A 57,671-nucleotide genomic window follows, 5' to 3' on the forward strand; every position below is an offset into this window, starting at 1 on the left:
GCATGGCCAGTTTTCTATACCCCTCAACAAATTTCTGTAAATGATCGCTTCGTCTCAGCATCGTCTGCACACTGTTTTTTATGTCTTCTAAGTCTTCTGTCGAAAGCGAATCTTGCTCTACTAAATCCTCCAAATTCTGGCAAATCGAACGAATTGGCGTTATAGAATTTAGCAATTCATGTGAAATCACTTTCATCAAATTAATCCACGCATCTTTTTCTTTTTTCTCTACCACATTCTGAATCGAATCTAGCAAAACAATAAAATAATCCTGTTCGAAAATTTCAGTTCGTGAAGCTTGCAAAACAAAGGTCTGTTTGCTTTGTTCATTTATACTAATCTCGATTGAAGTTTTAATTTCGTGAAAATCATCTTCTTCGATTATTTCACACAAAGACGGCAGCTGATTTTTAAGATATCTCCATTTCGAAACTTTCGGGACATTAAAATGACTCGAAAAATAATCGTTCATCAAAAAAATACTCCAATCTTTTTCTTGTTTCTGCAAAATAATAACACCCGATTCTATGTTGTTTAAAATCGAACGGTAAATAATATCTCTTGTAACTTGCTCATTTTGTTTGTTTTTTAAGGTTTCATACAAAGTGAACAGCTCATTATAAGTACTGTTGAATTTATGCTTAGAAAAATCAGAACTAAAATCATCCTGCAATATCGAAGAAATGGTTTTGTTATAAATCAAGACCATATTTCTAACATAAAAATACATTTCTCTGCCCAACAGAAAAACCATGCAAAGGCCAAAAATTCCTGTAAAAAGCAAACCAATTCTAAAGAAATAGAGCGACAATTCAATTCCGATCACGATAAAAATTAATCGCAGAAAAAGGAGTTTGTAAGTTTGTAAAGTCCTTAACATAATTAATCGATATTGATATTAAATTTCTCCAAACGTCTGTACAATGCACCTCTTGACAAGCCCAGTTCTTCGGCCGTTTTGCTGATATTGTTGTTGTTTTTGAGAAGTGCTTTTTCAACCGTTGCTTTTTCAACCGACGAAAGCTGAATATCATCTGAGTTTTCCTCGTAAGGCGTTATCGTTTCTAAATCGAGATCAGAAACCGTTATGGTGTTATTTTCGCAAAGAATAACTGCACGTTCAATCTTATTTTCCATTTCTCGAATGTTTCCATTCCATGCGTGTTTTTCAATCTGTTCCAAGACTTTTTTATCAAAAGTAATTTCGTCACGGTTATATTTTTCAATCATTTTATCCAAAAGATATTCGGCAAGCGGAATCTTATCTTCGTGCCTTTCCCTTAGCGGAGGCAAAACAATTTCCATCGTATTTATGCGATAATACAAGTCTTCACGGAAGTTTTTATCGGCAACTTCTAGTTTTAAGTTCAAATTGGTTGCTGTAATAATTCTAACATTCAAAGGTCTTGCTTTCGTTTCTCCCAACCTTGTTACGGTTTTTGTCTGAATGACTTGAAGCAATTTTGATTGCAAATGAAGTGGTACATTTCCTATTTCATCCAAAAAAATGGTTCCGTTTTGCGCCATTTCAAAACGTCCCGCTGTATCCGTTTTAGCATCGGTAAAAGCGCCTTTGGCATAACCAAATAATTCGCTTTCGAAAATATTCGAATTTAAAGACCCCAAATCAACTGCAACAAAAGGCTGATTTTTTCTTTCAGATTGGGTATGAATATGATGTGCTAGAACAAATTTTCCTGTTCCGTTTTCACCTAGAATCAAAACATTAGCATCGGTTTTTGCGACTTTATCTGCCAGCGAATAAGCCTTTTTTATAATTTCAGAACTGCCAACAAAAAAGTCCTCTTTTATCTCAACCTCTTTAGTTTTCTTCTGTTCTTTTCGGGCTTTATCTACAGCTTGCTTTACCGATTCTAAAAGCTTTTTATTTTCCCAAGGTTTCAAGATATAATCAAAAGCACCCGATTTTAAACCTTCAACAGCCGTTTCTACTTTTCCGAAAGCCGTCATTAGAATTACCACTGTTTTAGGCGAAAGCGTTTTTATTTCTTTTAATAAATACAAACCTTCCCTTCCATCTTCAAATCCTAATCTATAATTCATATCTAAAAGGACAACATCAATGGCATTTTTTGCCAATAATTCGACAATATTTTTTGGATTATTGAGGGTATAAATGTTTTCAAAATACTTTTTCAGATAGACTTTTGATGCAAAAAGAATGTCTTCCTGATCGTCGATGATTAAAATAGATGCGTTGGTCTTTTTCATTATTGTTCAGTTTTGGACGAAAGGTGTCCACTTATGGACAGTTTAAATTTTTATTGAAAAATAATCCCTTAAAAACAAGGTGTTTACAATGTTTAATTTACTGGCACGAAAATCACATTAGAACTTGTAAATCACTAATTATTAACCCCTTTCGGAAGTAAAAATAACAAAATAAATAGCGATTACACATTGTAAATATTTTAAAACCTAAAAAATAAAACAACTAAAACCACTATCTTTCATGACGTCCAATCATTTAACAATTCAATCTAATTGGTTATCAAAATTTTATTTAAGTTTCCTCTCAATCGTAGGCGGAGTAAATGCCTTACTTTTTGTGATATTACCTATTCTCCCATATAATCTCACAAAATTTATAAATGCAGCAGGAATGTTGAGTTTATTAGCTGCCATTTTATTTTCGTTTCTATTTTCATTCTATTGGAATTATAAAGAAAAAAACAATAACATAAATTCCGAAAAATACAAGACTCTACTTATTGAATTATTACGATTTTGGATTGCCTTTCATGTTTGCATTTTTGGTTTTGAAAAGATTATCGACGTTAACTTTTCATTTTCTTATCACATAAATGATTCTTTGGCAAGTACCCTTACAGGTCAAGAACTTACTTGGAAATACTATGGTTATTCTTATGGACTTTCGATAATAGTTGCCATATTGCAAATTGCGGGAGGTATCGCATTATTATTCAGACGATCTATTTTACTCGGATTAGTAATGCTTATGCCAGTAATGTTCAATATTTTACTGATTAATCTATTTTATAATATTGGTCCCATTACTTGCTTAACCTCAATAATAATTATGCTAGGTTTAGCTTATTTATTATGGCAGTATAAAGAAAACATAATTGCTTTATTTAATCATTCTTCAAAAGATTATTCTATAGTAAAAAATAAAGCATTGCGTAATTCTGCAAGAGCCTTTTGTATAATAATACCCTGTTTATTTGTACTTTATTACAGCCATAAAGTTCAGCTTTCTAAAAGATATTTTGGAAAATGGAAAGTTGAAAGCATATCGCGCAATGGCAAAATAATCCCTGACAATGCATGGGAAAAAGATAGTTCTGCATGGAAAACCATTTATATTGAAGAAAGAGAGAAGATTTTTTTCTGTCCAAATCCAAATATGTATGTCGACAGCGCATCAATATTCATGAAATATCGATTTGATAATATAAAAAATACCTTTAAAGTGATTTCGTATGAAAGAAACTTGCAGAATCCCGATACAATTCCTGTTCAAATTAATAATTTCGACAGCAATTCTATGCAGTGGAATATGGTATTGTATAAAGACACAATCAAAATGCAATTAAAAAAAATCAAATAATCAATCAATCAAAAATTAAAACAGTCAAATTATGATTACAATTACCAAACTTTCAAAAGTATTTAGAACTGAGGAATTAGAAACCAAAGCATTAAGTGAAATTTCGTTAACTATCAATCAAGGCGATTTTGTATCGATTATGGGGCCGTCTGGAAGTGGAAAATCGACTTTATTAAACATTATTGGATTGCTAGACAGTGCTTCTAGCGGAAGTTATAAACTTCTTGATCAGGAAATGGTAGGTTTGAAGGAAAAATCTAGAGCGCAAGCCCGAAAAGAAAACATCGGATTCATTTTCCAGAATTTCAATTTAATTGATGAATTATCTGTTTTCGATAATATCGAATTGCCTTTAATTTATAACAATGTTCCATCTGCCGAAAGAAAATCACGCGTAAACGAGATGGCGAAAATTTTGGGAATCGCGCACAGATTGAAACATTTTCCACAGCAACTTTCGGGCGGACAGCAACAGCGTGTAGCCGTAGCGAGAGCTTTAATCAATAATCCGAAAATTATTCTAGCCGATGAGCCAACAGGAAATCTAGACAGCAGAAACGGAAATGAGGTTATGGAATTACTAACCGATCTTCATGCCAGCGGTTCGACAATCTTGATGGTAACACACTCCGATTACGATGCTTCTTTTTCGCAAAGAACTATTTTAATGAAAGATGGCGAAATCCTTTCTGAAAAAGTAAATCATAGAAATGTGGACGTTTTGGTAACTGCTAACAACTAGTTTATGCTAAAGAATTGGATTAATATATTTATATATCAATTAAAGCATAACAAGCTTTTCAGCATCTTAAATATTCTTGGTTTAAGTATCGGAATTGCAGGACTAATCTTTGCAACGCTGTACTGGAACGACGAATATTCGTATGATAAATGGAATCCGTCGAAGGATAAAACATTTATTGTTATGAATAATGTGAGAAAAGGAAATATTTTTGCTACAAACTCTGCTATTACAGCGCCACTTCTAAAATCGTCTACTCCATATGTAGAAAATTATTGCTATTTTACTGATTATTACTCAAAGGAGACGATTCAATATAATGGCAAAACAGAAATTGTAGATAAGATTTTTTCTGCACAAAAGAGTTTCTTTTCTTTTTTTCCATATCAATTCAAATACGGCAATCCGAATACTGTGCTTCAAGAACCTCAAAGCATTGTATTTTCTGAAGAAACTGCTTTTAAATTTTTTAAGAATGAAAATCCAATCGGAAAACAGGTAAAATATGATGACAGAACCTATATAGTTCGTGGTGTTTATAAAATACCTGGAAAATCGGTTGTCATGCCTGACGTGGTTACTAACAGCATTGAAGAAAGTCTTGAAAGAAATAAAGATCATTGGGGCTTCAATTATGGTTTAATGCTAAAACTGAAAAAAAAGAATGACGCTCCACTGGTAAAAAAAGCGCTAGATGAAATATTCTTAGAAAAAAATTATAAAAGACAGGCACGAAATGAAGGCATGACGCTTGAACTATTTATAAAAACATACGGAGAACCTTTGAAAACCATAGTAGTTCCATTTGAAAATTCTAGGCTCCACAATGAAAGCTATCCATTTCCAGAAGGAACAGGAAGCCTTCAGTTTTTACGAATCTTAATGGGATTATCTATTGTCATTTTATTGCTGTCAATTGTCAATTATATCAATTTAGCTACCGCTAATGCTATAAAACGTGCAAAAGAAGTGGGTGTGAGAAAAATTATTGGTGCTACAAAAAGACAGATTGTGCTTCAATTTGTATTTGAAACTGCTTTGACCATGCTTTTTGCTTTATTATTGGCACTCGTAATTGTCGAAGTTTCTCTGCCATTTTACAATCAGTTTTTAAACAAAGAATTGGTTCTTGCGGGATCTCAGTTTTATCTTCAGCTTGTTGTAATCTTTATCCTTGTGGTTATTGTAAGCGGCGTTTTTCCTGCGGTTTATATTTCAAATTTTGAGGTTTTGAATGTTCTAAAAGGAAATTTTTCGCACAGCAAAAATGGTTTATGGCTTAGAAATGCCATGCTTGTTTTACAATTTTCGATTGCTGTTTTCTTTATCATCGGTTCTATTGTTGTGTATCAGCAAGTTCAATTTATGGTAGAAAAAGATTTAGGCTTTAATGGATCACAGTTAATGAATATCTCTTTTAGGGAACAAAAAGACAAAGGTCAATTTGAGCGATACGTAAGCATAAAACAAGAACTGAAGAAAATTCAAGGTGTTGAAGCGGTTTCTGCGGCTGCTTTTTCTATTGGAAGTGATTGGAGCTCCAGAGGCGGTTTGCATTATAAAAATAATCCGGAAGTTATCATTCAGCAATTGGGTTCAGATTTTGGAATGCTGGAAATGTTAGGCGTTAAACTGCTAAAAGGAAGATTCCTGACCGATAAACTAGTTTCTGATACGATTTCTAATGTTTTACTGAACGAAGTGGCAGCTAAAACAATGAACGAAAAAAATCCTGTGGACAAAATCATCGATTGGCAGGGCGAAAAATATAAAGTGGTCGGAGTTGTAAAGAACTTCCATTGTTCTGGTCTTGATAAAGAAATTAGTCCGATGATCTTCTTTCATATCAATGCCCAAAAATGGACACAGAGAAACATCGAATCTATTACAGTAAAGGTTTCTCCTAGAAATATGGATCAGACTATTGCTTCGCTAAAGAATTTCTGGGTCAAAAATGTAGATGCCGAATATCCTTTTGAATATAGTTTTGTAGACAAAAATTTTGCGCGCACTTATAAAAAATACCAAGATCAAAGAAACTTATTTGCTTTATTGAATGTTGTTGTAATTCTAATTGCCGTTTTCGGGCTGTTTGCCCTAGCTTCTTTTTCTATGGAAAGAAGATTAAAAGAAATTGCAATAAGAAAAACACTTGGCGCTGAAACCAATATTTTACTGAAAGAATTGTCTAAACAATACGTGATCTTCTGTATAATTGGTTTCTTAATCGGAATTGTTCCTGCTTATTTATTACTGCAGAAATGGCTTAAAAATTTCCCATTCCGAATAGATATCACTCTTCTACCCTTTTTTCTTGCTTTTGTGTCTTTGCTTTTCCTTACACTGACAATAGTTTTAGTAAAAGCCTATCAAGTAACAAAAGTGGATGTTTTAAAATACTTAAAATACGAGTAAGATGCTTAAAAATTGGATTAACACATTTATTTATCAGATCAAAAACAACAAACTGTTTTCGATTTTGAATATATTAGGATTATCAATAGGAATGGCCACTTTAATTTTTGCCATTCTCTATTGGAACGACGAGCATTCTTACGATCAGTGGAATCCCGAAAAAGATCAAGTTTATTCGGTCTTAAATGACATTGGCAATAATAATGTCTGGACATCAAACGCTGCAACGACAGGGCCAATGCTAAAAGCTGTTTCTACAGATTTAGACAGTTACTGTTATTTCTATGGCGATTATGCGAGAGATGTTATTTCGTATAATGGCAAAAAGGAAATGATCAGCAAAATTTTTACGGCTCAAAGTAATTTTTTCTCCTTTTTTCCTTTTCAATTTATGTATGGAAACGCGAAAACAGCTCTTCAAGACAGAAACAGTATTGCTTTATCTGAGGAAACTGCCGTGCGATTATTTGGAAATGAAAACCCGTTAGAAAAACTGGTAAAGTATGAAGGACAGATTTTTACCGTTAGAGGCGTCTATAAACTATCACAAAAATCTTCGGTAATGCCAAATGCCATTACTACCTTAATTGAAGACGATTTAAAAAGAACAAAAAACGAATGGAGCTATCATTACGGACTTGTCCTTAAAATAAAAAATCCCAAAGCAACTCCAGGAGTAATAAAAACGATCAATCAGCTTTTCTTTGATAATTGCACCAAAGTGTATGCAAAACAAGAAGGTTTACCAATTGCTGAGTTTATAAAAAAGTATGGAGAACCTGTAAAATCAAGTTTGCTTCCGCTGTCTGAAGCACGAATGTACAAAGGCAATTTTCCTTTTCCTGAAGAAGGCGGAAAACTGCAGTACATTATTATTTTAATGGGATTATCTATTTTGATTTTATCGCTTTCAATTGTAAATTACATTAATCTCGCTACGGCAAACGCCATAAAAAGAGCAAAAGAAATTGGTGTTAGAAAAATTACTGGCGCAAAAAAAGGACAAATTGTATCGCAATTTATCTTTGAAACCGCTTTAACTACCATTTTTTCAGTTCTATTAGCTTTGGTAATTGTCGAAATTTCGCTTCCTGTTTACAATTCTTTTCTTGATAAAGATCTGGTTTTAATTGGTTCTCAGTTTTACATTCAATTAATTTTAATCACTTTACTTGTAATTGTAGCTTCTGGAGTTCTACCTGCGGTTTATGTTTCAAATTTTGAAGCTTTAAAAGTTTTAAAAGGCAATTTTTCTCGCAGTAAAAGAGGAATCTGGCTCCGTAACGGAATGTTGGTTTTGCAATTTGCGGTAGCTGCTTTTTTCATTATCGGATCTTTTATTGTGTACAAACAAGTTAATTTTATGGCTGAGAAAGATCTTGGTTTTCAAGGAGCTCAGGTTTTAGACATTACTTTTAAACCAAAAAAAGATGTAACACAATATGAACGCTATAAAAGAATTAAACAAGAGATTGGTAAAATAAACGGTGTAGAAGCGGTTTCTACAGCTTTATTTGCCATGGGAACTCAAGAAAATTCCTGGTCAAGTGCGAGTTACAAAAACATCCCTCCTTTTTTGATACAAGAAATGGCAATGGATTTTGAAATGCTCGATATGCTGGGTGTGAAAATATTAAAAGGTCGAAAATTAAATCCTGTTTTTTCATCCGACAGTATTTCATCTGTTTTGTTAAATGAAACTGCCGCAAAACTACTTCTCGAAAAAGACCCTTTGAATAAAACACTCGTATGGAGAGATCAAAAAGTAAAAGTAGTCGGAATTGTAAATGATTTTAATTACTTCGGAATGGAAAGCCAAATTGGTCCAATGATGTTTTTTTATGTCACAAAAATCAACGGAGTCAAAGACGATATACGCCATATTTTTGTCAAAGTTTCACCAGACAACATGAAGGAAACCATCGCAGGAATCAACAAATTATGGATACAAAAAATAGACTCTGAATATCCTTTTGAATACAATTTTGTAGATAAAAATTATGCTCGAACCTACAAAAAATACGAGAATCAGAGAGATTTATTTGGTTTGCTAAATATCATCGTAATCTTAATTGCCGTTTTCGGATTATTCTCTCTAGCCTCTTTTTCAATGGAAAGAAGACAGCGTGAAATTGCAATTAGAAAAACGCTCGGCGCAGATACCACTATTTTGCTGAAAGAACTGTCCAAACAGTATGTGCTTTACTGTGTAATAGGTTTCTTAATCGGAATGGTTCCAGCATATTTACTGCTAGAAAAATGGCTTGAAAATTTTGCCTTTAGAATTACTATTCCGCCTCTGCCGTTTTTCTTTGCTTTTGTATCACTGTTGTTTCTAACCCTTACAATTGTTTTAGCAAAAGCCTATCAAGTAACCAAAGTAGATGTGCTGAAATATTTAAAATACGAGTAACTCATTTGCTTTTTTATTTCACACTTCCCATAGTTACCTGGTTAATAGGGTTTTGACAGATTCTAGCAGACTATTTTTTGATTAAAAACAATCTGCTAGAATCGGCAACCCGAGTGATAGCAAACAGGCGAAGCAAATCTATATGAAACTAACCACCCAACCATAAAAACACCAACAAAATGCTAAAGAACTGGATCAATACATTTATCTATCAAATCAAACACAGTAAGCTTTTTACTGCCCTCAATATTCTCGGATTATCAATAGGAATTTCAGGCTTAATTTTCGCGCTTTTGTATTGGAACGACGAACAAAACTACAATTCTTGGAATCCAGAAAAAGATAAGGTGTATCAGGTTTTAGTGCAATTAAGTGGCATGACATCTTGGTCAGAATGTGCTTTATTTTTGAAACCAGCTTTGGATGCAGATCCAAATATTGAAACCGCAATGTATGGGGAAGATTGGTATCAAAAAGATAAAATTGTTTACAAAGGAAAGAAAGAATTTGTAGATAAAATTATTAATGTACAACGCAACTTTTTTTCCTTTTTTCCTTTTGAAATCATAAAAGGAAATGCTGTTTCGTCCATTAAAGACGATTCTAGCATTGCGATTTCAGATAATATTGCAAAAAGAATCTTTGGAAACGAAAATCCAATTGGAAAACAAATTGAATGCTTTAATCAAGTATTTTCTGTTCGCGCAGTTTATCGAATTCCGGGAAACTCATCGATCGCGCCAAATGTTATAATCAATACAATTGAGAAAGAGATGGATTACTCTGTAATAAATCCGTTTGTTTTTAAATTATTGCTAAAAGTTAAAGATCCGTCAAAAGTTGAAATTACAAGAAAAAAACTGGAACGAATCTATAATTACGATTTCATCAAACGCTTAGCAAAACAAGAAGGCTTTACGTTTGAAGACATGGGAAAGAAAGTAGGATATTTTAATGTCGTAATAGAACCGCTTTCGAAAGCCAGATTACAGTCAATAACAGACGGTTATCCTGAAGGCAGAGGCAATTATCAATTTTTAATGATTATGATGGGTTTATCCATTTTGATTCTCATTTTATCAATTATTAATTATATTAATCTCGCTACCGCAAATGCTGTAAAAAGAGCTAAAGAAGTTGGCGTGAGAAAAATTACAGGCGCTTCCAAAACAAATATTATCTATCAATTCCTTTTTGAAACAGTTTTAATAACTTCATTTTCAATTCTATTGGCTTTAGTTATTGTAGAAATAGCCTTGCCGTTTTACAACAATTTCTTAAACAAAAATCTCATTCTATTGGGCAATCAATTTTACTGGCAATTAATTCTAATTTTTATAATTACAGTATTTACAGCTGGCTTACTTCCATCTATTTACGTAGCCAATTTTGAAACTTTGAAAGTTTTAAAAGGAAATTTTGGAAGAAGCAAAAACGGAATCTGGTTGCGCAATGGAATGCTGATTTTTCAATTTGCAATTGCTGCTTTCTTTATAATTGGTTCCTATATTGTTTATGAACAAATCAGGTATTTACAAAATAAAGATCTTGGTTTTAAAGGAGATCAGGTCATTTCTGTAGCATTAAATTTTCCGCCAGGAGAATATGAAAACCAAAATGTAGAAAAAAATATTTACAGCAAATACAGTCTCATAAAACAACAGCTCAGTAAAATAAAAGGTGTTCAGGAAATTTCGACTGGTCTTATTGCTTTTGACGGTTCTGATAATTTTATCAATCCCGTTCTCTATAATGATGAACTTTTTAAAGAACGAACAATTGCATTAGATTATGGCATGTTGGAGATGCTCAATATTAAAATGGTAAAAGGGAGAAATTTTGATCGAAAACTAGCTTCTGACACTATCAATTCGGTTATCATAAATGAAAGTGCTTTAAAACAGATGAATATTAAAGACCCAATTGGTAAAGAATTGATCATACGAGGACAAAAATTACGAATCATTGGTATTGTAAAAGATTTTAATTTATTAAGTCCAGAAATGCAAGTGCCTCCCATCTCCTTTTTTCATTTAAAGACTTTAGGAATGGCGCGTGACATCAACAAAGTTTTCATTAAATTAAAAATGGATGACTCCGAAAATACCATTGCAAGCATAGAAAAATTATGGTCAAAAATCGACACAGAATATCCATTTAAATATGATTTTGTCGATAAGGAATATGCTAGAACCTACGAGTCTTATGTAAAGCAGAAAAATCTGTTTTCTCTACTCAATGTAATTGTGATTCTTATTGCCCTTTTTGGATTATTTGCTTTAGCATCTTATTCCATTCAAAGAAGAATGAAAGAAATTGCGATTCGAAAAACTTTGGGCGCAGAAACCAATATCTTATTAAAAGAACTGTCTAAACAATATGTAGTTTACTGTGCAATAGGTTTTCTTATTGCCGTATTTCCTGCCTATGTTTTATTGCAGAAATGGCTGAATAATTTTGCTTTTAGAATCGAAATTCCGATGCTGCCGTTTCTACTTTCCTTTTTGCTTTTATTATTTCTAACCTTATGCATAGTTTTAGCAAAAGCCTATCAGGCAACAAAAGTAGATGTCCTGAAATATTTAAAATATGAATAATTAGTTTTGAGTTTTTTTATTTCACGCAGATTTGATAAGATTTAAGCAGATTAGGCAGATGTTTTTTAGATTTTAAAAATCTGCTAAAATCTGTAAAATCTGCGTGAAACTAATCCACAAAGCACGCTTTGCATTAATGTGTTTAAATATTTAAAATACGAATAATTAGTTTTAAGTTTTTTTATTTCACGCAGATTTGATAAGATTTAAGCAGATTAGGCAGATGTTTTTTAGATTTTAAAAAATCTGCTAGAATCTGTAAAATCTGCGTGAAACTAATCCCGCAAAGCACGCTTTCTATTAATGTGCTTACGTATTTAAAATACGAATAATTAGTTTTGAGTTTTTGCAAAAAGCTGTGCAAGTCTGAGCCCTTGCCCAGCTTTTTTTATTTTGATCAAGCGTAAAATCGTTTTAAAATTTCCTTTGCATTGTCTGAAGCTACAATCAATCCGCCGCTCATCATGATAATGTCTTTGAGAACCAGACGGCCTCCGACAGAAAGATACGGAAAACCAAATTCTGGTGTTGGAAAATCTCCGCCCAAATTCGGAACGTAAACTTCGGGTGTTGTAATTAAAAACGATAAGGTTACAAATGCCATTACGAACGTTAGAAGTCCACCCAGAAAGCCGATTTTAGGATACCAAATTCCCAAAAGCACCAACAAGCCAATGGTCACAATAACAGTTCCTAATCCGTAAGAGAAAATATAGGTTCCGTTGGTTTCGTGCCATTTAATGTTTTTCTCCACAGTTTTACCTTCAGCGTTTTTGTAAAGTGTATAGGCTTTGACGGTTTTACCATCCTCATTCACAACTTGTTTATTGGCATCTTTATAAAAGAAACTCATAAACGGACTATTGGCAACTAGCGGAACAATTCCGTCAGCTTCATATTTAAAAGCTTTTAATCCGCCAATCCAAGCCATTACAACAAATATGGCAATTCTTAAAAAGTGAATAAAGTTGTTTTGTCCACCAGCAATAAATCGTATAAATTTTTCCATTTTGATTCTGTTTTAAATACATACCAAAATTACTATACTGCTATCTGGATAAAAATGGACTAAAAGGAGTTTTCATGGACTATTTTGCCACGATAGAAATGCCAACTTCTTTTCGGAATTCTTTAGGCGAAATGCCCACACTTTTCTTGAAATATCGGCTGAAATAAAATTCGTCTTCAAAATTAAGATCGTCTGCAATTTCTTTTATCGTCTTCGTTGTTAAATGCAGTTGTTTCTTGGCTTCCAAAACAATTCGGTCCTGAATAAGCTGAGAAGGCGATTTTCCGAAATGCTTTTTGATTCTTTTACTGAAAGTATTCACACTTAAATTGTACTTAGAAGCATAAAAAGCGACTTCTTTGGCTTCAAGAAAATGAGTGTCTAACAAATGCTGAAATTTCAAAATATCAGCATTTCCAATAGATTCCTGAATCTGTGGTGACATTTTGAGCTGTTTTTCTTTGCTGCTCAAGGCGAGAATAACCTGTAAATACGATTTTAGAATCGAATTATCATAATCGAGTTTAGAGTCTTCTACCCTTTTCATTCTTTCCATAATGCTCGTGATTTCTTCATAAATAAAATCAGAAACCGTCACAAAAGGTTCGCTATAAATATCATTGAATAAAATTCCGTTGCAGGCCACTTCTTTTTTATGGTATTCAATACAGTAAAAATCGCCATGAAAACTGAGAACATTTATGAAAGATGCAGTCGAACTTTTCCATTGCAATAACTGATATGGCGTTAAAAATAAAAGGCATTTTCCTTGGCATTCGTAATCGGTTAAATCAACAGAAAAAGCCGCTTTTCCATCAAACATTAAAATGTTGTAATACGGCTCGTTGATTCCCTTTTCAAGAAAAGAAGATTGTTTCAGTTCGATTTTCATTTTACTAAATTACAGATTTGTTTTTGTTTCACGCAGATTCTGCAGATTTGAGGAGATTAAAACTTCAAAACTTTGCGCATTAGCGGCTTTTCGAGATTATACTTTAAGTCTCTTTTTCCATCCATCGAAAAATTGCTCATTAAGGCGTAAAGTTTTATTTATATTCATTCTTAAACCGATTTTGACATTCGTCAATGTTTTTCTCCCTTATTAGCTTTATTTTTGGAAATGATTAATTTTTGAGAAATGATGAGTGAACTTGAGACCTTAATTCAAAGCAGATTACAACTGGAAAACGATGACCTTAACACCATTCTTTCCCGCTTTAAATTAATACAAGTAAAAAAGAATGAACCGCTGCTTAAAAGTGGAAACGTGGCAGATAAAATCTATTTTATAAAAAAAGGTTGCCTGCGATTGTATTACAGCACCGAAGATCATAATATCACGACTCGTTTTATGGCTTTTGAAGGTACTTTTCTAACTTCAATTGTTAGTTTTATTTCTAGAGAACCAAGTACAGAATATATTGAAGCTGTAGAAGCTTCGGAGCTTTTGGCAATTTCTTATGACGATTTTTTTCATCTTCGCAACACCATTCCGCAATGGGACAAAATGTATATCTATATTCTAGAATATGGTCTAACGGTTATTACTTCAAAACTTAGCAGTTTGTTGACACAAAATGCTGCCGAACGGTATCGAAACCTTCTTAAAAACAACCCAGAACTTATTCAGAGATTGTCCAATGCCAATCTTGCCGCATATCTTAATATTTCGCCAGAAACATTAAGCAGGATAAAATCACAGATCTAAACAATCTGTTAACTATCAAAAGACAAAAAAACAACATTAAAAAACATTTTCTATCATGAGAAGTGATGAAGTAAAAAAAGGCGTTCAACGAACTCCTCACAGATCCTTATTGCGAGCTACGGGCTTGAAAAACGAAGATTTCAGCAAACCTTTTATCGGAGTGGCCAATTCGTTTATCGAAATTATTCCGGGACATTTTTTCTTAAATAAAGTATCTGAAATTATCAAAGAAGAAATTCGAGCCAATGGCTGCGTTCCTTTTGAATTCAATACAATTGGAATTGATGACGGAATTGCAATGGGACACGACGGAATGCTGTACTCGCTTCCGAGTCGTGAAATTATCGCCAACTCTATAGAAAGCGTAATGAATGCGCATAAATTGGATGCCATGATCGCAATTCCAAACTGTGACAAAATTGTTCCAGGAATGATCATGGGCGCTTTACGCGTTGATGTTCCGACTATTTTTGTAAGCGGTGGACCAATGTCTAAAGGTTACACTAAAAACGGAACAGCAATTGACTTAGCAACAGCATTTGAAGCGGTTGGAAAACACGAAGCTGGAAAAATCTCTGACGAAGAGTTGTACGATATTGAATGTAACGCCTGCCCGAGCGGAGGAAGCTGTTCTGGAATGTTTACCGCAAATTCTATGAATACCTTGATGGAAGCAATGGGAATTGCACTGCCTGGAAACGGAACTATTTTGGCTCAGACACCAGAACGCGAACAATTGTATCGCGAAGCAGCAAGGAGAATCTGTGACATTGCTAAAGATCAGCATTTAATAGAGAAATTCAAATTGAAAAATATCTTAAACGAAAATGCCGTTCGTAATGCCTTTGCGGTAGATATGGCAATGGGCGGAAGTACCAATACCGTTTTACACATGCTTGCAATTGCCAACGAAGCCAATGTCGATTTTAAACTGCAAGACATTAATACCATTTCTGGAAATGTTGCCCATATTGCCAAGATTTCGCCAAGTTTAAGCACCGTTCATATGGAAGATATCAATAGAGCTGGCGGTGTAAATGCAGTTATGAAAGAAATAAACAAAAGAGGCTCGGGTGTTTTAATTGATAATCTTACGATTGGAGGCGAAACATTATTGGAAAAAATTGCGAATGCCGAAATTAAAGATACCACTATCATTCATACCATTGATAATCCGTACAGCAAAGTGGGCGGATTGGCTATTTTGTATGGAAATCTCGCAGAACAAGGTGCTGTTATTAAAACAGCAGGACTAACAGGAGACCGCGTGTTTACAGGTAAAGCGGTTTGTTTTGACGGTCAGGCCGAAGCAATTGCCGGAATTATGATGGGAAAAGTAAAAGCAGGAAACGTAGTAGTTATTCGTTATGAAGGCCCAAAAGGCGGACCGGGAATGCAGGAAATGCTTTCGCCAACCAGTTTGATTATGGGTATGGGACTTGGAAGTTCTGTAGCCTTGATTACAGACGGAAGATTCAGCGGTGCAACCAGAGGCGCTTCTATAGGACACGTTTCTCCAGAAGCGGCAGAAGGCGGAATGATTGGTCTGGTTAAAGATGGAGACGAAATTCATATTGATGTAGATCAGTATATTTTGTCTGTTAATTTAAGTGATGAAGAAATCGCAGCAAGAAAAGCCAATTTCAAACCATTGAAAAAACCTTTAAATTCTAAATGGCTTTCACAATACCGAGCTTTAGTGACCAATGCCAGTACGGGAGCTGTATTAAAAACCGATTTAGATTAAATTTTAATTTTCTAAAGAAATAGAACCAAAAATGTCCCAGAAAATTAGCCTTTCTGGGACATTTAAGGTTGAATAATCTAATTATTAAAAGCTGGTTTCATACTATATTCCTCTTTAATTCAGGAAACAGGAATGCACTGGAAGTTGGTACAATTCTTCAAAATCTACTCCTACGAGATTTAGGCTTTTAAAAAATGTTTTGACTTTATTCTTTGCCTGTTTATTCAATCCAGTATAAAATATTTCATCAGCATTCTGCTTTTGGTTTATTGCAGAAAACACTTCTGGATTAACGATATTAAGCACTCTTATAGCATGAGCTTCCGGCAAAAGAGAAACAATAATTTCAGGTGATGATTTTGAATTTGGCTTCAAGCATTCTAAACTAAAAATAGGATTGCTCTCGTATATGATTACTTTTTCGTTCATATCTGGCAAATCTGTCAGGAACAATCCAACATCTTCACGCGGAATAAACACTATCAAAATGCTGGCTTTTGCGGCTTCGTCTTTGCTTACCAATTTTACATTCTTTCCCAAAGTCTCAGCCATATCTTTAAACTGACGATTTTCGCGGGTAGAACTTAATAAAACCTGATGCCCAGCCCCGATCGCACGGTTCACAAAATCCATTATAAAACTACATAAACCAATTACCCCTACCTTCATACGTTTTGTACTTTGCTTTTAACCTTATAACGTAAATATAGCATTGCAAAGTACTACAAGGCTTTTTTTACTGTGCCAATAAATCTACAACGTTGTAGATTTAAAACTACAAACCTCAAATTGTGATTTATCTTTGCTAAGTTTATTCTATAATTTAATCAGATGCCAAAAATAGCAGTTCATCTTTTACGTTACTAATCAAAAGGAAGATTTTTTTTTTAAGCGTAATGAGATCACCTACTATTAAAATCTTCTTTGTCATTTTCATTATTTCTTAGTAAACCCCTTTCTGGTCATTTCTCCCCAGCCTTTGGTTCCCATCATTTTTTCTTTATAACCAATTAATGCTGCATAAACTGTCAACGGATGAAAATAAAACGGTTCAATAAAAGCGGCGATCAGTAATTTGAAAAAATCGGCCTGTTTGGGGTATTTATGATAGGTTTTTTCTTCGCTGTACAAAGCGATAACCGAAAAGAACACTGCAAATGTATACACAAAAAGCAGCAGTAAAAAGAAAAAATGCCAGTTTAGCAAACCGAATACTATAAATACAGCGGTTATGACCAAACCAATAAATTCTATTGCAGGAGCCAGAAATTCAAACAAAGTCCAATACGGCACACTTAGCATTCCCAGTAATTTGTATTTTGGATTTAAGAACATTCCGCGGTGAATACTTAATGTTTCTATTGTTCCTCTCATCCAGCGGGAGCGCTGTTTTTTGAATATTTTAAAATCCTCAGGCGCTTCGGTCCAACAAAGCGGATCTGGAATATAACTTACCGAGTAAGGCAGTTTATTATCAAGCATATAACGGCGCATTCTGACAATAAGTTCCATGTCTTCTCCAACCGTTTTGGTACTGTAACCTCCAGAAAGAATGGCGATTTCTTTATCAAAAGCTCCAAAAGCACCACTGATAAGCAATAAACCATCTAGTTTTCCCCAAGCCATTCGTCCTAAAAGAAAGGCTCTTAAATATTCTAAAACCTGAATTCTCGACAGCATTACATCTGGAACGTTTACTTCGACCAAGCGTCCGTTTTTAATCACGCATTGATTGGCAATTCGTACTACTCCTCCAGTCGCGATAATTCGTTTTCCGTACGATTCTAAAAATGGTTTTGCGAGTTTTAAAAGTGAATCTTTATCTAAGATACAATCAACATCAATACAAACTACGTAAGGATTTTGGGCAATATTAAGTCCGACATTTAAGGCATCGGCTTTACCACCATTTTCTTTGTCAACGACAATCAGTTTTTTGAAAGCAGCATTTTTGGAAGTGTAAATTCCTCTGATTTTTTTAGTCTCAATTTGCGGATGAAAATCCAAATCAGTCAAAACCAAATCGTAGGTTTTGGTTAAGATTTCCATCGAATTGTCTTTACTTCCGTCGTTTACCACAATAACCTGATAATTGTTGTAATTCAGCGAAAGCAGCGATTTTACATTTTCTTCAATAGTTAAACCTTCGTTATACGCAGGCGCTATAAGCGAAAGTTTTGGCGCAAACTCGCTGGTTAACAAAACATCATAATCTACAAAACTGTTTCGTTTAAGGTATTTTCTAAGCTCTTTTGTAGAAAGATAAGCCAACATTAAATAAGAAGACATTATTAGTATGGCGTAACCCAATATAAGGAGTATATACACATCCAAAAACCACGTTATTTCAGTATTAAAAAAAGTCATTTTCTTATAAGATTATGCTGTTAAGGTCTGCAAAATACTCTGGGCTTCGTACTTAATGATGGTATTGGTTGTCTGAGCTGCCAATTGCGCTACATGAGGAACTTTTTGAGACAATTTGAGCTCTTTTATCAGTTTTAACCCAAGTGTAACCACTGTCATATTTTGTGATTCCAATAAATGCTCGATTCCTTCTGTATCGCCAATATCATGTTTTTTGAAAGCTCCAATAATATTCAGCTGCATCCAATCGTCTATAGGATCTGAATGTTCTACAAGATATTTTATGCTTTCAGTGCCTTCAAGTTTAATAGCTGCATTGATTGCTACGATTTTTAATGTTTTCTTTCTGGCTTTAGAATAAACAATAATCTGATCAAAAGCTTCATTGATATTAAACTCTGCCAGTTCGGTGATTCCTTTACATTTTACCTCCCATTTCAGGCTCTTCAATTTTTTGAATGAATCTTTTATCAATCCAGAATCTTTATAAAACTGCTCTAATTTTTGAGCATAAATACCTTCATAGTTTTTATGCAGATTGATAAGAGATTCTGTCAAAACTTCTCTGAAAAAAGAAGTGTCAAAAAGAACTAGGAAATTTTTGTCTTTCTTTACTTCTTCAAAAGGAACATCTTCAAAAATAACAGCCGACATTATTTTGTCTATTATTGTACTATATTCTTTACTAAGGCGTTCTCGTTTTATTTTACCGTTTCTGCTGGCAACAATAACAAGATATAGAATAAGTGAAGCCACTATGAACAGATAAATCGAGAAAGTAAGAAAAGGCACTTCCCACTGACCTTGCTTATATAGTTCCCAGATTTCAGTCATATTAAAAACGTTTTGTTACAATTAACTGCACATTAAACTTGTTTCTATATTCTCCAGGTGCATATTCCTCATCTTCATAAAGGAAAATCGGGCGTACAAAAAACGAATCGCCAAAACGATGCTGATACTGAATTCCAATTCTATACGCTTTTAGAGGTTGTGTAAAATTATTGTACAGATACAAATAAGGAACGTTTCCGTATTGCAACTCCAGTCTAATAAGACGTTCTTTTTCTTCGTTTACGCGCTGTACGCTTAAAACATGAGAAAACAATTCGTTCGAAGTATCATAATAAGGTCTGTAAGCAAAACTATAAATTCCGGCGTTATAGGCCACTTGTCCGGTAAGCAGCGTAATATCGTCGGTATCAAAATGCATAAATCTTGCACCAAGCGAAAAATCAAAATGTTTCTGTGGCTTAAAATAATATTCTAAACCAGCTTTGGCTACAGGAAATATAGTTTCTCCTGTTGATACACCAGCGTTTGCATACAAATAGCTTTTGTTTGAAAAGGTCTGATAGAAATCGGTTTCAAATAACATCTGGGTTTCATTGCTCACATTTCCAATATTAGCCCTTCCTACAATTGCCGATTTGCTGAATTTATGCGAATACTCTGCATATCCATAATGAAATGGAGATTGTCCAGGATCTGAGGTTGAAATATTAAGATAAGAAAACGAAACGGCATTTTTTGCTTTGCGTCCAATAAGCGTACGGATTCCTCTGAAAGCCTGCGTGCTATTATCAATGTAAGATGCTTTTTCTATTAAATCTAAAGCTTCCTGATCGCGGTTTAATTTCTCTAGACAAGTGACTTTAATCTTTAAAACATCAACCGATTTTGGATCAATGGCCAGATATTTATCGCAATACGAAATGCATTTTTCATAATCTTCTGTCCAAAAATAGACATTTAGAAGTGCCTGTAACGCTTCTGGGTTTGGATTATTTCTGTCCGCCATTGGAGACAAAATTTTGATAGCGGTTTTATATTCTTTTTTCCAGCTGTAAATGCGTCCTGTGTAGATCTGTATATCTTCATTTTCAGGATATTTGGCGCGCAGAGGTTCTATAATCGATAAAGCTTTATCGTAATTTTCTTTTTCGACTTCGCGCTTCACATTGGCCAAAGCCTCGTCTATATTGATTTCTTGTCCAATTGCAACAGAAGAAATAAAAAGCAGGAAAATAGAATAATAAATAAACTTCATCAGATTCGGGTTTTTAGTAGTTTATTAATTCTCACTAAAAGTACAGCCGGACTTACTGGCTTGGCAATAAATTCGTTTGCCCCAATATCAAAAGAGTCAAGCTCGGTCTGCTCAACTCCCGAAGAAGTCAATATAATAACAGGAGTATCAGATTTAAGGTTCTCTCTGACGTGTTGCGTAATTTCCATTCCGCTAACACCCGGCATGTTTATATCAGTCAATATTAAGTCGTAGTTTTCTTTTTCGATCGCGTCCAACGCCTCTTTACCATCAGAAAACTGGTCAACATTAAATCCTTTCGACTCTAAGAAAAAAGATAACGATTTGCGTAGGATATCATTATCTTCGGCTACAATAATTCTCATTTTTTATTTTTTTATCTGGGGGATATTCAAAATTATAACTTCTTATTTATAAAGCTACTGCATATTTCTTTTATATCATAGCTCTTTTAAAATTTTAACGACTTCTTCAATTCCGCAGTGAAAAATATTCACTTTATCTAATGTTTCCGCAGTAAATTCGCCAGATGACGCTTCTACTTCGATAATCGACAGACAATTGCTCAAATCCTGGAGCATAAATATATCCATGCTTGATTTCATATTATGCGCTAGTTTTTTTACATTTTCATAATCTGTATTCTTAAATGCTTCATCTAACTGTGACACCTGACTTGGAATTTTTTCTATAAAAAGATTTATCATATCTTTTCTAAATTCAGAATCACCTCCAGACATTTCATCCAAAAAAGACATATCAATAATTCTCTTATGAGTCACATTGTGGTCTGGCGTCATTACTGTTTTTATCGCTTTTAAAAGAACAGACTGTTTAAACGGTTTTGGCACATAAGCATTCATTCCTACTTTGTAGCATCGCTCCTGCTCACCTACCAGAGAATGTGCCGTCATGGCAATAATTGGAATACTGGAATTCATCTCGTTTCGAATGTATTCTGTGGTTTGATAACCATCTTTAACAGGCATCTGTAAATCCATTAAAACCAAATCATATTCGTTTTGAGACAAAAGTTCGATGCCTTCTTCGCCATTTTGCGCAATATCCAAATCAAAACCAAAATTATTAATTACGCTTTTTGCAAGCTTTTGGTTTAAAACATTGTCTTCGCAAAGCAGTATTTTAAGATTTCCTAAATCATTTTTAGAAACCGTTTTTACTGCGGTCTCTTCAAAATTTGACTTTTTGTACGAAAGGGTAAAGAAAAACTCAGAACCGCGATTTAAAGTACTTTTTACGTGAACCTCTCCTTTCTGCAATTCAACCAGCTGTTTCACAATATTCAATCCAAGTCCGGTACCGCCAAATGTTCGTGTAGTACTTTCTTCGCCTTGTGTAAAGCGCTCAAAAATAGTTGCAAGTTTATCTTTCGGGATTCCGATTCCAGTATCTTTTACAGAAAATTTAAGCGAATAACTGTCTTCTGTTTCGTCTATTTTCTTTACCGAAACGGTTACTTCTCCTTCATTTGTAAATTTCAACGCATTCCCAATAAGATTTACCAATATTTGATTAAGTCTTCCTTGATCTCCAATAACCAAATCTGGCATTTCGGCATCCAAAAAAAGATTAAACTCCACCTCTTTCTGCACTTTTACTTTCAGTAAATTGTAGACGTGTTTGAGCGTTTTCTTTAAATTAAAAGATTCAGCTTCGATTGGTAAATTTCCCGATTCAATTTTTGAAAGATCCAAAATATCATTTACAATCAGAAGTAAATTTTCGCCTGCAATCTGCACACTTTCGATATAATCGCGCTGTGTATCATCGAGTTCTGTCTGTGCAAGCAAATCTGTAAAACCAATAATAGCATTTAAAGGCGTTCTGATTTCATGGCTCATATTGGCCAAAAAACTGTCTCTTGCCAGAACAGCACGTTCGGCAATTTTTCGTTGCGTATATAATTGATGGTTTTTTGTGCCTAATTCGAGCTGTGCGATAACGTGTTTTGCTACGATAGAAAGTGCATTACGCTGATTTTCATTCAATTCTTTTACGACATGATCAACTGCACACAAAGTCCCGATATTATAGCCATCGGGCGTTGTAAGCGGTACACCTGCATAAAAACGAACATTAAATCCGCCCGTTACATTGGGATCGTCTTTGAATGTTTCATTGACATGCGTATCGCTGATTTCTAGAATTTTTGTGTCTAAAATAGTGTAATTGCAAAAAGTGATTTCGCGAGGAACTTCAGAAACTCCTATTCCAATTTCAGATTTGAACCATTGCCTATTTTCATCAATAAAAGAAATATGGGCAATTGGCACACCGCAGATATAAGCAACAAGCTTTGTAGCATCATCAAAGGCATCATCTGGAAGCGAGTCGAGTATATTATAACGTTTTAGGGCAGCTAAACGTTGAAGTTCGTTATCTGGAATTGGATAATCTTTATTCATTTTATTCAAGTGGTAAAGGCATAAAGGTAAGGCAATTTAGTCTAAGACCCTTGCATTATCTCGACTTTTCTAAAAAAACGACTTTAAGTATAGTAGTTTTCATCGGTCAAATCTTCCTTTTTTTATTTCATTACAAATTTTTTCTTGGTCATTACAAAATTGAATATCCCCTATTGGGCGAATGCTGATTTTGTTATAAAATTGCCCTGATTTTATCAACTAATCTCTTCAAAAAAGCCTTTTTTCTACCTTTATCACAAGAAAATAACGTCGTTGCGAAGAGCAAAAAATTAAAATAAATGAAAAATTTAAGAAACAGTATTTTTTACGTTGGAGTTATTGGAGGATTCTCTGTTCTAATGTATTGGATTATTTTGTTAGGCGTAAAACTGGAAACAGGCCGAAATCTTAAAATCCCAACATCTGACAAAAGCCAATGGAGCGAGTTTCTCGATTCTCTTATAAAAAATCTGCACCATCCTTTAGCGCTTTTATTGGCGCAGATTGTTACAATTATCTTTGTTGCCCGTATTTTTGGATGGATTTGCATTAAAATAAAACAGCCTGCCGTAATCGGAGAAATGATTGCGGGAATTGTGATGGGTCCTTCTTTAATCGGAATGTATCTTCCTGAGTTTTCTGCCGCTTTATTTCCTGCGGAATCACTTGGAAATCTTCAGTTCTTAAGCCAGATTGGTTTAATCCTTTTCATGTATATCGTGGGAATGGAAATCGATATGAAGATTTTGAGAAACAAAGCCCACGATGCTGTAGTGATAAGTCACGCAAGTATTATCATTCCGTTTGTTTTAGGAATGGGACTGGCGTATTTTATCTATGACGAGTTTGCCCCCGCAGATGTACAATTCACATCTTTTGGTTTGTTTGCCGGAATCGCGATGAGTATCACAGCTTTTCCGGTGCTTGCCAGAATTGTGCAGGAACGCGGCATTCATAAAACAAAATTAGGAACGATCGTAATTACCTGTGCCGCTGCCGATGATATTACGGCATGGTGTATTCTTGCGGTTGTAATTGCAATTGTAAAAGCGGGTTCTTTTGGAAGTGCTATATACACGGTTGTTTTGACTTTAGGATATGTTTTCTTAATGATTAAAGTGGTTCGTCCGTTCCTTAAAAGAATCGGAGATTTGTATGCAACAAGCGAAAAATTAAGCAAACCCATTGTTGCCATTTTCTTTTTAACGCTTGTGGTTTCTTCTTACTTAACAGAAGTTATCGGAATCCATGCTTTATTTGGAGCTTTTATTGCTGGAGCCATCATGCCTGAAAATATTAGATTCAGAAATCTATTTATCGAAAAAGTGGAAGACGTTGCGCTTGTACTTTTATTGCCATTATTCTTTGTTTTTACTGGTTTAAGAACGCAAATTGGTTTATTGAACGAACCTTATTTATGGAAAATTGCAGGATTAATTTTTGCAGTGGCTGTTATAGGTAAATTTGTCAGCAGTGCGCTTGCAGCAAGATTTGTGGGGCAAAACTGGAAAGACAGTTTATCGATTGGAGCTTTGATGAATACAAGAGGTTTAACAGAATTAGTGGCTTTAAATATTGGTTACGATCTGGGTGTTTTAAGTCCAGAATTGTTCTCTATGTTTGTTATTATGGCGCTGGCTACCACGTTTATGACGGGACCAACATTAGATTTAATCAATTGGCTTTTTAGATCTAGCAAACAGGAAACCGAAGAAGATCTTGCATTAAAAAACAAGTACCGAATTTTATTGTCTTTTGACAGACCAGAATCTGGAAGGGCTTTACTTAAAGTTGCCGACGGATTAACCAATAAACGTTCTGAAAGTTCTGAAATTACAGCCATGCATTTTCTTCCTACAGAAGAATTACACCACTACAACACAGACGTTTATGAAGACGAAAAGTTTAAAGATATTGTGGAAGAATCTGTTGCTTTAAACCGAAATATCACTACTATGTTTAAGGCATCTTCTGATATTGATAACGAGATTGTAAATGTTGCCAACAAAAGCAAACATGATTTATTATTGGTTGGAATTGGGCAATCTATCTATCAAGGAAGTTTATTAGGACGCGTACTCGGATTTACAACTCGAATTATTAATCCTGAAAATATATTGAATACCGTAACGGGAAAGGAAAACATTTTAGAATCTGCTCCTTTTGATGACGGAACAAGACAAATTATTGCAAAATCTCATATTCCGGTTGGAGTTTTAATTGACAAGGATTTAGCCGACATCAACACGATTTTTATTCCGCTTTTTAGTTTAAAAGATTGGAGTTTTATTCAGAACTACGTTCAGAAATTTATTCAGAATATCAATGCGAGAATTGAAATTTTGGATGTCGAAGGTAAAATTATGGCCGATCTGGACACGAAAGAAAAAATTAGGCTAATGGAACAAGTAGCTCCAAACCAGCTGACTCTAAGAAAAGAACAATCTATTGAAAAAGATTTTCTTGACCAGCAAGATCTTATGCTGATTTCTATTGATGGATGGAAACATTTAGTAGAGAATAAAAGTCCTTGGCTGGCTAATATACCTTCCACTTTAATTCTTTCTGAAGATAAAAAATAGCTTTTTTTGTGAAATGTGAATTGTGAAATGTAAATCATTACTTTTAACATTTCACATTTCACTTATAAACTAATAATTCTGTCAAGTTCAAGTGTTGTATTTCCTGATGGAAGCGATTTTGGAGCTTTTACTAATTTTTGAGCTAAAAATGCAGTTGTGATTGGTTTCAGGTTTTTAAAAAGTCCGATGGCGTTGAAGAATTTAATGACTTTTACTGAAATCTTTTCGCCCAAACGATCTGTATTTTCTCGAATTAAAGGTCCGGGCCTGAAAATAATATATTGAGGAAAATGAAGCTCCTGAAGATAATCTTCTAGTTTTCCTTTCATCATCGAATAATATACATTGCTTTTTGCCGAAGCTCCGTAAGAAGACACCAAAACCAATGAATTTACATTGTTTTGTTTTGCAGTGGTTGCAAAATCAGCAGGAATATCATAGTCAATTTTCCATTGCTTCTCTTTTGAGCCCGCATCTTTTAAAGTTGTTCCAATGCAAGAAAAAAGAACATCGCCCGTAATTAATTCCCGAAACGAATTTACATCTGAAAAATCAACAACGTGTTCTGTCAATTTTGAATGTGATTTTCCTGTTGGACGTCGCACAAAAATGGAGACTTCTGAATAATCACTACTTTCTAAAAGAAGATTAACCAATTCTTTTCCCGTCGCGCCTGTAGCTCCAATTACCAATGCTTTCATAATGTTCGGAATTTTGTATGGTAAATATAATGATCTTTTTATTGAAAAAAACGTCTACCAATATGTCGTCTACCAATATTTCGCTCCTACGGAGCGTTTTCTTTGGTTATTCTATTTGCTATAAATATTATGCTTCTCCAAAGCATTAAAAAACGTATTGTGCTTGGTTTTTCTTTGCTTTTAAACGGTCGAAACCATTGGTTATGCTTCTTTGCTGTAAATATGTTTTTGCTCAGGAGCATTTATAAAAAAAAGGCTGTCACCAAAGTGACAGCCTCAAATTATTGCAATTCTAAATTTTATCTTTTAATAAATTTCTGTGTATACTTTGCTTTGTCTGTTGCAATATTGATAATGTAAAAACCTTTGGCAAAATTACTTACATCAATTTGATTGTTGTTAATTCTAGTATTAATGGTTCTTCCATTAACATCATAAATTACAACATCAATAACTTCCTCTTCACTACTGATATTCAGATAATCTGAAACTGGATTTGGATAAATAGACAAGTGCACTTTCGTGAATTCATCTCTTCCTAAAGTCGATGTATTAACTGAAATCGATTTTTCGACCACTTTTCCGTTAGAATTAAAACTAACTACAACTGTTGCTGTTCCTGGATTCTTTGGAGTTAAAACCAATTCTTCGTTAGCATTAATTTCTGCTAAAACAATATTTTCATCACTATTTGATTTTATCGTTTTTACAATCGCCGCCGAAATATTGTCTTCATCTGAAACCACCGTTTTCAAATCAATAATTGTTGGACTTAACACTGAAACTTGTGAAGGTAAAATTGCATTGACAACTGGCGCTGCATTATCAGGAAATACCGTCATAGCAGGAAACCAATAATAATCGTTTAGAGTTTCAGTATCAATCAATTGCCCTGTAGTATCGTAAGTATGAACCCAGTTTTTTTGATAATGCGCTCCAAATCCGCTTTCTGTTGTGTTTACAATTAAGTTACCAGAAACTGGATCAATACGCAATCCAGCACCGTACACAATCTGTTTGTACGTTCCTGTTTGTCCAGGAATTGTAGCAAAATTTTCATTGAATGTTTTCGTTGCAATATCAAACTTTACAATTTTAATTCCACTAACATAACTGTTTGCACCATTGTTCCAATACAATGCATTTTCTTTATTGCTATAAGTAAAACTTCCTGCATTCCAAGCTCCCCAAGAACCTTGATATTTAGTTGTTGGAATCGCATATTCTGTGGTTGCAAAAGTTTTTGCATCAATATTAATCAATTTCTGGTCTTGAATTCCCCAAACACTTCCATCTTTAGCTTGCGTAACCGAATTGAAGACTCCAGTAATAGTTTTGACAACAGTATTTGTTTTAGGATCAATAACTAAAATTCCTGCGCTCTGTTTTACAGCAAAAACATATTGCGAAGTACGAATCATATTCCCGATTTGTCCCAAGTACTGACTTCCGCCATCTGTTCCTGCAATCAAGCTTCCAACTTTCATATTGGCAATATCAAAAAGAAAAATTCCGTTTGAAGCACCTATATATCCTGTTTTTTCATCAACACCAAGGAAAGAACGACCGTCTCCTCCTCCAATGTTATCAAATCCAGCAATTTTTTCCATGGTTAAAGCATCGGCAACAACCAATCTTCCACCTGGCGTATAGTGTGTATCTCCTCCATCTGCCGCTTGTTTAGAAACAAAATAAAACTTATCTCCGTAAATCGTTCCGTACTGTGTAGTTGCGCCAAAAGCTTTATTTTCATTTACATCGCTATAAACTCTATAATTAATTTTTCCATCATTGCTGACAAAATTTACAGATCCATTAGTGTGGCCAAACCATTCTTCGTTTACCATGAAATAGCCTTTAGTAAAATCTATTGTTTTAGAATAAGGAGTAACTGGAGTAAAAGTTGCAGCAATATCAAACGTTTCCATATTGGGTTTAAAATTCCAGACATCCCAAGAACCATTTTGGAGTTCACGAGTAGAAGCTCCAACACCAGAATAATTATAATCGGCATCTGTTGGATCTTTAACCCAATAAGTCCAATATCCTACCATCCATCCTGACTGCCAATGATCATTGGGATCGATGCTTGTATAAGAATCAAAATCGTATTCGCTAGTATTAATAAGACCATCAAAAGGATAATAGGGATATTTTTTATCTCCATCTTTATAAAGTCCGTTTGTACCTGTTCCATTCAAATCGAAACCTAACCCGCCAATTGCAGATCCATACTGAGTTCCTTGTCTAAGTAAAGCAAAGAAACGCGGATCGGCCTTTGCAATGGCTTTAACCATATCTTCTCCTGTTGCAGTTCCATTCCATTTAAAACCCCAAACCAAAGCGTCAGCAGTTTTACCGTCATTCCACTGCACCACAAATGCGGCCTGATTAGATCCACTTCCAACCCAAAACTGAATATCTGCAAAAGTGTTTGCATTGGCGCTTTTTGCCGTTACTTGTTTTTGCCTTACCGTTTTTGATTTAATATCATTTCTAGGAACGCCCTGCACTGTTATCTGTGCATTGGTTAGAAATGCAAAAAACAACATGATGACTATAAAGTAATTTTTCTTCATAATTTATTGATTTTTAAATGTTGTGTTAATATTTTTTTTTAAAACACATAGAGACATAGATTTTATTTCATCGAAAAGAATAGAAAAAAGAAACTAGTTTCTAACACATAGCTATGTGTTTTTAAACAAAGTGAAACGCCTTTTTAGTTTCTAATCACGTAGCTAAAAAACTATGTTTCTATGTGTTTAAAAAATTAGTTAAGATGTAAGTCATAAGCCCCAGAAACTTCTGTAGAAACTTCTCCAAGCCAACCTGCTTCCTGATTAATTGCAGTGTAAACTTTTACGAAATCAATTCCGGGAAGTTTGACATATTTTCCGTTTTTATCTACTGCCCAAGAAATGTCAATATTTGAAGCTTCATCGTTATTTGGCGCATTATCGGCATAGCCAAATTCAAACGATTTGCCTACCCAATACGAGCCTTCGCCACTTTGATCGTAGAAATTATCTGCGATTTTGGTTCCTTTCAAAGTATAAGAAGCGTCGGCAATCCAAAGCGGATAATAATTTTGATTATGAAATACATTCTGCACTTTATAACCAGATTGCCCAGCATTATCCTGCCATTTAATATATTCTGTATCAAATTGCCAAAATTCATTTCCTGTAACAGGTTCTTTATTGGCATCTGGTTTAAAATAAGTGATCTCGTAGTTTTTTATTGTAGTGCTCTTAAAATATTCGCTTCCAGCAATTTCATACCATTCGTCTTCATCTGGTTTGCCATTTTTATTTTTGTCATAAGCCACCATAATAATTCCGGGTTCACACGATCCTGCGCGCGCTTCGTTGGCTTCATTTCCCCAAAAAGCATTCCCTAAAATCTTAAAATCGCGACCGCTCCTATTCGGAATCGTATGATCGAAACCAAAAACTACATAACCGCCAAAACCACCAAGCGAAATCATAGACGTATTTGAACCCACAATTGCTTTTTTCGCAGCTGCAATGATGTTGGCTTCTGTATTTCCTGCTACATATTGCGGAATTTCATTAGTAAACTGCCCAACTGCTGGACGAAAATCAAGTACATTAGAAATATATTTACTGTAAGTTCCCGTTTCTTTGATCACATTAATTGAAGAATTGTAGACTTTTGATTCTCCATTAATTTCTACTTTTAAAGTCAGCAGATAATTTTTTTGAAAAGGACTAATAAAATCTAAATCTGCATTTTCTGAAAGAATAGAATCGTTGATACTCCAAGTCAGTTTTGCAGTATTTGGAAGAGCTGTAGCAATATTCAACACTTTAAAACGGTCAATTGTATACGATTCTTTCAGCACTTCTGCAGGAAGCAAATCTTCTTCGTTGTCTTTATCGCAGGCAACAAATCCCAAAAAGAGAATTGAAAACAAAGCGATTTTGAAAAGGTTTTTGTTCGACATTTTTTAATTTTTAGTTATAAAAGCAATATGAGCGGGAATATTTCCAGCGGTAGTTTTCCATTTTAATTTTCCGTCGGGTGTAAAACAGTAGATATAACCTGTTACTACATAGTTTTGAGCGTCGGTAATGTAGATTTCTTTGGTTTCTGGATTGACTTGAAGTCCGTACGGAATCATGATTTGTTTGTCGGTTCCGTCTGTGATAATTTGGTCTGTAATTACTTTTTTAGTTTTGGTGTCCAAAATTCCGTAACTCACTTTATTGGTTCCCGTTAGATAGCTCCAAGAAACACTATAGTAATACAATAAATCGTTAACGAGACAAGTTCCAGAAACCGGAATATCGAGTTGCATTTTCTTTTCATCTGTCTGCGTATCAATAACAAAAAGATTAGATGGCGTGTTGTAATAATCGCCTCGCGAACTCACATAAATATCGCCTCGGCTGTCAATCTGCATGCTGTATAAATTTATTCCAACATCGATTTTTTTAATCTCTGTAAATGTTTTCAAATCAATTACAGAAACTGTTCTGTCATAATTTGGAACTCTGTAACCGCCAGAATTGGCGACATACAATTTTCCGTTATGAACGACCATTTGTTCGGGCTGATAACCAACCGTTACTTTTCTTTTTATTTCTAATGAAGTCGTGTCAATTTCTGCAACAAAACCAATTTCAGCATTCGGATTTATTGCAACAGGTCCAGAATACGAACTCACATACGCTTTGTCTTTATAAAAAGCCACGTAACGGCAATTTGGAATATCGATTTTCTTGATTCGTTTTGCTGTCCATTTTTCTAAAACTTCTACTTTGTTAGAACAATTAATGACCGCATAAACCTTATTTCCGTAGATTTTAATGTCGTTTCCAACATCTCCCAATTCTTTTACAACCGAAGGATTTCGTTCTGAATACACATCTGTGGTGTAATTTCCTGTTCTGTAATTGAAAACATCCAAACTCGCACGGTTCATTCCCATATTACCTTCGTTTAGAAGATAAAAACCTTCAATCTTTCCATCGCTTCTTGGCGCTGCAACACTCACATCCGAAGAAAGAAATATCGTTTCGTCTTCTCTGCAGGAAACTAAAAAAATGGCAATACTTAAACTGAATACTATTTTTAAAATGCTCTTTTTCATAACTCAAAACTGATTATAAATTTGAATGTTCTTCCCGGCATCGGATAATTGTAAATCACTTCATATTGCTGCTTGAAAGCGTTGTTGACTTCAATCGCTCCGTTCAGTTTGTAATTTTTGAATGTGAAAGATTTTTGAACCGCCAAATCGTGCGTATACCAAGGCTGAACTTCATTTACTTTAATATTATTGACATTTCCGTTGTAGCGTTTTCCGACATAAATAAAGCTGTAATTGAAATTCCAAGATTCATAACCCGCATTCAAAATTCCAGATCCGCTGTGCCAAGGCGTGTAGGGAATCTGATCGCCATAAGAAGACATTTCTAAACCGACAAACTTTGTAAAATCTTGACTTTGAGAATACGTATAGGTTAAATTGGCATCTAGTCTTAGCTTATTAAAATGCGTTGCCATATTCAGAACCGTTTCGATTCCTTTTCCTTTTACTTGCCCGATATTGGTCATCATCCAGCGAAACAAATTTCCTGTCGGGGCGGCAATAATTTTATCTTTTGTATTGGTGTAATAAGCATCTGCTTGAAAAGAAAATTTATCAAAAAAGCTTTCCCTTACGGGGAAATTATACGTAAAACCAACATCGTACTGATTCATGTATTCTGGCCTCAAAGTGCTCGAACCGATCATGGTATAATACAAATCGTTGAAAGTGGGCATTCTGAAAATTCGTTTAGCAAATGCCCTTAAATTGAAATCGTATTTTTTAAACGGAGTATAACCTAGGAATATAGCGGGAGTAAATTCGGTTTTATTGGGCGCTTTGGCATTGTACTTCACTTCTTCGATAACGCGAGTTGCGAGTACATTTCCTAAAACTTTAAACCCTTCATATCGATAGGAACTTGCCAGAGAAACAAGTGCAGTATAACGCTGCGGAAAAGAAAACTGTGTCTGAATGCCTCTTCTAGTTGCGTTTAGTTTATTGTATTGAAAATCGGTTGATAGCGAAACATTCCAAGTGGGCAAAATGCTGTACATATTGACTGCAGAAAAATAGGCTTCCTGCTGATAATAACTATCATCAGATTGCACGCCTTCTGTTACGGTTTCTCCTAAAACATTGGTTGTATCTCGTGCTATATAATGGGTGTAATCGTAAGCAAATTTTCCTTTTAGCTGAAATTTATATTTCTCTGAAACGTCTTTCGTTAAAGAAGACTGTCCGAAAAAATTCTTATCAAATTGACGGAAACCATCTCGAAACTTATTTTCTACAATGGCACCTGGAGCGCCTCTTTCAGAATCGTAATAATACACTTTGGCATCCCAAGTTCCTTTATTTATTTTTCCGAACAAGCCCGATTCCAATCGGAATGCTTCAATATCGCTGTTCCATCGCGTTGCTGTGGTATCGTATGCAATGCTACCGTCTTGATTTTTTCTTTTATACCTAAATTTATACTGTCCGTTTGATTTGATGTATTCAGAGCTTACACTCAAGCTGACTTTGTCGCTTAGTTTTTGTTCCCATCTAAAAGAAGGATCATGATAATCAATAGACATTGTTTTGTAACGAACCAGTAGATTTGTTTTCTTATTGCCTGAAAAAGCAGGTCGTTTGGTTCGCAAATAAATCGCAGAAGCAGAAGCGAAATCTTTAGCCGATTGAAAAATTTCACTTTTCTGACCGTTGTACATCGTCAAAGATTCCATGTCGTCAAGCGAATACTTTCCTAGATCGGTTACGCCGTTTTGCGCATTTCCAAGCTGAATTCCGTCGTAGAAAACACCAACATGATGCGTTCCCATATTACGAACATCAACCGTTTTGAGTCCGCCCACTCCGCCATAATCTTTAATTTGAGTTCCAGCAAAATAACGAAGAGCATCTGCGACATTGTGAGTCGCCAAATTCTCAAGCAAAACGCCCGAAAGACTTTGTACGGGAATCACTTCCTGGTAGGGTTTTCCTTTTAAAACAACTTCTTTTAAAACCCGCGAACTATCAGTCACTGCTTGAGAATGAAGCAAAAAAGGAACTAATACTAAAAAAACAGAAAATAAAGTTTTACTCAAATTATACATCACGATTTTATTAAATAAACTTTACGTGATGCAATAATTATAAAACATAGAAATAGACCAACTATCCTAAATAGCAGGTCATTATCTTGTCATCAACTTCATACCACGAAAGTTTTAAACTATGTGATCGTGGCAGGTCTCCTGACTTATTCCATCTTTAAACGGCCTTCTCATTCGAAATAACGAACAATGGCATTAGTAATGTTTAAAGACTTAAATAGAACTTACAGTAGCGGGTCTGTTCAGGATTTACACCTGATTCCCTTTTAACTATTTCTTCTGAATTGAAAAAATAGACCAAAATCAGCCGCAAAGATAGAATTATCTTTTAAAAATGTAAATTCGAAAGATTTTAAAGCCTATTATTTTTTGTTTCTTCTAAAATTGATCGCATTAAAAGAATACGAAACCATCAAGTAACTCCAAAACGACAGTTTTTCTACGTCTTGTACCTTGGGAAGGTTTGTCATTGAATCTGTAGATTTATAAAATGAAAATGCACCGTTAATTTCTAACTCTTTAATAGGAACATATTTTATAGAAATATCATTTTCAAATCCTAAAAATTTTGACATTGTGTGATTTAAATTATTCTGCAAAGAATATTGTGTATAAAAAAGATGAAAATCTGAACGAAACGTAAGTTTTGAATTTATTGGAAACAAAGCAAACAAATATGGATTCACAAGACCTTTTCCTCCAACATCAGCAGGAAAACGTGTAAAAACATTCATGTTTCCATTAAACTTCCAAGTAACGCCATATAAAACATCAAAGTCTCCTGAATTTTCTTTCCCTGTCTGTAAACTGCTTCCGCTAATTATCTCCGCTCCTAATCGTAAAGTAGTTTTTGGCAATGATAATTTCACTTCTGGCTGGAAATAGTATGCAAACAAATGTTGCCCTTTTTGATTTCTACCAAATTGCAAATAGCTGTTTAAAGTATAATACCATTGCTTCTTTTTAAACTCAATTCTTCCTCCTGTAGTGGCGCGAGTGTATAGTGTTTCTGAATTTGTTTTCTCTAAAAAATCAACTGTATTTATAGAATTAAAAGAAAGATTTTTATTCGAATTATAACTAAAGTTGTACACTAGCATGTATTTGTATTTATTGGAAGCAACTGGAGAATAAGCACTTTCAAAACTTGTATTGTATTTTCTCGTAAAAACAAAGAAAAAATCATGGGCAAAATGTGGCGTATATTTCATAATTCGAATTCCTTCATGGGCTCTACCCTGCTGAGCCCAAGGCGCATCCGAAAATAATCTGCCGTTATCTAATAAAATATTTTGTCTTCCTAGACGAAAGTTTATGTCCTTAAATTTCGTTTCCAAAAACAACTGATAAAAATTTATGCTTCCGACTTTAGAATTTGAATTTGCTTCATCCCACAAATGAATTTCTTGTAAATCGGATTTTATAAACCATTTTTCACGCAAGTATTGCATTGAAACTCTATTTCTCTGCGTTATGTAAAAATAGGGATCTATCGAGTCATTTGGAGGAAGTATATAATTTGAAGTATATTCTGCTCTTGGACGTATTTCTATATTCATCAAAAACTGCTGCGACAAACTATCGCTTTTTTGTGCATTTAAATATCCACTAACTACTAAAAACAGTAAAAAGACAATTAATTTAAATGAGTTTGTCTGAATCATATATACAAATCCTATAAAATTACTATACAAATGTAATAATATAAGTAGTGTTATTTATTCTAGCAAAAAGACTTATTTGTGATATCGCTTCAAAGAAATAGCTAATAGGTTCAAAATTAATATTACTAAAGCAAAAAAACCACTCCTAAAAAAGAGTGGTTTAAAAAAGATATGAAGAAGAATGTTACTAACTCTACTTAAAAAAATAACCTACTGTTATTTGAAAAATTCGGTTCTTCATATCGCTGTTAATACTATAATTCGTGTTTGCGGTTACATCTTTAAAAACATCAGTATAAGAAACATTATATCTTGCATCTGCATAAAATTTGTCTTTAAACTGATAACCCAATCCAAAATTTAGAGAAGCATCTACTCCATTTGAATACTCTTTTAAATTCATTTCTTCATGGTTATCATAACCTAAAAAGTTGTCTTGATATTTATTGTTTGCTTTTAAAAGTATTCCTACTTGAGGCCCAGCTTGTAAACTCAACCCTTTAACAACATAATATTTCAGCATTACTGGAATGTTTAAATAGTTTAAGGCAATGGTGCTTTTGTAATGTGAGTTTTGAACTTCTGGATCTGAATAAGACAATTTCATTCCCTGCTGGCTGTATAATAACTCCGGCTGTACCGAGAAGTTTTTTGCCAACGGAATTTCAGCCATTAAACCGGCTGTAAATCCTGTTTTATCAGAGGAGTTCAATTCGTTATCATCAAACGTTAGGCTCGAAATATTCAAACCCGCTTTTACTCCCAGTTTCACCTTTTCGGTTTGGGCCATTACACCTGCACACATCATTAGTGCACAGATTATTAGCTTTGATTTTTTCATCGTATTTGTTTGTTTTTAGGAAGGGCAGTTCTACGCGAGAACTGCCATTTCTATCTGTATTTTTGTTACTTTTTAATGATCTTAGCCGTGTACTTTTTACCTTGAACTGTACAGTCTAAAATATAAACTCCAGTTGCAAGCTGACTTACATTTACGCTTGACGGAACAGCAGAATAGGTTTTACTCCAAACGGCATTGCCTTCCATAGAGTAAATTTTCATTTCAGCTTCTCCTTCTGCTTTTTCAGCCAAGAAGATATTAACATTATCTGCCACTGGATTTGGGAAAACTCGGAATGAATTTGTCAATTTTCCGATAAGCAACCCTTTAGAATCAATTGGAGCAGACATACTTGTACAGCCGTGTGCATTGGTTACTTGAAGACTATAACTTCCTTCCCAAATTGTAGCAACTGTTTTTTCGGTTGCATTTGGCAAAGGTCTTCCATTTAAATACCATTGGTAGCCAGCAGAATCACTAGAAGCTGTAATTTTATTTCCTTCTAATGCCTGGATTTCTGGAACTGTGTTTTCAAGAACATTAATCGTTGTAGTGAAAATTTTTCCTAATCCGTGTTCGTTGTAAACCGTTACGAAATAATCTCCGCTTTCTGTTGTAGTGAAAGTTGGATCTGTAGAACCATCAAACCACTCGTAAGCAGCATAATTTCCAGGATTTAAAACTACTTCTGGACCACAAACATCTCCGTTTGGAAGCTCAGATTCGAAAGTATCAAATACCACAGTTACTTTTTCAGTAAGGCTGCATCCATTTTCCAATGTTGCTGTTACGGTATAATCTCCTGCTTTATCAACATTGATAGAATTGGTAGTTTCACCAGAGCTCCATTTGTATGAAGTCGCTTCTAATTCTTTAGCAGAAAAGTTTCTCTCTGCATCCAGAAATACACTTTTACCTGCATAAGCATGGATAACTGACACATCAAACATTTTAAAATCTGACGGTACACCTTGGTATACATAATTCTTGATACTATTATTTTGTTCGATAGCATCGTTTTCCATTTTTGCATTCACGGCAAATACATGAGAATCTCCAGAGTCATCTAATTTAGGCTGTTTGATAAAAGTATAATCAATACTTTCGCCAACCGGAATTCCTGATGCAACGGCTTCTGAGATTTTTTCTGATGTATTACTATACTCCAAATCTAACTGGATAGAATTTTCTTTAATCGCAACTTGCCCTTCGTTTGTCAGTCTAACTTTTACTTCGCTATTGCCACAAATATCTTTTGGAGACAAAATTTGAACAGAAACATCTAAAACAGCCTCACTTATTACTTTAAGATCATCTAAAACCATATAAGAATACCCATCTGATTTTGCATGTCTAAAACGGAACAATACTGATTTTCCAGCATATTTGGTAATGTTTAAGACTGCTTTTTGCCATTCGGTATCTACATAAGTTCCTTGATTTGTTGCTCTCCAAGCTTCAGTCCATTCTCCGCCAACTGGCTTAATATCTACAATTAAAGCATCATTGACATTACTTTGCATAGCGTAATAAAACTCTAAAGCTGTAGCACTTGCAGATAGTTTATAAAGTGGAGAAATTAATTCGCTATAGTAATAATAACCTTCTAATTGACTGTATAAAAGTTTACCGTTAGCGTCTCCTGTTCGGTTTTTTAACGGAACCGTCAAATAGGTATTATCTGGAGTTGTAACCGCTCTCCAAGGATAATTTTCATCACTTTGATTCGAAATAAACCCTTTTGATCCAAATATTGAACCTTGCGTCAGGTTAGAGAAATCCTCATTGCTAAGTTCCAATGCTTTTTCAACAACTTGAAAAGATGCAGTAAGACTTTTAACATCTGTATTTGCCTCTCCATCGGCAGTTGCTTGTACTTTAATTTCATAATTTCCAGCTGCTAATTTAGGAAGACCGTCTATTTTATAAACAAGAGTTTCACCTTGTCGTATCGTTTTAGTTCTTTCTAATGAAACTGGTTCACCAATGGCGTTTCCGTTCTGAAGAATTTGATATTTGATAGTAACTTTCTCCAATGTTTTATAAGCTACATTTCTTGCATCAATATAAAACTCATGCGAAGGTACATCTTCATAAACCGTTTCACCCACAACTAAATTCGATAGCTGTAAATTACTTTTAGTTGGTGTAATTTCAATATTATCTACTGCAAAACCATTACCAAAAAAGCCGTTGTCATTTTGCTGAAAGGCAACCATAACACAAGAATTTCCAGCATAAGCACTTAAATCAACATTATATCCAAACCAAGCGCCATAATAAGGCATTTTAAACACCTCTTTCCAAGTTGTTCCACCATCGGTACTTACTTTTACAAAACCGTCTGACCATTGTTGCGGATCTCCAAAACCATCAAATGCTAAGTGTGCTTCTTTGTAATTGGTTAAATCAAATACTGGTGAAACCAGCATATCGTTTGAAGCATCACAATTGCATTTGTCATCATTACTTGCCATAAACTTGGTGTGATCTTCAAGAAACCATCCTGGAGAGCCTAAATCTGCTCGCACTCCATGTTTCCATCCTGCAGAACCTTTATTTTCAGAAGTTCTCCATCCTTTATATTTAGTATCGTCTTCAAAATCCATTTTGTACGGAAGTACAGAAACTTTCATGTCTTCATTATTCCAATTATCGTACGTTAATGTTACGGCATTGTTTCCTTGTTTAAGGTCTTTTGCCATGTCTTCAGGAAAAACAGAAACCGAAATCGTATGCTCTCCGATATTTTTTAGATTAATATTAGGAACAGAATAGTTTATCATGTCTTTAAACTTAGCGAAGTTTAAAGTTGTTTTTTCTGATTTTGAAAAAACTTCGACTTTTGCTGCATCCAGAATTTTAGTTGTAATAATAACTTCCTGACTTGCAGTCGCAAAATTGTTTGTTATTTTAGCAATTACTGCCGCATTATTATTATTGATATCACATTTACCAGCGTCTAATTTTGCCGATACAACTTCTAAATCGTAAGGCGCATCGCTCACTAAAATGTTATCTATAAATCCGCCTAAGAATCCGTCATAATAGTCATCCGATTTTACATGGAAACGAATAGCGGCTTTTTTTCCTGCTAATTCATTTAAACGAATTTGATACGGATCTTTTCTAAGTTGGGTATTTACACCTGTAAACCAAGCTCCATCAAATAAATCATTGCCATGTTCTATTTCTGGATAATTTACTGTATTTATTTTTTTCCAGCTTTTACCTTTATCCTCAGAATATTCAACAATTAAACCATCGTAAGTTCTATGCAGTAAATAATACAAATCGAATTCAACATATGGAGAAACTACATTAGTAAAATCGAAGATTGGAGATTCTAAAACGAAATCAGAATTAAGTCCCATTCTGTCAGTTCCTTTAAAGTCTACCATTCCCCACATATATTGTGATTTAACAGTTCTAAAAGTTGCAGGATAATTTTGAAATACAAACTTCTGATTCCCGCTTAACGCTTTTGTGTTCCATCCTCCAGGCGTTCTTTCGAATCCTTCACAATAAGGAAATTGCGCAATAACATCGCTGTAAGCAGCATTTATGATACTATTATTTGTCGTAACTGGATCTTTATCATAGCTTACATAAGCTTCGTAAGTGTGTAAGCCCGCCACTGATAAATCGACAGCAGTATCAAAAGATATTTTCATTTCTGAATTTCCCTTAAAAGCAGTCTGCAATGTCACATCTTTCCAAATTGTTGTGCTTCCTGCTTTGGTATCGGCATATCCAATTTTTAAAACAGTTCCCGCTGGAATATCTTGACAGCCTAAATTAAAAATCGTAATAGCCGGAGTATAACTTGTAGTCAGTAAATCTCCTGTATACATTGGAAGATCTAAAGCTGTAGCTTTAATATCAAAATCTTTTTGTGCAGTGGCAACATATATGCCTGTAACAAAAGAATATCCTTCTTCAACCCCAAAATCTACAATCGGATTAAGATCTACTTTTACTTCTACATAGGTCGTCGCATTTATTTGATACGGTATTGTGCTTTTTACTTCGATAGTTGTTTCTTCTCCAATTCCTAAATCTTTAGTAAAAGGAACTTTCCCATCATTGGTATAAAAAGTAATAAGTCTGCCAAGTGCGCTTGCCATGGCTCTTAATTTGAAATTTAAAACTTCATCCGCTTTAATAACAGAAGTTCCTGTATTTCTTAGTGTAATATAAAAAGGCTCGTCACCTTTTAATGGCCCGCAAGAAGTTGAAGGATTTTCTACCGAAACAATAGTTATTTGTCGATCTGCATAAGCTGTACCTACCCCAATGGCATACCAAGCATTAGTAACTTGTTTAAACTCTTCAGAACCTAAACCATACAAATCTTCTGTTGCCATCAAAGTTGCCTGACGCATGTCGCTAAAATTTGAAGACGGCGATAAATATTCTGTTAATGCTATGTAGGCAATCTTTTCAGCTTTAGCTAAACCAATCGGTTTAACCGTATAACTGTTATTAAGATCATTAACGCCTTCTCCACCTTCAGCCAAAAGATAAAACCAATAATTGATAATACCGCTGTTAATGTGCACACCTCCATTATCATACGATATGTTGGCTGGATTTACCCAATTTGTTCCTCCATAGGTATCAGGCTGTCCCTGCGCTTTTGGATTAGCCATGCTTCTTAAACTTCCGTGAGAATACAATTCGTCTCCCAAAAGCCAAATATCATTTTTAGTATCTCTTCCAGCATAAAATTCAATAGAAACCCCAAAAATATCACTAAAAGATTCGTTCATTGCACCCGATTCTCCTTGGTAAATTAATCCGGCAGAAAATTGTGTTACGGCGTGCGTTAATTCATGTCCAGTAATGGCCAAACTTACAAAAGGCTGGTTTTTACCATCTCCAAACTGCGCCCATCCTCCTGTCCAAGAGGCATTTTCTACATTGGTTCCTAAGTGAGCAAGACCAAAAATGGTCATTCCTTTGTCATCAACACTATTTCGGCTAAATTTTTCTTCGTAATAGTTTAAAGTCTTTTGCAATCCCCAATGAATATCGATTGCTACTTCATCGTGATCTTTGTTGTATAAATCATTCCAGTTATTATCTTCATCGATATATTCTGTAAGCACTTCATCAGATGCATGTTCTGCATGATTCATATTCAAAGTATAAATGGGCACTTTGTATTTTCCTTCCAAAGTTTCCAATCTATAGCCATCTGCATATTGAGTTGTACCAAAAGTAACATCTCCAGAGAATCTTGCTTTTCCTTTACCAATTGTACTTCTGCCATCAATAATAGGCGAAGAAGAAGAATGAAGATCTCTGCTTAAATCAATTTTTAAAATGACTTTTCCTGTATTAGCATCAACATAAATCGTCTGACTTGACTGCGGATTTGTAGCGAAAATATCGTACTTCCATGCCAAATGATATTCTGTTAATTCAGAAGAAAAATTAGGTCCCACATAAACCAATTCTCCTAGTGGTTTTGTACTGATTTTTTTATGGACTAAAGACGATAATTTTTTGCTTTGCCAAACATATTCTTTAGCATTTACTGTATTTAATGCATTTTGTAAAGCAGCCGACGCGTTTACTTTATAATTACTGTTTGCAGGCAATTTTTTACTGATATGCCCAAAAGCTTCAATTTTGCTCTTGTTATCTCTCACTTTATAAATCGCTCCTTCAACAGGAACAGCATTATGCATTTGCTGATAAGTAGCGAGACTTCTGCCGTGTTTATCTGAAACCGATCTCAGTTGCATCTTATCTGCACTCGAAAGTTCAAAATCTGATCTTTTAACTTCAAACACATTACGAATTGTCAGATTAGACGACTTTGCAAAAGATCTCACTTTTGTGCTGTCTGCACTTTGAACATTTTTAGCCGTTGAAGCGCTTTGACTTTTGTCAAAAAGTTTCTGACTAGCCTTTAATCTCTTATTTACATCATCACTTTCTTGTTGCGAAAGTGCTGTTCCATTGACACTTTTTTGAGGTGAAATAATGTTAGAATCATCATCCTGATTAGCATTCTGATCGGTCTTTTTTTGAGAAAGCTGCTCTTTTTTCTGATTAGCAGCTGGCGATTGTACGGCTGTCTGCGCATTAGATGTTTTGTTTTTTGGAAAAGGAGACTGAGCCATTCCAGCGGAACAGACCAAGAAACCTAACAAAAGAAACAAATACCTGGGTTTAGAGTAAATCTGGTTCATTTTTTTTAATTTAAAATTAGTATTAAGGCTGCGAGTTAATAGATGTGATGGTTGGCAGAAAACCACAAAAGCAAGCCCTTAGAATCAATTCGGCAGTTGATTCTTAGAACTTGCTTTCGTTATTTTTTGTAGAATTTTTAAGAGCGCACTCTTTTTTGTTTTTGTTTCTTCCAAAAGTTCTTCCAAACTTTTAGAAGGTTCTTCTTTTTTTGTGGTATTCATCCAAACTTCTTTTTGATAATCGTTTGGTAAAAATAGACGGACGCTATAAGGCTCGAAAAAAAAGGACTAATGCAAAAACACTCGTAGGCAGAAATAGAGCACTCACAAAACACTCTTTTTAAACTAAAAACAACTATATCAAACAGTTATACTTAAAATTATTTTACAATAAATCGCCTTTAAAACTGTTCAGATAAGTGGAAAGATTTACTTTTTCGTTGGTTAAATCGAACTTTTTACGCAATCTGGTTCTGGCATTTTCTATCGATTTAAAAGATTGTCCTGTAATTTGAGAAATTTCTTTTGTAGTTAAATCTAAATAAAGCAGCGCACAAAGTCGGCGCTCTTTTGGAGTAAGTGCCGGATAATCGATAGTCAATTTATCGAAGAAAGATTTATGAACCTGTTCAAAACTAATTTCAAATTCTTTCCAGATATCGGCATTCAAATCTTTTTCCAAACGTTTCAAAACAATATCAATTGCCTGCTGTAATTCTTTGTTGGCAGTTTTGAGTTTGATTTTTTTAAGATCGGTCAGGATTTCGTTGATATTATCGGTACGATGAATTTCGGCCATAGCCTTACCTACCAAAACCATATTTTTGGCTTCTAGACTTTGATTCAATTCCTGCTGTTTGGCTTTTAATTTTTCTTTTTCCAGCTGATTGGTAATATTTCGGTTTCGATAACGGATCAGCAAAAGAATTAAAGTCAATATTCCAATAACCAATATTAATCCAACCACATAATACTTGAATCTTGTTTTTTCTTCGACTAAAGTTCGAATCTGGCTTCGGACTTTATAATCTTGTTCGAGTTTTATTCTTTCTAGATTTACGGCCTTTTGTTCGATATTAATACTGTCACTAATTTTATTGAACTGCTGAAAATAAAAAACCGCATTTTTATAATCACCCATTTTTAAATAGGCTTCATAAAGTATTTTGTTCAAACGCATGCTAGAAAAACCAAATGGATTTCCTTGAGAATATTCTAAAGACTTTTTCGCATTTAAAATGACTTTATCCAGTTTTTTTTCTTGTAAATTATATTCGGAAAACGATTCAAAAACAAAGGCTTTTAGTGAATCATCGATAGGAGTATCTATTAATAAAAAAGCTTTTTCAAAATATAAATCAGCATTTTTTTTATCTCTTTTTAAACTATAAGCCCTAGCCAAATTGGTGTACACATAAACTGTTAAGGTATTGTTTTTTAGTTTTTTTGCAATCGCATCGGCTTTATGATAATAATGCAGGGATGAATCTAAGCTTTTACCAAGATAAGCTGTACCAATGTTGTTTAATATTTTTACCAGTTTTTCTGGCTGGTTCTTAGATTTCTGATAACGATATACATTTAGGAAATACTTGAGCGCTTTTTCTTGGTTATTGGTTTTTCCATAAGTAATGGCTAGATTATTTTCTACCTGAACAATTTCATCTTCAATGTTATTGCTTTTATAAATTTCATAAGCCTTTAAATAATATTGCAAGGTAATATCTAGTACGTCTTTTGAACTGTAAATTCCTCCAGCAGATAAATAAACTTTAGCTAAAGCTAAATCGGCTTTGTCTGTTTTTTTTGCCTCTGTTTCAGCCAGCTCTACATATTTTATCGCTCTATCCCAATCAGAATCTTGAAGTTGGGAAGCAATTTTTAGGGATAAATCCACTTTTTTTTCGTGATTGTCTATAGTGTTTAAACTATCAATCCATTCTTTTGTTGAAGGTTGCGGATAAATATAAAAAGTGGTGAAAATAAAAAATATGCAAAGTAATCGACCCATCGTGTATAAAAATGATAAAGATGGATTCAAAATTATACAAAATTATTAGTATTCAACAACAAACAGAAGAAATAAATGATATCTAAAAAATACTAAAAAGTTAATCATGATTTACAATTTGGCGAAAAAGCAGCAACTCTCCATTACTGTCTTTTTTCCAGACATTAATGCTTTTTCCTTTTACATTTCCGTGATTGTCACCATCGCGCCAATCAACGCTGTAGAAACCAAATTCTACAATTGCTTTTTGTGCATAAATAATATTTGAAGTTTCAATCGAAATTTGTTCGATACGCAGTGTGCCTGGTTTTTCATGTTCTGTAAAATAATCGGTAATTTCCTTTTCACCCGAAAGAATTGGAGTGTAATAAGTTAAATACATCGCATCCGGCATAAACATTTTGGCATGCTCTGCTCCTTGCCTATTTTGAACCAGCTCTTTAATGGTTTTATTTCTTTCTTTTACCTCTAAAGTTAATTTGTCTGTTGGAATATATTTTTTAGTCTTTGGAATTTCGATATCATTTATATCTGGAATATTTTTATCATCAAAATAACTTGATGAACCCCAGATTTCAGCTGCAATTGTAGGAGCTACGCCCTTTTTTGAAGGCTTTTTCCATAAAACAGCATATTTTCCAATATAAGAAAACGCTTTCTGTTCGTTTAGATTTAAGTCTTCATTAAAAGTTCCTATTTCCAAAACATAGTTTCCAAAATCCTGTAATTCTAAAATTGTTTTTTGATAGGAAGTAATTTTTGCCTGTTTCAACCATTGTTTGTAGAAATCCCGAATCGTTTTTATACCCACTCGTTGTCTGCTATGCTCAGGCATAAAGATGGCTTGATCTGTATACGCTTTTACTAAATCGTCTTGATTCCCTTTTGTAAAAGCAATTGCAAATGAGGCATTATAATCTTCAATCTGCTTTTTAATATCCGAATTTGTGCTGTTTTCCTGAGCAAAACTACCGACTGCAAAAAGGAAAAAGATAAAACTTAACCTATTCATACCAGAAATTATTTTATTGAACAATAAATATACAAAATATTAATATTCAATATCTTACAGTTAAAAAAAATATAAAAACAGGAATTAAAATCAATCGTTTAGAACATTTTCCCCTTTCATATATAAAAGAAAGAATCTTCAAAATCTCACAAGAATATATAGATAATTCAGTTTCAGCAGAAAACACTTTAATTTTGCTTATAAAGAAGTTAATTTTTCGACAAATAATTCCTAGCAAGACAATATTTGGTTTCATAAAATGTTTATATATAAAAGATTATGATGCATCTAATTTTTTAAATCAATACCACACAAGATTAATAGTAGAAAAACATGAAAAAAATATTTTTGATAATTGCCTTTGCTTCCTTTTCATTGCACAGTTTTGCTCAGGAACTTGATAATAAATTCAAATCGATTCCGGCAAAAAAATCTCCTGTAAAAGAAGTTATTCCGCCAGCAGAAGCTTCCCCTAAAGAAAACCCGCCAGCGCCTATTGAGAAGCCTGCACCGCTTCAGGTTAATCCAGACGAGTTGTTTAAAGACACTAATCTTTATAAGCCAGAAGCAAATGTTGAGGGAATATTTTATAGAAGAAATCAGTTTTTAGGTAATTTCAATACAACAGCCGTTACTTCGACCATTATGTATCGCGATGCCGCTTTTGTAGATGGCGATAAAGTAAAAGTATACTTAAACGATCAAGTAATTGAGCCTGAAGTTTTCTTAAATGGTGATTTTAAAAGTGTGAAAATAAACTTAGTAAAAGGAATCAACAAAATTGACATTGAAGCTTTAAACGAAGGTTTTGCTTCTCCAAATACAGCCGAATTTAAAGTTTATGACGATAAAGGCCAGGTTATTTCGTCAAGCGAATGGAATGTTGGTACGGGCTACAAAGCTGTTATTGTATTAGTTAAAGAATAAAACTTTCTAACAGAAATCGTTTGAAATCATAAAAAACACTTAAAACTGCTGGTCTCAGCAGTTTTTTTGTTGTATATATGTAGCTAACTACGTAGTTTTGTACACATATTTAATTTACTAGACAAATGCACATTCAGCCTATACAAAATAAGTACGAAAATGAAATCGTAGATTTGATTTTACACATTCAGCAAAAAGAATTTAATGTTCCTGTGACTTTAGAAGATCAGCCTGATTTATTGGATATTGAGAACTTTTACTATAAGCCAGGCGGGATTTTTCTTGGTGCTTTTATAGACGAAAAATTAGTTGGCACAATTGCTTTGGTAAAATTCAATTCTGAAGCTGCAGCAATCAGAAAAATGTTCGTTAAGAAAGAATACAGAGGTAAAGAATTTCAAATTGCTCAGCAATTATTAGAGCAACTAATTGCATACAGCAAAGAAAAAGGAATTAAAGACTTATATTTAGGAACGGTTTCTTTATTGCAGGCGGCTTTACGTTTTTACGAAAAGAATAATTTTGTAACAATCGAAAAAGAAGCGCTTCCAACTGATTTTCCATTAATGAAACCCGATAATGTTTTTTGTCATTTAAACCTAAATCAATAAAAATGAATATAATTGACGAGATTGGAATATTAGCCATATCAACGCGGTTGCAGCGTCTGAGCGAACAGTTGCGCAAAGACGGTGCTTTAATTTATAAATCTTTTGATATTGATTTTGAACCGAAATGGTTTCCTGTAATCTATACGCTTCACATTAAAGAAATGCTAAGTGTTGTAGAAATTGCGAGCGAAATTGGCTATAGCCATCCGTCAACTATAAGTTTATTGAAGGAATTAGAAAAACAAAAACTTATCAGTTCTAAAAAAGACAAATTAGACGAACGCAAGAGATTAATTGTGCTTACCGCCAAAGGAAAAGAACTGGTCGTAAAAATGCAACCCGTTTGGACGGTGATGAAAAATGCTTTAAACGAAATCACCGATAATCAGAACAATCTTTTGAGAGCTATTGAAGAAACGGAGCAAAAACTGGCTACACAAGGATTTTTTAAGAGAATTTCAGAATTCAAAAGCTGATTTACTCTTTACCCGTAATCTTTTTTCTGTGATTATGTCCCCATTTTGCTAAAGAATCAATTACCTCTTTTAAAGTATGCCCATATTCTGTTAATTGATATTCAACTGTTATGGGCTGCGTATTCAAAACGGTTCTTGTAACCAATTGGTTTTCTTCAAGGTTTTTTAGTTCTCTGCTCAACATTTTTCCCGAAATGCCTTCTACTTCCCGCAATAAATCGGTAAATCTTAAGGTGTTAAAACAAAGTGATGCAATTATAGAAATTTTCCATCTTCCGTTTAAGATGTACATAGCATCATGCACCGCCATAATGTGCTGCGTGCATTTTTTAGGATCGTGGTCGAGTTGTTTTAGCATGTTCTATTATAAGTTACCTCGATGTTACAGTTACTTTTGGTAATCGGATGACAAAAATACACTTAAGGTGTTTACATTTGAAAACAATTTTTAATTAATAAAGAAAAATGGCCTTAATAGATGCACTAAAGTGGCGTTATGCTACAAAAAAAATGAACGGACAAGCTGTTCCGCAAGAAAAAGTAGATTATATTCTTGAAGCTGCAAAGCTTGCTCCATCTTCTTCTGGATTACAGCCTTACAAGATTTTCGTTATCACAAACAAAGAATTAAAAGACAAACTTAGAGCGGTTAGTTTTGACCAGAGTCAAGTTACAGATGCTTCTCACGTTTTGGTATGGGCTGCTTGGGACGGCTATAGTTTAGAAAAAATTTCTGCTGTTTTTGACAGAACAATTGCTGAAAGAGGAATTCCTGCTGATGCAATGGACGAATACAAACAAAGACTTTGGGGAATGTACGAGCCACTTGGACAAGAATGGCATGCTAACCACGCTGCAAAACAAGCTTACATTTCGTTTGGTGTTGCAATCGCTGCAGCTGCAGAACAAGAAGTAGATGCAACTCCAATGGAAGGTTTTATTCCTGCTGAAGTAGACAGCCTTTTAGGTTTAAACGAACTTGGATTAAAGAGTGTTTTAGTTTTACCTCTAGGATACAGAGATCATGAAAATGATTGGTTGGTAAACATGAAAAAAGTAAGAACTCCGCAAGAAGATTTTATAACAGAAATCAAGTAAAAAATTATTTTTTGCTTAAATGAAAATGCTTTTGAAATGGTGCAGCAGCGCTTTTTCAGAAGCATTTTTTGTTTAATTATTTCATTTTCAAATCAAAACAAAATTCAATTTAAGGAAACGAAAAAACTGATTTTTAGAACTTATGTTAATTTTATTATTTGCATAAAAATAGGTACGTATTACGGATAATTAAATAATATTGTATAACTAATTTTGCTTTATCCAAAACGATTCATTCTAATTAAATCCTAAAAACCTATGTCTGATTTCTTAACGCAATTTGGGGAAGACCTAAAAAAGAACGTCCCAGGTTTCATCGCAGTATCTGTTGCTGAAATCGCAAGCGGTATGTCATATTATTCACACTCTGCAGTTGCAGATTTTGACCCAGAATTGGCATCTGCATACAACCTTGAAGTAGTAAAAGCCAAAATGAATGCTATTAAAGCTTTGAATTTAAACGGTCAAGTTATTGACAATGTAATGATTACATTAAGCTCTCAAATTCACATTATCGACGTTTCTGATAATCAAGATTATTTTATTTATTTGGCTGTAGATTCTACAAAAGCTAATTTAGGTATGACAAAATCTATCCTTAATAAGTATAAAAAAGAAATCGCAGGTAAATTGTAACAAAGTTTTGCCCCCCCTTGATAAAAAGGAATAGTCGTTCGCGAGTATTCCTTTTTATTTTTTAAACCTGTTTTTATGTCGCTCCTCCGGAGCTTTATATCTTTTGTGCTATTTCTTTCTATAAATATTGCGCTCCTCCGGAGCTCTGCTATATAACTCAAAGCCCAAAGTGAGCGAAATATATCGGCACAATCAATACTATTCAGAAAACGCAAAAAAACATTTTATTTTTTATTCCAACTTGATCTTCATTTCTTCAAAATATTTTATATTTCGAAACCTAAATAAGGAATTATATAAATGGAATTACGCGCTTATTTTGAAAAATATTCTGATGAAGCAACTTGTATTGAAGAGCTCAAAAACAAACGTCTAGAAAATGGACTTTTGTGCCGAAAATGTGGGCATAACGTACATTCTTTTCGTCAGAATGATTTAAAATTTCAGTGCAGAAAATGCGGCAGCAGAACAAGTCTAAGATCAGGAACTGTAATGGAAAACTCCAATCTCCCTATTCGTTATTGGATGATTTGCATTGAATTAATGACACTTTCCCACCGAAAAATATCTATTCTTAAAATTCAATATTTGCTTGGCCACAAAAGATACGAGCCGATTTGGCTGATGGTACAGAAGATTCGTCTCGTAATGAAGATTAGAGACGAAAAATACAGATTGCGTGCTTACTCCGAATTTGACCCTGAATTTCTTCAAAAAATTGACAAACTTGCGATAGAGAAAAAAACTCAAAAATTGTGAATTGTGGATTGTGAAATGTGAATGGTGAAATGTGAAAACCGCAATAAAAATAGCCACAGATTACAGGATTAAAATGATTTTAAAATCTGTGTTAATCTTGTAATCTGTGGCTTTATACTTTTATTTGAGATGGATGAATCTTGCGGAGGCTTCGACTACGCTCAGCCTGAAAATATCAGAAAGTTATAGCTATCCTACATAACCTTCAACAATTAACAATTCACCATTCACAATTAATCATTAACCATTATTTCTTCTTATTCTTCTTTGCTTTAGATCTTTTTGCTTTCTTTTTAGCAATCTTTTTCGCTTTTGCTTTTTCCTTTGCTTTTTGAGCTTTTGCTTTCTTTTTAGCTTTAGCTTTTAGTTTTGCTTTTTTAGCTTTCTCTTTCTTTTTATCTTTTGCTTTTTCTTTTTTCTTAGCAACAGCTTTTTTCTTTTTCTCTTTGTCTTTCTCTTTTTCTTTCATTTTTTTACTCTTTTTAGATTTTGGCTGATTGTTGTTTTCTTCAGATGTTTCTTCTTCAGCCTCAGATGAAATTCCTTCTATTTGTATTGGTTCTTGCACTGCTTCTTCTGCTGTACTACCCTCTTTTTCTGCCACTTTCTTTGGAGCTCTTTTAGGTTTTGGTTTTGCTTCTGGAGTTTCAGCAGATTCTAGAACTGGAGTCTCTTTTTGTTCGATTTCGTCATTAGAGATAACCGAAACAGCTTCTGCCTCCTGATTGATTTCATCAACAAGTATTTCTTTTGCCATTATTCTGTTAATTTTAAGAAATTGATTAAATTTATTTTGAATTAAACTAATTTTTAATGTTATTAAATCATTAAATTAACATCAAAAAATAATAAACAAATATAGATTGAAAAAGACATTCGCCAATGTTAAGTTTTTCATCGCTCCTAAAAAACAAACACAAACAACTAATATACAACAACTTATCCAATGTTAAGTTTTTCATCGCACTTTTTATCGAATTAGAAAGTCTCTTATAAGCTTTCTATAAGTGATTCTTTTCTTAGAAATAAAATACATTTTGTTTACTTTCACTTTAAAATTTGATAAAATGTTCAACGATTTAGCATACAAATCCATAAAACCCAGCAAAAAGCTCTTAGATTTTGTAGATAGCTTTTGGTGCATGCAAAATAAATCGGATCAAACATTGCAAACGATTGGCCTTCCTGATGGACGAATTGATTTGTCTTTAATGAAAACCGCCAAAACTTCTTTTCAAATTAGACTTTTAGGTTTAGGAACGCAACAGTATGAAAAAGGGATAATTCCAGCCAATAGCTTAACCTTTGTCATTAGCTTTAAACTTCCTGCTGTTGAGCATATCTTCCGCGAAAGCATTACTGAAATTTTAAACTCAGGAAAACTGCTTGAAAACAACTTTTGGGATTTTAACGAAAATGATTTAGATGATTTTGAATTGTTTTGCGAAAAAGCTTCTTCAAAAATCGAGTCTTTATTAGTAAAGGAAATAGATACTCGAAAACAAAAACTATTCAAATTAATTTATGAAACCAACGGAAATCTGACCGTAAAAGAATTATCCGAGCAATCTAATTGGAGCAGCCGTCAAATTAATCGGTATTTTAATCAATATTTTGGTGTTTCGCTAAAGGCCTATTGTTCGATTCTTCGTTTTCGTGCTTCATTAGAACATATTGCAAAAGGGAAACTTTTTCCAGAGGAGAATTTTACAGATCAAACACATTTCATAAAAGAAATCAAAAAAATTTCGGGTTCGCTGCCAAAAGAGCTTTTTCAAAACAAAAATGACCGATTTATACTATTATCTGCTCTTTCCTCTAAATAATTTTGCAACATAGATTTTAACTACAAACTATGTTACTACAAAATAAACAGGTTGCCATTGTTGGCGGCGGAATGGGCGGTTTAGTATTAGCCCGTCTTTTACAGTTGCAAAATATAAATGTAAAGGTTTACGAAAGAGACCTCAACTCAAAAATTCGTGTACAAGGTTCTCCATTAGATTTACACGAAGATTCAGGTTTAATAGCCATGGAAAAAGCAAATTTACTAGATGAGTTTTACAAAAAGATTCGCCCAAATGCTAGTAAAGCTCGAATTGTAAATCAGAATTTTGAATTGAAATTTGATGAGCATACTATTAAAAAAACGGCTTTTCAAGAAACTTCAAACGCAAACCATGATTCACTTCAGGATATATCAAAACCACGTCCAGAAATAGATCGCTCAGAACTTCGAGCTGTTTTATTGCTTTCGCTTTTACCAGAAACCATCGTTTGGGATAGTCAATTCCTTTCAATGGAAAAAGAAAATAATGGCTGGAGATTGTTCTTTAAAAATGGAAAAAATGTTTATGCCGATTTGGTAATTGGCGCAGATGGAGCAAATTCTAAAATTCGTTCTTATCTAAGCACGCAAAAATCCATTTATTCTGGCATAACAATGATTGAAGGTACAATTTATAATGCCCAAGAAAATGCTCCTAAGCTTTTTGAATTTTCAAAAGGCGGAAAAGTGCTCGCTTTAGGAAATGAACAGACGATTATGTACGGCACAAAAGGAGACGGTTCTTTAATGTTTCTTCTTAGCAGTAAAATTCCTGAGAACGAGATTGCAGAAAAGGATTTGGATTTTAAAAACAATCAGATGATTTTTGATTGGTTTGAAGAGGTTTATAAAGATTGGAGTTCTGAGTGGCATGAATTTTTTAAAAGTGAAGAATTGCACTTTATATTTCGTCCGCAGTATTATTTTCCACAAAATCAATCTTGGGAAACACAAGAAAACCTGACCATTCTTGGCGATGCAGCACATAAAATGCTTCCTTTTGCAGGAAAAGGCGCTAATCTGGCTATGCTTGATGCTTTTGAATTGGCAGATTGTTTAACGAATAATCTATTTTCTGATATGAAAACTGCTATTTCTTATTTTGAAAAAAGAATGCTAAAAAGAGCTGCGAAGGCCTTAAATGACACTTTAAGCAACGGTGAACAACTGCATTCTAAAAATGCCTTAGAAAGACTGCTTTCTATATTTAACCCGCCCGTATAAACTTAATTATTTTTATATCAAATACTTACATTTTTTATTTAAATTTACATATACCCGAAAAAGCATACTTTAAGAATTATAAGCCAATATAATTTTCACTAAACAAATTATACAATGAGGCATTTTCTACTTTTACTCTTTTTTACAGCTTTTATTTCTCCTTCTTTTGGTCAAAAAATTACCGATTCGGTTCCGAAAAAAACAAAAGAAAAGAAAATCGAACTGCGAGTAATGCCTTATCTAAGCTATAATCGGAATCTTGATTTTATGTTTGGTGCAATTCCGATGATGATGTATAAAGTGAATGAAGCCGATACTATTTCGCCGAAATCATTGTCTGGAATGTCGGCCATTTATACTACCAATAAATCGTATGTATTAGCATTCTTTAATAAATGGTATTTAAATGAAGACAAATGGCGTTTGAAATTTTTCTTTTTTACTGGAAATCAGAATTCTCAGTTTTATGTGGATGATATCGATCAGCCCGATTTTTACGATTATGGAACCAAAACAACTATCTTGAGTTTGGGAGGTCAGCGCAAAATTCTTGGCAAGTTTTATGGCGGACTTTCTTATACTTATGCACATTACAATACCGTTTATGAAGAAGATATTTCTCCTTCTTCTATTTCTCACAGTAATGCAGTTGTCTTTAATTTATTGTACGATACGAGAGATGCCGTTTACTATCCGACAACGGGTTACAAAATTAGAATGGACTGGTCTACTTATCCGAAATTTTTAGATAACGAACTGGCATCGAATCGAATTTCTTTTCAAGCCAATAAATATTTCCCAACCCGAGAAGGCAAAGATATTATTGCGGCACGTTTTTACGGAAAGTTCGGTCTTGGAAATGTTGCATTTGAACAGCAAAGCACTATTGGCGGAACAGATATTCGCGGTTATTCTGAAGGAAAATACAGGGGTTCAGGATTAATGGATATTCAAGGCGAATACCGATACAACTTTGGAAAGAAAATGGGATTGGTTGGCTTTTTTGGTATCGCAACCATTTACGGTTCTGACACTCCAAACTTTGACTGGAAAATGTATCCTGGAGGCGGCGTGGGTTACCGATACAATCCTTTCAAAAAATCGAAATTCAATGTTGGCCTGGACGGTGCAGTCGGTAAAGGAGACTGGGGAATTTATTTTAGAATTGGTGAAGCATTTTAATTTTCAAAAAATATTCATAAAAGGGCTGTGTCAAAAAAGACAGCCCTTTGTTATTTCTCATAATTTACCTTCTGCCCGACTTTACTGGAGCTTTGAAAACTAAATTTTATTAAAATATTTCACTCTACTCAAACTTTTTTTGTAAAAATAAGATGTAGTACATTATTACAGTAAACGCTTACTGACCTTGTTATAAAGCCTTTTATTGTTGCAAAATCTATTTTTTATGTTTCATTTTATAATATGCAACATACTAAAAAACATTTCATAGCTATCTTTCTTTAAATTTGAGTAACCCCAAACATATTCAAATCTTAACTACAATTAAATGCTCAAAATCAATTTATTAATTTCGAGGTAGTTGTAATTTGCTGTGCTGCCTTTTCATTCCTGATTGCTTATGGCACAATTTTATTTTTCTTGGAGAATTTTTACTTTATCAAAAAAACTGGGTTTTGCTGGCTTATTACTTTTTCTTATTACTTTTCAAGCAAATGCGCAAAACTGTACTGTAAACGCTGGAGTTTTAAATGTTACCATTTGTGCAACCGATGCATTGGTTCTAACTGGGAATAATCCTAGCCCAATTATCGGTACAGTCAAATGGACTCAAATCTCTGGGCCAGCTGTAACTATTAATTCGCCAACTAGCCCAAGTACTACCATTTCTGGCTACACAGGAGGAAATACCTATATTTTTAGATATAGCGCAACTTGTAGCGACGGAATTACAGCCTATCAGGATAAAGTCGTAAATGTTGAGCCTATAACTACAGCAAATGCAGGAGGTAACATTACTAGTTGTCCTAATAGCACTGGAAATTTATCTATAACAGCAAACGCACCTCAAAACACTGGGGAAACAGGCCATTGGGAAATTGTTGGCGGTAATAATGCAGGAGTGGTAATTAATTTCCCGAATCTGCCTACCTCAACGATAACTTTGCCTGCTACAAGCTGTGGCGTTACAACACTACAATGGGTTATTGAAGGTCCAGAATATGCTCCTGGACAGCGTTGCAGAACTACTTCTCAAATAACAGTAACCAATTATGGAGGTGTTAAACCCGTTTCTGCAGGACCAGATCAAACGCTAAGCAATTGTTACACTACAACACAAAGCACTAATCTTAATGCTACTTATGGCGGCTGCGGTCTTAACGGACAAAATGGACAGTGGACATTTGTAAGCGGTCCAAATACCCCAACCATTGCCAATCCTAACGCTAATAATACAGGCGTTTCAAATCTTGTTCAAGGAACTTATACTTTCAGATGGACGGTAACTGGACCTTGTGCTTCTGGCAATGATTTGGTTGTAATTAATGTTCCAGCGGCGACACAAGACGTTACGACTCTTCCTGGCGGTGATGAAAATATTTTCTTTTGCGACAATACAATTACGCAAGTAACTTTAGTAGCGCAAACTCCTCTTTATGCTGGAGAAACTGTTCAATGGACACAAATAGCGGGAGACAGTGGCGCTGTAATAGCTGCTCCAACAAACCCAACAACATTAGTTACAAATATATCAGATCAAGGTGATCCATATACTTTTAGATATACGCTTACTAATAGCAATACAGGCTGTATTTTTACTAAAGATTATCATGTACAATTTAACGGAGCAACTAGAACCATTGTTGCTAACAACGGAGATGACATGGTTGGAAGCTGTGATGCAACAGTATTTACTATTCCACTTACGGTTACAGGATCAGGAGTAAATCAGTACCGAATTGTAAGCGGTCCAGCTAACTCACCTCTTGCCCCCTTTCCTACTGCTTTGCAAGATGTTGGAAATTCTCTAACTCTAACTCTTACTGTAGCAGGAGATTATACCGTTGAATTTATCAGAAGTCAAGACGGTTCACTTACTTCTGGCTGTGATTACGGTTTTGATACTTTGAATATTCTTGCCTCTGGCGACCCGACCCCTTCTAATGCAGGATCTGATGTAAGTATACCCTGCGGTGATACCAGTACAATGCTTTCTGGGGTTGCAACAGGTGATGGTATGCATTTTTGGAGTCAGCTTAGTGGTCCTAATCAAGCTGTAATTGCCGATAACTTTGCCATAGATACTCAGGTAACAGGTCTAATACCTGGATCTTATGTTTTTCAATATATAACAAAAGGCGGTGGTGCAACTTGTGGATTTTCTTTTTCTACGGTAACTATTCATGTATCTGATACTTCATTAAGCACTCCAAATGCTGGACCAGACGAAGTAGTCTGTGCAAGTTCGCAAGTACCTATGTCGGCAACACCTGCACAAAGTGGGGAAATTGGAACTTGGAGCCAAATTTCAGGACCTAGTACAGTTGTCTTCTCCAATGTTAATGATCCTAATGCTGTTGCATCTGGTTTTACCGTTGCTGCCTCTCTTTATGAACTTCAATGGTCGATATCATATGTAAATCCAGGTCCTTCTTGCAGCGCAGCAATTTCTGATACTGTACAAATTATTACCAATAACAGTACAGCTCCAACCACTTCAGATGCCGGCCCTGATTCGTGTTATCCTAATGGTACAACCTCATTTAATCTTAGCGGAAATACAACCGATCCTCAAGATTTTGGAACATGGACCGTTGTACCGACCACGGGGGTGATTATTGCAGACATAAACGATCCAAACACTTCGGTTACGGTTGTTTCTAGCGGAACATACACTTTTACATGGGCAATAGAAAACAGACTCCGACTTTGTCTTCCTAATAAAAGTGATGTTAAAGTTACGATAGCAGACACTCCGCCAGCTACAAATGCAGGGCCTGATCAGGAAATCTGTGGCAATACCATAACAATGGCGGCTACTGCAAGTGCAGGAGGAATTGGAACCTGGACAAGAATTTCTGGTGTAGGAAGCTATACCATAAGTGATATACATGATCCAAATGCTGTCTTTACGTTTACCTATAGCGGCTATTATATATTTAGATGGACAATAGAAGCCGAGGTCTGTGGTCAAGCATTCGATGATGTTAATTTAACTATCGGTATTCCGCCTCATCAAGCTGTTGCGGGACCAGATCAAAATGTCTGTGCCAGTACCAGCGTTACAATGGCAGGAAGTACTTACGATAGTTTTTTTGAAACAGGGCAATGGTCAGTGTTAACTGGCGCTCCTAATCAGCCCAATATTGTTGATCCGACTAATCCAAATACTGTAATTAATGGACTTGCAGCAGGCACGTATACTTTTAGGTGGACTATTACAGCCAAAAGCATCTTTTTATGTCAGGGTACTTTCGACGATATGGTTGTGGTAGTAACGCCAACGGCAGATGCAGGAACTACTCAAACCTATTGTGATGTTACCAGCATTCAGCTTACAGGAAATAAAAACTCAACTGGAACTTGGACACTTACCAGCACATCTGGAAATCCAGCAGCTGTTGTTATAACGCAAACACCTTCTAATAGCTACATTGCAAATGCTACTGTTGTTCCTGGAACTAGTTATGTTTTTACTTATACCACTAGTTCTACCACTTTTCCTGATGGTTCAACTTGCCCAGGATCATCTGATTCTGTAAATGTTGAAATTTTTAGCGGAGCAAGTGTACCGCCCAATGCAGGTCCAGATCAAACTTTATGTATTTCTGATGTTAATGGAACTGCCTCTTTAAGCGGAAATGTTCCTCCGCCAGATGTTACAACTTTTGAATGGCGTTTTGCAT

40 protein-coding genes, 1 pseudogene and 1 riboswitch (2 of these 42 cut by a window edge) are annotated in these 57,671 nt (G+C 34.4%); of the genes and pseudogenes, 18 read left to right on the forward strand and 23 right to left on the reverse strand.

The annotated features are described in order from the left end of the window. Nucleotides 1-880, reverse strand: the 5' portion of a protein-coding gene (locus SOM12_RS19815) for a sensor histidine kinase (protein ID WP_320495057.1). It extends 455 nt beyond the left edge of the window; the window shows 880 of its 1,335 coding nt (coding positions 1-880); the start codon lies at nucleotides 878-880; its stop codon lies beyond the left edge, outside the window. Between the two features lie 2 nt (nucleotides 881-882). Then, nucleotides 883-2,232: a sigma-54 dependent transcriptional regulator gene (locus SOM12_RS19820; protein WP_320495058.1), complete on the reverse strand. Its 1,350-nt coding sequence runs from the start codon at nucleotides 2,230-2,232 to the stop codon at nucleotides 883-885. A 241-nt stretch (nucleotides 2,233-2,473) separates the two neighbouring features. Between SOM12_RS19820 and SOM12_RS19825 the strand changes: the two genes are divergently transcribed. From SOM12_RS19825 to SOM12_RS19845, 5 genes are all read left to right on the forward strand, one after another. Further along, nucleotides 2,474-3,592, forward strand: coding sequence for a hypothetical protein (locus SOM12_RS19825; RefSeq protein WP_320495059.1), 1,119 nt, complete (start codon nucleotides 2,474-2,476; stop codon nucleotides 3,590-3,592). Between the two features lie 31 nt (nucleotides 3,593-3,623). Continuing rightward, nucleotides 3,624-4,334, forward strand: a complete 711-nt coding sequence (locus SOM12_RS19830) for an ABC transporter ATP-binding protein (RefSeq protein WP_320495060.1) — start codon at nucleotides 3,624-3,626, stop codon at nucleotides 4,332-4,334. Nucleotides 4,335-4,337: 3 nt separating this feature from the next. Next, a complete protein-coding gene (locus SOM12_RS19835; RefSeq protein ID WP_320495061.1) occupies nucleotides 4,338-6,749 on the forward strand; it encodes an ABC transporter permease in 2,412 nt (803 codons plus the stop codon). A gap of 1 nt (nucleotide 6,750) precedes the next feature. Further along, nucleotides 6,751-9,162, forward strand: coding sequence for an ABC transporter permease (locus tag SOM12_RS19840; RefSeq protein ID WP_320495062.1), 2,412 nt, complete (start codon nucleotides 6,751-6,753; stop codon nucleotides 9,160-9,162). Nucleotides 9,163-9,341: 179 nt separating this feature from the next. Further along, nucleotides 9,342-11,759, forward strand: a complete 2,418-nt coding sequence (locus SOM12_RS19845) for an ABC transporter permease (protein ID WP_320495063.1) — start codon at nucleotides 9,342-9,344, stop codon at nucleotides 11,757-11,759. A gap of 397 nt (nucleotides 11,760-12,156) precedes the next feature. Here the strand turns inward: SOM12_RS19845 and SOM12_RS19850 are convergent, their stop codons facing one another. Both SOM12_RS19850 and SOM12_RS19855 read right to left on the reverse strand, forming a co-directional pair. Further along, nucleotides 12,157-12,768 carry a DUF417 family protein gene (locus SOM12_RS19850; RefSeq protein WP_320495064.1) on the reverse strand — a complete coding sequence of 204 codons (612 nt, stop codon included), beginning with the start codon at nucleotides 12,766-12,768 and terminating at the stop codon, nucleotides 12,157-12,159. Between the two features lie 79 nt (nucleotides 12,769-12,847). Beyond that, nucleotides 12,848-13,660, reverse strand: a complete 813-nt coding sequence (locus tag SOM12_RS19855; RefSeq protein WP_320495065.1) for an AraC family transcriptional regulator — start codon at nucleotides 13,658-13,660, stop codon at nucleotides 12,848-12,850. A gap of 246 nt (nucleotides 13,661-13,906) precedes the next feature. Between SOM12_RS19855 and SOM12_RS19860 the strand changes: the two genes are divergently transcribed. Together SOM12_RS19860 and ilvD are read left to right on the forward strand one after the other, a co-directional pair. Beyond that, nucleotides 13,907-14,476 carry a Crp/Fnr family transcriptional regulator gene (locus tag SOM12_RS19860; protein WP_095927519.1) on the forward strand — a complete coding sequence of 190 codons (570 nt, stop codon included), beginning with the start codon at nucleotides 13,907-13,909 and terminating at the stop codon, nucleotides 14,474-14,476. Between the two features lie 55 nt (nucleotides 14,477-14,531). After that, the gene (ilvD, locus tag SOM12_RS19865; RefSeq protein WP_320495066.1) at nucleotides 14,532-16,223 is read left to right on the forward strand and encodes a dihydroxy-acid dehydratase; all 1,692 of its coding nucleotides are present in this window, start codon (nucleotides 14,532-14,534) and stop codon (nucleotides 16,221-16,223) included. Between the two features lie 114 nt (nucleotides 16,224-16,337). On the opposite strand, the gene SOM12_RS19870 is transcribed toward ilvD, so the two are convergent. From SOM12_RS19870 to SOM12_RS19895, 6 genes are all read right to left on the reverse strand, one after another. Then, complete coding sequence (locus tag SOM12_RS19870; RefSeq protein ID WP_320495067.1) at nucleotides 16,338-16,892, reverse strand: NAD(P)-binding domain-containing protein; 555 nt, start codon at nucleotides 16,890-16,892, stop codon at nucleotides 16,338-16,340. Between the two features lie 267 nt (nucleotides 16,893-17,159). Next, nucleotides 17,160-18,590 carry a glycosyltransferase gene (locus SOM12_RS19875; protein ID WP_320495068.1) on the reverse strand — a complete coding sequence of 477 codons (1,431 nt, stop codon included), beginning with the start codon at nucleotides 18,588-18,590 and terminating at the stop codon, nucleotides 17,160-17,162. A 12-nt stretch (nucleotides 18,591-18,602) separates the two neighbouring features. Beyond that, a complete protein-coding gene (locus tag SOM12_RS19880) occupies nucleotides 18,603-19,424 on the reverse strand; it encodes a hypothetical protein (RefSeq protein WP_320495069.1) in 822 nt (273 codons plus the stop codon). Nucleotide 19,425: 1 nt separating this feature from the next. Then, entirely contained in the window at nucleotides 19,426-20,640 is a 1,215-nt protein-coding gene (locus SOM12_RS19885) for a YaiO family outer membrane beta-barrel protein (protein ID WP_320495070.1), read from the reverse strand. Next, the gene (locus SOM12_RS19890) at nucleotides 20,640-21,005 is read right to left on the reverse strand and encodes a response regulator transcription factor (protein WP_095927525.1); all 366 of its coding nucleotides are present in this window, start codon (nucleotides 21,003-21,005) and stop codon (nucleotides 20,640-20,642) included. The genes SOM12_RS19885 and SOM12_RS19890 overlap by 1 nt, the downstream gene beginning before the upstream one ends. 75 nt (nucleotides 21,006-21,080) lie before the next feature. After that, nucleotides 21,081-23,066 carry a GAF domain-containing hybrid sensor histidine kinase/response regulator gene (locus SOM12_RS19895; protein WP_320495071.1) on the reverse strand — a complete coding sequence of 662 codons (1,986 nt, stop codon included), beginning with the start codon at nucleotides 23,064-23,066 and terminating at the stop codon, nucleotides 21,081-21,083. Nucleotides 23,067-23,365: 299 nt separating this feature from the next. On the opposite strand from SOM12_RS19895, the gene SOM12_RS19900 reads away from it, so the two are divergent. Then, the gene (locus SOM12_RS19900) at nucleotides 23,366-25,648 is read left to right on the forward strand and encodes a cation:proton antiporter (RefSeq protein ID WP_320495072.1); all 2,283 of its coding nucleotides are present in this window, start codon (nucleotides 23,366-23,368) and stop codon (nucleotides 25,646-25,648) included. A 62-nt stretch (nucleotides 25,649-25,710) separates the two neighbouring features. Here SOM12_RS19900 and SOM12_RS19905 read toward each other — a convergent pair whose 3' ends face one another. From SOM12_RS19905 to SOM12_RS19955, 11 genes are all read right to left on the reverse strand, one after another. Next, a complete protein-coding gene (locus tag SOM12_RS19905; RefSeq protein WP_095927528.1) occupies nucleotides 25,711-26,349 on the reverse strand; it encodes an NAD(P)H-binding protein in 639 nt (212 codons plus the stop codon). A gap of 299 nt (nucleotides 26,350-26,648) precedes the next feature. After that, nucleotides 26,649-28,928, reverse strand: a complete 2,280-nt coding sequence (locus SOM12_RS19910) for a DUF5074 domain-containing protein (RefSeq protein ID WP_320495073.1) — start codon at nucleotides 28,926-28,928, stop codon at nucleotides 26,649-26,651. 194 nt (nucleotides 28,929-29,122) lie between these two features. After that, nucleotides 29,123-30,319 (reverse strand): cell surface protein, encoded by a 1,197-nt coding sequence (locus SOM12_RS19915; RefSeq protein ID WP_320495074.1) that lies wholly within the window; start codon nucleotides 30,317-30,319, stop codon nucleotides 29,123-29,125. 3 nt (nucleotides 30,320-30,322) lie between these two features. Beyond that, nucleotides 30,323-31,468, reverse strand: coding sequence for a DUF5074 domain-containing protein (locus SOM12_RS19920; protein ID WP_320495075.1), 1,146 nt, complete (start codon nucleotides 31,466-31,468; stop codon nucleotides 30,323-30,325). Continuing rightward, nucleotides 31,465-33,513, reverse strand: coding sequence for a TonB-dependent receptor (locus SOM12_RS19925; RefSeq protein ID WP_414655681.1), 2,049 nt, complete (start codon nucleotides 33,511-33,513; stop codon nucleotides 31,465-31,467). The genes SOM12_RS19920 and SOM12_RS19925 overlap by 4 nt, the downstream gene beginning before the upstream one ends. 114 nt (nucleotides 33,514-33,627) lie before the next feature. Further along, a riboswitch (cobalamin riboswitch) is annotated at nucleotides 33,628-33,830 on the reverse strand. A 45-nt stretch (nucleotides 33,831-33,875) separates the two neighbouring features. Continuing rightward, entirely contained in the window at nucleotides 33,876-35,177 is a 1,302-nt protein-coding gene (locus SOM12_RS19930) for an alginate export family protein (RefSeq protein ID WP_320495077.1), read from the reverse strand. Nucleotides 35,178-35,370: 193 nt separating this feature from the next. Continuing rightward, nucleotides 35,371-36,018 (reverse strand): porin family protein, encoded by a 648-nt coding sequence (locus tag SOM12_RS19935; RefSeq protein ID WP_320495078.1) that lies wholly within the window; start codon nucleotides 36,016-36,018, stop codon nucleotides 35,371-35,373. Nucleotides 36,019-36,083: 65 nt separating this feature from the next. Beyond that, complete coding sequence (locus SOM12_RS19940; RefSeq protein ID WP_320495079.1) at nucleotides 36,084-42,221, reverse strand: M4 family metallopeptidase; 6,138 nt, start codon at nucleotides 42,219-42,221, stop codon at nucleotides 36,084-36,086. 84 nt (nucleotides 42,222-42,305) lie between these two features. Beyond that, nucleotides 42,306-42,443 (reverse strand): hypothetical protein, encoded by a 138-nt coding sequence (locus tag SOM12_RS19945; protein WP_320495080.1) that lies wholly within the window; start codon nucleotides 42,441-42,443, stop codon nucleotides 42,306-42,308. 163 nt (nucleotides 42,444-42,606) lie between these two features. Next, nucleotides 42,607-44,232 carry a hypothetical protein gene (locus SOM12_RS19950; protein WP_320495081.1) on the reverse strand — a complete coding sequence of 542 codons (1,626 nt, stop codon included), beginning with the start codon at nucleotides 44,230-44,232 and terminating at the stop codon, nucleotides 42,607-42,609. A 100-nt stretch (nucleotides 44,233-44,332) separates the two neighbouring features. Further along, nucleotides 44,333-45,244 carry a nuclear transport factor 2 family protein gene (locus tag SOM12_RS19955; RefSeq protein WP_320495082.1) on the reverse strand — a complete coding sequence of 304 codons (912 nt, stop codon included), beginning with the start codon at nucleotides 45,242-45,244 and terminating at the stop codon, nucleotides 44,333-44,335. Nucleotides 45,245-45,577: 333 nt separating this feature from the next. On the opposite strand from SOM12_RS19955, the gene SOM12_RS19960 reads away from it, so the two are divergent. From SOM12_RS19960 to SOM12_RS19970, 3 genes are all read left to right on the forward strand, one after another. Next, a complete protein-coding gene (locus SOM12_RS19960; protein WP_095927538.1) occupies nucleotides 45,578-46,171 on the forward strand; it encodes a hypothetical protein in 594 nt (197 codons plus the stop codon). 125 nt (nucleotides 46,172-46,296) lie between these two features. Further along, nucleotides 46,297-46,782, forward strand: a complete 486-nt coding sequence (locus tag SOM12_RS19965) for a GNAT family N-acetyltransferase (RefSeq protein WP_320495083.1) — start codon at nucleotides 46,297-46,299, stop codon at nucleotides 46,780-46,782. Nucleotides 46,783-46,784: 2 nt separating this feature from the next. Further along, a complete protein-coding gene (locus SOM12_RS19970) occupies nucleotides 46,785-47,258 on the forward strand; it encodes a MarR family winged helix-turn-helix transcriptional regulator (protein WP_095927540.1) in 474 nt (157 codons plus the stop codon). 1 nt (nucleotide 47,259) lies between these two features. On the opposite strand, the gene SOM12_RS19975 is transcribed toward SOM12_RS19970, so the two are convergent. Then, a complete protein-coding gene (locus SOM12_RS19975) occupies nucleotides 47,260-47,616 on the reverse strand; it encodes a winged helix-turn-helix transcriptional regulator (protein WP_248726529.1) in 357 nt (118 codons plus the stop codon). A 107-nt stretch (nucleotides 47,617-47,723) separates the two neighbouring features. On the opposite strand from SOM12_RS19975, the gene SOM12_RS19980 reads away from it, so the two are divergent. The 3 genes and pseudogenes from SOM12_RS19980 to SOM12_RS19990 form a co-directional block, all read left to right on the forward strand. Beyond that, nucleotides 47,724-48,356 (forward strand): nitroreductase family protein, encoded by a 633-nt coding sequence (locus SOM12_RS19980; RefSeq protein WP_095927541.1) that lies wholly within the window; start codon nucleotides 47,724-47,726, stop codon nucleotides 48,354-48,356. A gap of 258 nt (nucleotides 48,357-48,614) precedes the next feature. Beyond that, a complete protein-coding gene (locus SOM12_RS19985) occupies nucleotides 48,615-48,992 on the forward strand; it encodes a hypothetical protein (protein WP_095927542.1) in 378 nt (125 codons plus the stop codon). A 300-nt stretch (nucleotides 48,993-49,292) separates the two neighbouring features. Next, nucleotides 49,293-49,742 (forward strand): annotated as a pseudogene (locus tag SOM12_RS19990) (transposase); the annotation flags it as partial. 256 nt (nucleotides 49,743-49,998) lie between these two features. Here the strand turns inward: SOM12_RS19990 and SOM12_RS19995 are convergent. Further along, a complete protein-coding gene (locus tag SOM12_RS19995; protein WP_320495084.1) occupies nucleotides 49,999-50,508 on the reverse strand; it encodes a hypothetical protein in 510 nt (169 codons plus the stop codon). 310 nt (nucleotides 50,509-50,818) lie between these two features. Between SOM12_RS19995 and SOM12_RS20000 the strand changes: the two genes are divergently transcribed. The 4 genes from SOM12_RS20000 to SOM12_RS20015 all read left to right on the forward strand — a co-directional run. Continuing rightward, nucleotides 50,819-51,577, forward strand: a complete 759-nt coding sequence (locus SOM12_RS20000) for an AraC family transcriptional regulator (RefSeq protein WP_320495085.1) — start codon at nucleotides 50,819-50,821, stop codon at nucleotides 51,575-51,577. Between the two features lie 29 nt (nucleotides 51,578-51,606). Continuing rightward, nucleotides 51,607-52,803, forward strand: coding sequence for an NAD(P)/FAD-dependent oxidoreductase (locus SOM12_RS20005; protein ID WP_320495086.1), 1,197 nt, complete (start codon nucleotides 51,607-51,609; stop codon nucleotides 52,801-52,803). Nucleotides 52,804-52,917: 114 nt separating this feature from the next. Further along, nucleotides 52,918-53,985: a BamA/TamA family outer membrane protein gene (locus tag SOM12_RS20010; RefSeq protein ID WP_320495087.1), complete on the forward strand. Its 1,068-nt coding sequence runs from the start codon at nucleotides 52,918-52,920 to the stop codon at nucleotides 53,983-53,985. Nucleotides 53,986-54,385: 400 nt separating this feature from the next. Further along, nucleotides 54,386-57,671, forward strand: partial view of a PKD domain-containing protein gene (locus tag SOM12_RS20015; RefSeq protein ID WP_320495088.1) — the 5' end (the start) only. Its footprint extends 7,535 nt past the window's final position; only the first 3,286 of its 10,821 coding nucleotides appear in the window; the start codon lies at nucleotides 54,386-54,388; the stop codon falls past the right edge of the window.

Source organism: Flavobacterium sp. CFBP9031 (assembly GCF_034044945.1).
In the GTDB taxonomy this organism is placed as follows: Bacteria; Bacteroidota; Bacteroidia; order Flavobacteriales; family Flavobacteriaceae; genus Flavobacterium.

Bases quoted from the DNA above. Each gene is read 5' to 3' on its own strand.
- SOM12_RS19960 (WP_095927538.1), top strand. From the start codon at position 45,578: ATGAAAAAAATATTTTTGATAATTGCCTTTGCTTCCTTTTCATTGCAC.
- SOM12_RS19895 (WP_320495071.1), bottom strand. From the start codon at position 23,066: ATGAATAAAGATTATCCAATTCCAGATAACGAACTTCAACGTTTAGCT.
- SOM12_RS19860 (WP_095927519.1), top strand. From the start codon at position 13,907: ATGATGAGTGAACTTGAGACCTTAATTCAAAGCAGATTACAACTGGAA.
- ilvD (WP_320495066.1), top strand. From the start codon at position 14,532: ATGAGAAGTGATGAAGTAAAAAAAGGCGTTCAACGAACTCCTCACAGA.
- SOM12_RS19920 (WP_320495075.1), bottom strand. From the start codon at position 31,468: ATGAAAAAGAGCATTTTAAAAATAGTATTCAGTTTAAGTATTGCCATT.
- SOM12_RS19930 (WP_320495077.1), bottom strand. From the start codon at position 35,177: ATGATTCAGACAAACTCATTTAAATTAATTGTCTTTTTACTGTTTTTA.
- SOM12_RS19840 (WP_320495062.1), top strand. From the start codon at position 6,751: ATGCTTAAAAATTGGATTAACACATTTATTTATCAGATCAAAAACAAC.
- SOM12_RS19835 (WP_320495061.1), top strand. From the start codon at position 4,338: ATGCTAAAGAATTGGATTAATATATTTATATATCAATTAAAGCATAAC.
- SOM12_RS19870 (WP_320495067.1), bottom strand. From the start codon at position 16,892: ATGAAGGTAGGGGTAATTGGTTTATGTAGTTTTATAATGGATTTTGTG.
- SOM12_RS19890 (WP_095927525.1), bottom strand. From the start codon at position 21,005: ATGAGAATTATTGTAGCCGAAGATAATGATATCCTACGCAAATCGTTA.
- SOM12_RS19945 (WP_320495080.1), bottom strand. From the start codon at position 42,443: ATGAATACCACAAAAAAAGAAGAACCTTCTAAAAGTTTGGAAGAACTT.
- SOM12_RS19915 (WP_320495074.1), bottom strand. From the start codon at position 30,319: ATGTCGAACAAAAACCTTTTCAAAATCGCTTTGTTTTCAATTCTCTTT.
- SOM12_RS19975 (WP_248726529.1), bottom strand. From the start codon at position 47,616: ATGCTAAAACAACTCGACCACGATCCTAAAAAATGCACGCAGCACATT.
- SOM12_RS19985 (WP_095927542.1), top strand. From the start codon at position 48,615: ATGTCTGATTTCTTAACGCAATTTGGGGAAGACCTAAAAAAGAACGTC.
- SOM12_RS19900 (WP_320495072.1), top strand. From the start codon at position 23,366: ATGAAAAATTTAAGAAACAGTATTTTTTACGTTGGAGTTATTGGAGGA.
- SOM12_RS19995 (WP_320495084.1), bottom strand. From the start codon at position 50,508: ATGGCAAAAGAAATACTTGTTGATGAAATCAATCAGGAGGCAGAAGCT.
- SOM12_RS19845 (WP_320495063.1), top strand. From the start codon at position 9,342: ATGCTAAAGAACTGGATCAATACATTTATCTATCAAATCAAACACAGT.
- SOM12_RS19875 (WP_320495068.1), bottom strand. From the start codon at position 18,590: ATGACTTTTTTTAATACTGAAATAACGTGGTTTTTGGATGTGTATATA.
- SOM12_RS20000 (WP_320495085.1), top strand. From the start codon at position 50,819: ATGTTCAACGATTTAGCATACAAATCCATAAAACCCAGCAAAAAGCTC.
- SOM12_RS19910 (WP_320495073.1), bottom strand. From the start codon at position 28,928: ATGAAGAAAAATTACTTTATAGTCATCATGTTGTTTTTTGCATTTCTA.
- SOM12_RS20010 (WP_320495087.1), top strand. From the start codon at position 52,918: ATGAGGCATTTTCTACTTTTACTCTTTTTTACAGCTTTTATTTCTCCT.
- SOM12_RS19855 (WP_320495065.1), bottom strand. From the start codon at position 13,660: ATGAAAATCGAACTGAAACAATCTTCTTTTCTTGAAAAGGGAATCAAC.
- SOM12_RS19980 (WP_095927541.1), top strand. From the start codon at position 47,724: ATGGCCTTAATAGATGCACTAAAGTGGCGTTATGCTACAAAAAAAATG.
- SOM12_RS19970 (WP_095927540.1), top strand. From the start codon at position 46,785: ATGAATATAATTGACGAGATTGGAATATTAGCCATATCAACGCGGTTG.
- SOM12_RS19955 (WP_320495082.1), bottom strand. From the start codon at position 45,244: ATGAATAGGTTAAGTTTTATCTTTTTCCTTTTTGCAGTCGGTAGTTTT.
- SOM12_RS19885 (WP_320495070.1), bottom strand. From the start codon at position 20,640: ATGAAGTTTATTTATTATTCTATTTTCCTGCTTTTTATTTCTTCTGTT.
- SOM12_RS19950 (WP_320495081.1), bottom strand. From the start codon at position 44,232: ATGGGTCGATTACTTTGCATATTTTTTATTTTCACCACTTTTTATATT.
- SOM12_RS19925 (WP_414655681.1), bottom strand. From the start codon at position 33,513: ATGTATAATTTGAGTAAAACTTTATTTTCTGTTTTTTTAGTATTAGTT.
- SOM12_RS19880 (WP_320495069.1), bottom strand. From the start codon at position 19,424: ATGACTGAAATCTGGGAACTATATAAGCAAGGTCAGTGGGAAGTGCCT.
- SOM12_RS19965 (WP_320495083.1), top strand. From the start codon at position 46,297: ATGCACATTCAGCCTATACAAAATAAGTACGAAAATGAAATCGTAGAT.
- SOM12_RS19830 (WP_320495060.1), top strand. From the start codon at position 3,624: ATGATTACAATTACCAAACTTTCAAAAGTATTTAGAACTGAGGAATTA.
- SOM12_RS19825 (WP_320495059.1), top strand. From the start codon at position 2,474: ATGACGTCCAATCATTTAACAATTCAATCTAATTGGTTATCAAAATTT.
- SOM12_RS19905 (WP_095927528.1), bottom strand. From the start codon at position 26,349: ATGAAAGCATTGGTAATTGGAGCTACAGGCGCGACGGGAAAAGAATTG.
- SOM12_RS19820 (WP_320495058.1), bottom strand. From the start codon at position 2,232: ATGAAAAAGACCAACGCATCTATTTTAATCATCGACGATCAGGAAGAC.
- SOM12_RS19850 (WP_320495064.1), bottom strand. From the start codon at position 12,768: ATGGAAAAATTTATACGATTTATTGCTGGTGGACAAAACAACTTTATT.
- SOM12_RS20005 (WP_320495086.1), top strand. From the start codon at position 51,607: ATGTTACTACAAAATAAACAGGTTGCCATTGTTGGCGGCGGAATGGGC.
- SOM12_RS19935 (WP_320495078.1), bottom strand. From the start codon at position 36,018: ATGAAAAAATCAAAGCTAATAATCTGTGCACTAATGATGTGTGCAGGT.
- SOM12_RS19940 (WP_320495079.1), bottom strand. From the start codon at position 42,221: ATGAACCAGATTTACTCTAAACCCAGGTATTTGTTTCTTTTGTTAGGT.